Genomic DNA, 56,150 nt, shown 5'->3' with positions numbered 1-56,150 from the left:
TGATAGAAACAGAAGCCACCGGAGCACCTCAAAAACACCATCATACACTAAATCAGTAAGTTGGCAGCATCACCGGCCCGATAATTGGGATTTGTTCATTGAGTTGTGCAGCAATAACTTATTACCTTCATAAAGCAAAGCCACTGAGTAAATTAGGTTGGTGTTGTATGTTGGTAAACATCGGTGTTTTCTTGTACCTGAACGATATCCTGTTCGTTGATATGATCCAGCGCATAGCTCAAACCGATGATGGTTATATAAGTGTGTTCGATGAAGAATTCACTTCGGAAGTTGCCCGTAATATTATTTGGGTGATTGTAAGTTATATCTTTGCATCTTCATTTGGTGGTTATCTGGGGGCGAAGAAGAAATATAAGATTGATTAAATTTTGTTTGTAAAGATACCCATCAGGAACATGTACGCTTCCCGGTATCGGTGCTGTTGTTCGAGTCGGTGCAAGTAATGGCGTTGTTCTTTAGTTAGGTGTGCCATGTTCGGCCTTCTGTTGTGATGTACGGATGTTGTTATTAGTATCTGTATTTATACGTTGTCCCATTTATAACCGTATATATGGGACACATGATAGAGCTTCAACCACTGTGCAAATTGTTGTCCCATTTATCACCGTATATATGGGACAACAATATTTTATGGATTAAACGTTCAGTTTTTGAACAATGCGATGAACTGTTGATCTGGGAATAGAAGTAAGGGCAGCGAGTTCCCTGATATTAGTTGTTCCTTTTTCCCACAGTCGGCTTATTGCATCTATCTGTTCCATATCGTAGAGGGATGGTCTGCCCCTGGTATTCCCTTTTGCTATCACTCCGAGTTGTAAAAGGGTATCTGAACAAATTACGGTCTGCCTTATCTCGTGAGTTCGCTGTGTATTCCTGTACACAACGACAACCACTGGCAACGGTGCTCTGCTAATCTTCCTTTGTACACCAGCAGGAGGAACGAATCGCATACCACGGTGACACCATCTGATTTCATGGGTGTAATCGTTCAGCATCACGTTCTTAATGAAGTATTTAGTCTGGGGCCGGGCAGGGATCACAAACACGGTTAAGTCTGGTTCATGTGCTTTTTGTAGGAATTCTTCCGCCATTGAAAACGGGGGATTGCAGAACGCAGCTTGTATCCCTTTCCACGATACACTGAGGCTATCCACGAAATAGTTATCGCATAACGTGTTCGTTTTGGTTGCGGCTAGATCATGGGTAAAGTTGAATTCATTAGTAAGGATTTTGAAAACCTTCGGTGGGGTTCGCCATTCATCACTACCGTTATGGTTAGCGCCGTGCCTGATGTATCTTGATAGATCGATCATTTTTTTGACTTAACTAGTATCCATTTTATTAACAATCTTTAAAATCATCAGACGTGATACGGCTAACCCAATCGAACAAAATTTGTACATGATTGCCGTTGGGCTTTATTAGACCTACCTGGCAAGCGTTAACACCGGTTGTCTTACCTTCGATAACGCGACCATCACCCATATAAACCCTTATGCCTACGCCCTGTTGAAAGCATTTATTACAGATCGAGAAGAAGTCTCTACGGGTAGGTTCGGTAACGGAAGCGTTGAACTGTTCTGGTTCAATCAGATAGGGTTTAACTTCTGAATCAGCGGGCAGTTCTTCTAACGATGCGATGTATTCCATTGAAATTTTTATCCGCTTCGTGCCTTTGGGTCTGCTTGAGGCGTAGATAACTTTCTCTTCAGGATAAAACTTTGCAACATAACCAATGATGGATTGTCCGTTGCAACTAACCACTTTGACCGGAACGTCATTAAATCGAAGAAACTGAAGTCTTCTGGACAAAAGGGAATAATCGCGGGGCCAAACTTCAGCCTCCCTTCCGTATGTGATGTCGTTGACCATTAAGCAATACCTACAACTAAATCATTACGATAAACAAAATTTACACATAAAAAAACCCCACCGAAGCGGGGTTTATCAACATTTTGCGGATTAACGCAGCAGGGACAGAACGTTCTGAGTCGTCTGGTTAGCTTGTGCCAGAACAGAAGTACCAGCCTGTTGCAGGATCTGTGCACGGGACATGTTGGATACTTCGGTCGCGTAATCAGCATCTTCGATACGGCTACGGGCAGAAGACAGGTTATTTACGGTGTTGCCCAAGTTGGTAATAGCGGAATCGAAACGGTTCTGTACCGCACCAAGGGAGCTACGCAGTTTGTCTACTTTAGCCAGAGCTTCATCCAGTTTAGCCAGTGGGTTAGTAGTGGCTAATGCTTTAAGATCGGCCACATTGATCTCACCGCCTTTGGTAGCAGTAGTAGTGCCGATAGTAGCTGAATAAATTTTGTCATCTTCGCGCATGATAGCCTGTGCAGAACCATCACTCTTAACTGCCCATTCAACTGCTTTACCATTCGGATCGGTAATAACAGCGGTATTACCCGTTCCGGGATTAACGTTGACAGCTAAATAAGTACCATCAGAGTTTTTAGCAGCGAACGCACCTGAAACTGCATTACCAGTGGTTGGGTCCATTACCTGATGAACTTCTAAGTTTTTACCACCGAAGTAAACAGACATAGGCGAGTCGTTATAAGCCAGCGCTTTGCCTACTTTACCCGCAGCCAGATCAACAGATTTGGCAACAGTACCATCAGCAACAAAGGCAGTTACACGACCACTAAAGTTCGCTAATTGAACATCTTTACTGTCCACTGTAACTTTTTCATATCCAGTGCCAGTTTGTTTTAACAGACTGAATGGCTGGCCTGCGGTACCACCATTCTGACCGACGAAGTAAGTCTGACCTTCAACCTGTACCTGGAACACTTTAGTACCAGCAGTACCGGTCGCATCAGTAGTATCAAATGTATCTGTTGCATTACCGCCAAAATAGGCTGCAACACCAGCAGTCTTAAAGGTAGCGCCAAAAGCGTCAACAGTACCTACTTTACCGTCAGCAGCATTAACCTGAGTCAGTGTTGGTGCGGCTTCACTTTTCAGTGCAACAGCAGAATTCATCGGTACTTTGCCCGGCGCTACACTGAAGCTATCCAGACCTAAAGTCTTAGCATCGATTTTATCCAATTTAATTTCGATGGTTTCACCATCGTTTGCACCAACCTGGATTTTCATCGTCTGGTCAGAAGCCAGAACTTTTACGCCGTTGAACTGAGTTTGTCCGGATACACGATCAATTTCACTTAGACGTTGCGTAATTTCGTCCTGAATAGAGCTTAAGTCGGAATCAGAGTTAGTGCCGTTGGTTGCCTGAACAGCCAACTCACGAACACGCTGCAAGTTGTTGTTAATTTCAGACAACGCGCCTTCAGTGGTCTGTGCAACGGAGATACCGTCGTTGGCATTGCGGGAAGCCTGAGTCAGACCTTTGATGTTGGAGGTGAAGCGGTTAGCAATCGCCTGGCCAGCGGCGTCGTCTTTTGCGCTGTTGATACGCAGACCGGAAGACAAACGCTCAATAGCGGAGCTAAGGGAAGACTGTGATTTGTTCAGGTTATTTTGGGTCAACAGCGACAGGCTGTTAGTGTTGATAACTTGTGCCATAAAATTTTCCTTTTGGGTTTATTACGCCAGGCGTGCCTGTGTCACTACAAGTTATCGTCAGGTCATTTATAAACTTTATAACTTTTTTATCGCATTATTTAATGTGTTGTTTTTATTGGCTATTTTGTTGATTGAGAAGTGGGGTGCGCTTATAACTCACTGTAAATTAAGGAATGTCATTAAGCGGTGGTTAGGGTCGTATATTGGCGTATACCAGATTTCAAGCACTGCCTATATTCACTTAAACATTAGCAATTACATACCGCATCTGGCATGAGGCGCATGTCATCGTCACGTGTGTTTTTAGATGAGGAATACAGGATAACCGAAAGGACGAAACAGTTGAGGGTAGAAGATGGGTTAAAAAAGCATCAATGAAGGCTATTGACCTTTAGTGTTGCCGATGGTGACGCCAAGCACCGCCATCATAGTGAAACCAAGCCCGGTCAACAGCGCGTGGATCAGATACAGCACCGGGGCGACAAACAGGAACAGGAACTCCAGCGGTTCGGTGGTGCCGCCAACAACGCAGGCGATCACGCCGGAGATAAGCAGCCCTTTAATTTTATGCCGGTTTTCAGGGCGGGCGCAGTGGTACATCGCCAGCGCCGCGCCCGGCAGCCCGCCCAGAAACGCGGGCATCTTGCCCTGAGAAAGAAAGCGCGTGGCGCTCTCAGCGAAGCCGTGCGTTTCCGGGCAGGTAAGCTGCGCCTGGAAAATGGTTAACGCGCCGCTTACGGGATGGCCGCAGACCTCCAGCGTGCCGCCCGCCTCGGTAAAGCGGATCAACCCCACAAGAATATGTTGCAGGCCAAACGGCAGCAGCAGCCGTTCGCCGGTGCCGAAAATCATCGGCGCAAAATCACCGGTGCTGTTGATGATATAGCCAAGCCCGTTAATCGCTTTAGCGAAGAAGGGCCAGATAAGCGGGATGACAAGCCCGACAAGCCCCATCACCAGGGTTGTGATAATAGGCACAAAGCGGGTGCCGCCAAAAAACGCCAGCGCGTCCGGCAGGCGAATGGTGTGAAAGCGCTCATGCAGTCGCCAGATAATCACGCCTGCTATCACCGCGCCGAGAATACCGGTATCGATAGACTGAATGCCCAGCACGTTCTGAATATTATTGGCTTTCAGCACGGCGGCGTCGGTTGTCGGCAGAATGCCTTTGGCCGCCAGCCAAAAGTTTACCGCCAGGTTCATGACCGCATAGCCCACAAAACCGGCAAACGCCGCAACGCCTTTGTTTTCGCGCGCCAGCCCGAGCGGGATCGCCAGACAGAACATCACCGGCAGGAAGCTGAAGGCGAAAGAGCCGACTTTGCTCATCCAGGTAAAAATAAGCTGCAACACCGGCTGACCGAGAAATGGCATCAGCGTAACGACATCCCGGCTGCTCAGCGAACTGCCGATGCCGAGCATAATGCCGCAGAAAGAGAGAAGCGCGACCGGCAACATAAAGGTTTTGCCCAGTTGCTGGAAGAACTCCCATAATGTGACCCGTTGTGAGGTATTCGCCGACATGAACGACTCCTTGTGCGCCCGAAAAGAGTGAATAAGTGACCACAGCGGCAAGGTAAATCGTTTTATCAAATTTTAATGCGCTTTACTTCACAGTTTTATTTGTGTTTCCGGCGATGATCATAAGAGGTTGATAAAACGTTTTACCGGATGCCTCAGTTAAGGGATGACGTTAATGACGCAGATGAAAAAGATAACCATCAATGACGTGGCGCTGGCGGCCGGGGTGTCAGTCAGTACGGTTTCGCTGGTGCTGAGCGGCAAAGGCCGTATATCGAGCGCGACAGGTCAGCGCGTGAATGAAGCGGTCGAGCAGCTTGGCTTTGTGCGCAACCGGCAGGCGGCGGCGCTGCGCGGCGGCCAGAGCGGGGTGATTGGTCTTATCGTGCGTGATTTAACGACCCCTTTTTACGCAGAGCTGACTGCCGGGCTAACAGAGGCGCTGGAGGCGGAAGGCCGAATGGTGTTTCTCACCCAGGGCGGACGCGACGGCGAACGTATGCGCCGCGGTTTTGAAGCGCTAATGAAGCAGGGCGTGGACGGGGTAGTGATTGCCGGCGCGGCGAGCGAGGGCGCTGAACTGCGCGACCAGGCGAACCGGCTTGGCGTTCCGCTGGTCTTCGCTTCCCGCGCCAGCTATCTGGACGAAGCGGATAACATCCGCCCCGATAACCATCTGGCGGCGCAGCGCTTAACCGAGCATTTGATCAAGCGCGGCCACCAGCGTATTGCGTGGCTTGGCGGGCGCAGTTCATCGCTCACGCGCGCCGAGCGGCTTGGCGGCTACTGCGCCACGCTGTTGCAATATGGCCTGCCTTTTCACAGCGAATGGGTGCTTGAGTGCGAGCCGAGCCAGAAGCAGGCGGCGGAGGCGATGAGCGCGCTGCTGCGCCATAATCCCACCATCACCGCAGTGCTATGCCATAACACAACCGTGGCGATGGGAGCCTGGTTCGGCCTGCTGCGCGCCGGACGTCAAAGCGGCGAAGGCAGCTTTGAGAGCTACTTTGACAGCAATGTCGCGCTGGCGGCGTTTGCCGAAGTGGCCGAAGAGGGGCTTGATGATATACCCGGCGCATTTGTTATTACCCCGGCCCGCGAAATGGGGCGCAGCGTGGCGGATCGCATTATGCAGCGTATTCAAAACGCGCAAGAGCCGGTTAAAAACCAGATAATCGCCCCGCGGCTGGTGGCGAAAAAATAAAAACGGCCTCTTGCGAGGCCGTCAGTATGTCAATATTTCTCTGGCAGATGTTTTATTCCTGTAAGCCGGCCGTTTTCCATCTCGATATAGCCTCCTTTTCTGAGTTCCGACAACACGCGCATTATACCGCTGCGGGAGAGGTTAGTTTTGTCCCGAATATAGCGTTCTACCGTAACGTCGTCGCGAACGGGCTGGGTTTCAGTCATCAGTTTCAATAACTGAAAACGAATTATCTCATAAGCCGTTGGGGCCGTAAGGTGCGTGCTATGAGAATAAAGCCAATTCAACTGATGCGCGATATGATGCGCTATCAGTTCCCAGAGGTTATTCGCCCGTATGATTTCATAGGCCTGCGCTTGCGTCAGGGTCGCGACCCGGGCGGCCCCGGTAGGCCGTAAATAAATATCCAGCGGCCCCGACAACAAGTTGGCCAGGCCGATAAGCGAAGGCGCCTCAAGGAAATCGATGGTCAAATCGTCATGAAGGCGATGAACAGAAACGCTGCCTTTCAGGATTACATAGCCAATTGGCTCGCCTTCCTTTTTAAAAATTAATTTATTTTTCTTATCAACATCAAAAGGCGTTACACATTGCGAGAACTGGCTCGCCAGATATTTTGCATAGGGCGAATTTGAAATAAAAATAACGGGATTGCTGTTAAACATCGTGGTATACCTCTTTTTAGTCAGGATTAACCCAGTAAAATCACAGGCAGCAACCTCGCTCAGTAATGATTGTTATAAGTGTAGATCAATATTTTAAAGGTAAATGATTTATCTGTAGCAAAATACCTCTGTCAATTTTGATATAACCGCCAGTGCGTAACTCCGACAAGATACGCATGATACCGCTGCGCGATAAAAAACAGCGGCTTTTAATATAATTAGCGGCGGTAATATTCAGGCGCACCGACTGCGGCTCGTTCATCAATTCCAGCAGCTGATCGCGAATTATGTCATACGACGACATTTTTGCGGTGCGTGCGCACTGGTCATAAAGCCTTGAACTTTCAAAGGCGAGCAGCCTGGACTGCGACTCCCAGAGCGCCTTCTCAGCGATAACCTCTACCGCTTTTTCCAGGCTCAGGCGGCTTAACAGACAGGGCTCTTCGCCGCGCAGGTAGACCGTATCCCGCAAAGAAAACTGATTGCTCAACCCAAAAACAAAAGGCGCGGCGTCTGTGCTCAGCACCAGGCCATCACCCTGGCGGTGTTGGGTTACCACGCCTTTGTGTAAAAGAAAGCACTGTTTCTCTGTTCCATTGGAATACTGTATGGTTTCACCTGTTTTTATTGAAAATAAAGATGAATAAGGAATTAAGTATTCAATTAAATTATTGATCTGCGTTACGGGCTTATTTGGGGGTGAAAGTGTCATACTGGACTTGTCGTCCGGGGCGGGGCTTATCGTCACTTTGCGTTTTCTCCTCTGGCTTTACTAATGAAATAAGTCTCTACAGCGCAATTATCTCACCTGGTGGCGCCAGCCTGAGAAATGGTTTTTGGGTCTAATCGTAGACCGGGAGAATAAGCCTGATTAAGAATTTGACTCGGCTATCTTATTAAAAAGTCTCAGTCCAGGAATAGACCGATAAATTATTTGAATTAAAGTTGGTCATTCGTTAGATTTGCGGCGGTAACACTTCCTGAACTTTATTACCCCTGGGGTGAAATGATTCGGTATTAACTTTTTCTTAATATCGTATTTAGGCTGGCAATATGCCAGGGCTAGAAGGTGAGTGTTAGCAGGACGAGTTATCTGGCGAGGCGACTTGCTAAGTCTTAAATAATTTAGGTTAACAGCTTAATTAAGCAGTTAATTTAAAAAGTGGAAAATAGCTATTAAGGAAAATTTAAATGAAAAAGATTGTGATTGCTGCTAGTTTCGCTGCGGTTGCCGCTATGTCTGCTTCTTCCGCCATGGCGCATGACGGAACCGTTAAATTTACGGGTGAAATCCTCGATCAGGCCTGTACCGTGAATATCGGTACGGATAACACCCTGACCGTTGATCTCGGCAAAGTGGCGAAAACGGCCTTTACTGGCGTGGGAACAGAAGCTTCCACCACCAAATTCACTATCAAGCTGAAAGACTGTCCTGCCTCTGCCACCTCAGCCAAAGTGAAATTTGACGGCGCCAACGATCCTTCAGACTCTTCTCTGCTGGCGCTGGACAATGTAACCGACGTAGCCAAAGGCGTGGCTATTAAGCTCATGACGGCAGATAAAGCCGCCCTGGGTTTAAACGAAGTGAATAGCTATAGCTACGCGCTCTCCAGCACCGTAGAAAACAACCTGGACTTCTACGCCGCTTACCGTTCAACGGCTGCCACGGTTGAAGCAGGTAAAGCCAACGCCGTCGCTAACTTCACCGTTAACTACAACTAATTTCTACGGGAAAAATCCGCAGAAAAACCCCGAAAAAATCGATGGGGCCTGTAACGGCCCCTTTTACAGAGGCACAAAAATGACATTTTATCGCAAAGCGTTATTCGCCACCCTGACCGTGGCATCGGCTATCAATGTCGCCCACGCTGGGGTGGTTATCGGCGGTACGCGCGTCATTTATGACGGTAACAAAAAAGAATCTTCTCTCAGCGTCAACAACCCGGACACTTCACCCTATTTAATCCAGTCGTGGGTGGAATCACCCAATGGGGGTGCTGAGAAAGCTCCTTTTATTATTACCCCTCCGCTCTACCGGCTGGATAAAGGCCAGCAGAACGTGATGCGTATTGTCCGCACGGGCAACCTGCCGGAAGATAAAGAGTCTATGTACTGGCTGAATATTAAATCTATTCCTTCTGCGGAGCGACGTGATAATACGCTGCAAATCGCCATCAAAACGCGAATTAAATTAATTTATCGCCCGTCCGCGTTAAAGAGTTCCTCTGCTGAAGAGCTGGCGGATAAATTACAGTGGCGCGCGGCGGGCAATGAACTTCAGGTAACCAACCCGAGCCAGTATTATATAAATTTCAATGAAATAAAGGTAAATGGCGCGGCGGTAGAAAACGCAACGTACGTAGCCCCTGGCGCCACGGCGCGTTTTAGCCTGCCTGCCAGCGTAAGCCACGGCAGCCTGACCTTTAAAGTAATTAACGATTATGGCGGCGTGGGCGAAGCACACAAGGGCACCATTTAATTCACGCCAGCCTGGACAGGGAAAATAAAAACTAAAGGGAACTCCTGGAGAGATTCATGCGTAATACAATCAGGGACGGCTGTTTTGAACCTGCTCGTCTGGCGGTATTTATCGCCCTGGCGCTGTCAGGCGTTATATCAACCGGGTATGCACGAGATTATTTTAACCCCGACCTGCTGGAATTAGATAACCCGGCAATGAAGGGCGCGGATCTCTCAAACTTTGAGTCCGGGTCTCAGGCGCCGGGGACATATCGTGTAGACGTTATTGTTAATCAGCAGACCGTCGATACGCGTGAAATTAAATTTATAGCGGTAAAAGATGCGAAGGGCGAAGACAAACTGGAGCCTTGCCTCCCGGTTGCGCTGCTGCAAAGTTACGGCGTAAAAACCACGCTTTTTCCAGAGTTGAAAGAAGAAGGCGAGTGCGCCCGGTTATCGGCGATCCCTAAGGCCTCGTCAGAGTTATTGTTCAACGTGCAAAAGCTGGTATTGAACATCCCGCAGGCGGCAATGTCGCCGCAGGCGCGTGATTATGTTGACCCGGCGCTGTGGGACGAAGGCATTCCGGCGCTGCTGCTTAATTACAGCCTGAGCGGCGCCAACAATTACGCGGATAAAGGCGGCAACAGCAACAACCAGTACGCCAACCTGCGCCCCGGCGTAAACCTCGGCGCCTGGCGACTGCGTAACTACACCACCTGGAGCCGCGACGACAATGGCCAGGATAAATGGGACACCGTTTATACCTACCTGCAACGCAATATCGTGCCGCTGAAAGCGCAACTGGTGGCGGGCGACAGCTCATCGCCGGCCGATGTTTTCGACAGCATCCCGTTTCGTGGTATGCAGCTTGCTTCAGACGACGACATGATGCCGGAATCTCTGCGCGGCTACGCGCCGGTGGTGCGCGGCGTGGCCCGCACTAACGCCCAGGTGGTGATCCGCCAGAACGGCTATGTCATCTACCAGAGCTACGTGTCGGCGGGCGCTTTTGAAATTACCGATATGTACTCCACCGGCGGCGCGGGCGATTTGCACGTCACGGTGAAAGAAGCGGACGGCAGCGAGCAAAACTTTGTGGTGCCGTTTGCCTCGCTGCCTGTGTTGCAGCGCGAGGGACGCCTGAAGTATGCCCTGACGGGCGGTCAGTACCGCTCTTACGACAGCAGCGTGGATAAAACGCCGTTCGCCCAGTTAACGGGCATCCTCGGTCTGCCGCGCGGCTTTACCTTATATGGCGGCTTTCAGGAGTCGAGCAAATACCAGGCGCTGGCAATGGGCGTTGGTAAAAACCTGGGCGCCGTCGGCGCGCTTTCCACCGACGTCATTCAGGCGTGGTCGCGCCTGAAAGATCAGGATAAGCGCAGCGGCCAGTCCTGGCGCATTCGCTACAGCAAAGATTTTGTTGAAACGGGCACCAACTTCGCCATCGCCGGTTACCGCTACTCCACGGCGGGCTACTATAGCATGCAGGAAGTGCTGGATTCGTATGGCGGCAACCCGGCGTACCTTGACCGGCGCCGCAATCGCGCGGAGCTGACGGTCAGCCAGTCGCTCGGCGGCGTGCTGGGATCCGTGTCGGCCAGTGCCGTGCGGGAAGATTACTGGGGCCAGGACAAAACCATGGCGTCGTATAACCTCGGTTATAACAACGCCTGGAAAGGCATCAGTTACGGCCTGACCTACACCTACAGCAAGAACGGCAGCGCCGGTAACTACAACAACCGGGTTAGCTACGATAAAGACCAGATTATTGCGTTTAACCTGAGCGTGCCGCTGGACCGCTTCCTCAGCAATACCTGGGCGAACTACAGCATGAACCACACCAAAAACAGCGGTACGACCCACACCGTCGGCATAAGCGGCATGGCGCTGGAAAACAACGCCCTGAGCTGGAACGCGCAGCAGGGCTACGGCAGCGACAACGTGGGTAATACCGGCAGCATGAATGCCGATTACAAAGGCACCTACGGCGAGGTCTCGGCGGGCTACAGCTACGATAACAGCGGCGAGCGCCTGAATTATGGCTTGCAGGGCGGCATTCTGGCCCATGAGAACGGCATTACGCTCTCTCAGCCGCTCAGCGAAACCAACGTGCTGGTTAAAGCGCCGGGGGCAAGCGGCGTCAGCATCCAGAACCAGACCGGGGCGAAGACGGACTTCCGGGGCTACACCCTGGTGAGCAACGTAACGCCGTACCGTAAGAACGACGTGGCGCTGAATACCGAAAGCCTGCCGGACGACGTGGACCTGGAGCTGACCACCCGCACAGTGGTGCCGACCCGCGGCGCGGTGGTGCGGGCAGACTACGTGGCGAACGTGGGTCTGCGGGTGCTGATGACGCTGACCCGGGCGAACGGCCAGCCGGTGCCGTTCGGGTCGACGGTGACGGTAGCGGGCCAGCATAACGCGGGCTTTATCGTCGGAGACGGCGGCCAGGTCTACCTGACCGGTCTGGCGCCTGCCGGGAACCTGACGGCGAAATGGGGCAACGCGGCGGGGGAAACCTGTACAGCGCAGTATTCGCTGCCGGAAAATAAACAGGCTTTAAATATATATTCGGTAGGGTGTAAATAACATGCCAGGCAAGAATAGATAGATTATGTTTTAGCTATTGTATTTATATCTCTCCAGACTCAGTAATGGAACTTTATGCTGATTGCAAGCGATGAATTTTTCTGATTTTGGTATCAGTACTAATATACGGCAATGTCAGCAAGTTCTTTTTCAGGGTATTTATTTAAACAAATATTTATGAAGGTTGCATTGTTATGAGATTTCTTTGGGCATTGTGTTTTGGGTTAATCTCATTACACAGCTATGCAGCATGTGATAAAGCAGGGTATCTTTCTACAACGCTTAATTTCGGTAAGGTTATTGTACAACGCGACACTCCTGTTGGTGCGGTGTTGGCTCAAGCAGATGCCGGCTTCCCGGCAGGAATAAAGTTACTTTCTTGCGACACTGCCGGATCCAGCCATTATTTAATGACCTATGGTGCAGCTATTCCCGGATATGATAAAACGTATGCAACAAATTTAGCTGGTATAGGAATCAAAATGTGGGATAGCGGTGGTGCATATGTTACGTCACCAGCTTCAACTTTAAATTGGACAGGCAATACGGGGGTTTACTCCGGGCGCACTTATACAGCTCAGTTAATTAAAGTTGGGGGGGTTACCTCAGGAGCTCTAAATGCTGGGCAAATATTTTATGCATACCCGGAACAAGATACGAGTGCCGTATATAGCGAAATTTTTATGAGTGGTACCAGCAGTATCGAGCAAGTGGCCTGCACCCTTAAAACGCCGTCATTAAATTTCCCCATTGGCGATATTCTGGCATCTCAATTTGGCACAACCGTCGGGACCATCCCTGCGGGCGGGCAAAATACCCAGAATCTGGGGCTGGACTGCGACGCCGAGGCCAATATTAACGTCAGCCTGAGCGGCACCCAGAACCCGGACGTTACCACCGACAGCGTGCTGGCGCTCACCGGGCAGGGAAACAGCGATGTGGCGAAAGGGGTTGGCGTACAGCTGCTGTATAACAACACGCCGCTGAAGCTGAATAATAATATCGTGCTGAAAAAATCCACCGGCGGACAGGAAACCTTTCCGATAGTGGCCCGTTATTACCAGACAAAAACATCGGTTACTACCGGTAAAGCCAATGCGTCCGCGACGCTGAATTTAACCTATCAATGATGTAAATGAAGGGAGTCAATAAAATGAACGCAAAATTAACCACCCTGGCAATGATTGCCGCCTTATTTTCCGTCAGCAGTTACGCCAGCGACCCGGTGACAATTAACGTAACGGGGAAAGTGGTGGCGTCGCCCTGTACTTTAGATACAGCCAATTCAACTCTGGATATTGATGTTGGTACTCAACAAACAACGACCTTAGCGGCGGCTGGAACGACTTTAGGCACCAAAGGTTTTAATATAGCACTGAAAGACTGCCCGGCCGGAACCACGAGTGTTACGGCAACGTTTACGGGTGTCGATGATCCCAGTGCAGCTCCGGGTTGGGGTTTTAAAAACGCGGGTACTGCAACTAACATCACTATTCAGTTAAAAAATGCTCTTGCCGGTGGCTGGGACGACCCTGTTTATACAATTAAGAGTGGTGGCACCTGGACAAAAGCAGTAGATACGACCACGAACAAAGTAGTCTATAACCTGGCGGCACGGGCTTATACCCCGACAGGTTCAGTAGCGCCAGGCACGGTCAGCGCCAGCATCGTCGTGGACTTTACTTACCAGTAATTTTCTGAAGTAAAGCCGGATGCCATAAAACTCCAGCTTTACTCAGCTATGAATGGATATCAGGAATAATTTCCTGGCATACAAATTATATTGCATGAATGGAGTCAATAAGCATGAATGCAAAATTAACCACCCTGGCAATTATTGCTGCCTTATTTTCCGTTAGCAGTTACGCCAGCGACCCGGTGACAATTAACGTAACGGGGAAAGTGGTGGCGTCGCCCTGTACTTTAGATACAGCCAATTCAACGCTGGATATTGATGTTGGTACTAAACAAACAACAGACTTAGCGGCGGCAGGAGCGCAATTGGGCGGCCAGGCGTTTAATATTGCGCTGAAAGACTGCCCGGCCGGAACCACAAGTGTTACGGCAACATTTACGGGTACTGATGATCCCAGTGCAGCCCCGGGTAATGGTTTTAAAAACGCGGGCACCGCAACTAACGTCACTATTCAGTTAAAAGATGGTCTTGCCGGTGGCTGGAACGACCCTAATTATACAATTAAGACTGGACGCACATGGACAAAAGCAGTTGATACGACTACGAACGCAGTATCATATTACCTGGCGGCACGGGCTTATACCCCGACAGGTTCAGTAGCGCCAGGCACGGTCAGCGCCAGCATCGTCGTGGATTTTACTTACCAGTAATTTCCTGAAGTAAAGCCGGATGCCATAAAACTCCAGCTTTACTCAGCTATGAATGAATATCAGGAATAATTTCCTGGCATATAAATTGCTTTGCATAAATGGAGTTAATAAACATGAATGTCAAATTAACCACCCTGGCAATAATTGCCGCGTTATTTTCCGTCAGCAGTTACGCCAGCGACCCGGTGACGGTTAACGTAACGGGTAAAGTGGTGGCATCGCCCTGTACCTTTGATACGGCTAATTCAACTTTGAATATTGATTTAGGTGAAAAAGGCGCGGCAGATCTGGCTAACCCAGCGTCGGCATTTACCGAAAAGCCTTTCAACTTAGTCATGAAAGACTGTCCGGCGGGAACCGCCAATGTTATAGCGACTTTCAGCGGTACTGATGCGGCAGATCTTACAAGCGGTAACGCGTTCAAAAATATGGGTACGGCAACCAATATGGTTATTCAGGTTAAACCGTTGGCTGGCGCATGGAATGCTGTTGCATTTAAAAGTGGCAGTACTATGACTTCAGCTGTAGATACGACTGCGAAAACAGCTACCTTTAATCTGACCACGCGTGCAGTAACCTGGACCGGTGGCGTCAACCCTGGAACCGTAAGCGCCAGTGTCGTTGCTGATTTTACCTATCAGTAACGCAGACCTTAAAGGCCGGGCGCACTAAACCGCGACCCGGCAATATAAGAAGGCGGGCAATACGGTTAACAGCGATATTGCCGGTAAACCAGAATGCGCGTCTTTATTATTGTTTACCCAACGAGCGACAGGGATGAAATATGCAAAAAGCCTATCTTTATACCGTGCTTATTCTGATGGCTGGCTGTTATTGCACCCAGGGCCGGGCGGATGCCACCATTAATATTGCCGGGAAGGTTGTCGCCAGCCCCTGCACCGTCGATACCGACACCGTCGATAAGCAGGTAGAGCTCGGCTCGTACTACCGTAGCCAGTTGATCAACGCCGGGCAGGCCACCGACTGGCGCGATTTCTCTCTGCTGCTGACCCAGTGCCCCGTCGGCACCACCTCCGCCACCGTGACCTTCAGCGGCACGGCGGACAGCGGCGACGCCACGGCGTTTATAAACAGCGGCAGTGCGGCCAACGTGGCGCTGCGCCTGACCAGCGCCGATCACGCCACAACTTACAGCGACGGCAGCACGCTTAAAGCGGATATCGACGCTTCCACAAAAAAAGCGACGTTTCCGCTTTCTGCGCGCATATTTACGCCAGCAGGCAATGCCGGTTCAGGCTCGTTTAATTCTGTTGTCAGCCTGGACTTCACCTGGCAGTAAAGGGTCGCGCCCATAAAAAAACGGCCTCTTGCGAGGCCGTTTTCTTTTTACTGCTTACTGCTGCGGTACGGTCGGCGCTGGCGCCGGTGCCGGAGAAGGTGTCGGCGCTGGTGCAGGAGCCGGTGCTGGTGCAGGCGCCGGTGCAGGCTGCTGGCCTGGCGTTAATGCCGGAGCAGGCGCGGGCGCAGGCGTTGGCGTTTGCTCAGGGGCGGGTGCGGGCACCGGGGCCGGTTCCGGCGCAAGACCTGGCAGAGCAGGCGCTACGTCGCCCGGCAGGCCGAACATGCCGACAAACTCTTCCAGCGGCATTTTCTGGCCGTTCAGGGTCACCTGGCCGTTCGCATATTGCAGGCTGGTGACGATGTTGTCATCTTCCATGGAGGTGATGCGGAACATCTGGCCCATCGCCGCCATGCCTTTCACCTGCTGGCTGGCGAGCTTCGCCGCATCGTCCTGCTGGTAGCCTTCAAGCTTCGCCACCTGGGTCATAAACTCCGTCGCCATGTCGGTCGGGATAACCAGCTTGCTTTCCATCGATTTCACCAGGCGGTCAACCTGCTGCGCCGCCGTAACCGGCGCAGCGGTAGCTGGCGCTGGCGTTTTGGCCGGATCTTTTAAGAAAAGCGACAGGTTAAAGGTGCTTTCGCCTTTAGCGTTTTTCCAGCTAAGCGGCGCGATGGTGATAACCGGCTCGCCTTTCAGCAGCACAGGCAGGTTAGCGAAGAAAATCTGCGTGGCGCGCTGTTGGTACAGTTCCGGATTATTCACGATTTCCGGCTGGCCGAGCAGCGCGCGGCTCTGTGCGTTGTACTGCTGGCTGAACTGATGCCAGGCGGCGCCGTCGATATTGCCGACCTTCATCGTCAGCTTCGCGCTGCCCAGATCCTGATTCTGGATCTTCAGGCTCTCCATCTGGTAGTCAATCTGGCTGTCGATATTCTTGCCGTCTTTCGCCACATCCGATTTACCGTTAAAGCTCAGGCCGTCCACGACCGCCAGCTCTTTGCCTTCAATGGCGATGGCGAGTTTATCAAGCGTCAGTTTTTGGCCGCCCACGCGCTCGCTGAAATCGGTCAGTTTGCTGGAGCCGTCGGTTTCCAGCCCGTTAAAGGTAAACTGCACGCGCTGGTTATATTCATTTACCGCGTTAATCAGGCCGCTTGCCGCTTTGCCTTTCAGGGTAAAGACATTGCCTTCGTGGTCCACATCCAGGGTGAAATCGCCGCCGCTGAAAGCCACTTTCTCGGTCGGGCTTTCGTAGTTCAGCGCGCTGAAGTTCAGGTCGGTAGAGGTGTCGCCGCTGTAGCCAACACGCGTCTGCGCGCGCGCAAAGGTCTCGCCTTTGGCGATATCAAACAGCGGCTTGGTCGTGGCGTTGTTAACCGGGGTGGAGACCACAGAGGCCATCGCCGGCAGGATATTAAACTTTTTCAGCTCGGCGAAAGGGAACGGACCGTGATCGATAACTTCGTCAAACACGACATTCTGCTCCGGTTTCAGCCAGGCGTTCTGCTGGTTAGCGGCGGGCTTCACCACCAGTTGCAGATGGCTGCGGAACAGCCCGCGCTGGTAATCCTGATAGCCCACTTCCAGCCCGGCTTCCGGCATGCTTTGCTGCAAGCGCGCGTTGGCTTCCTTCACCATGTCGTCGATGCGGTTTTCAATCTGCTTGCCGGTGTACCAGGCGGTGCCGGTCCAGACCACGCCGAGGGCGACAATCACCCCAACGGCGACCAGAGACTTTTTCATAGCAATTTATCCCTAAATGAGAAGCCAGGCGCAATACGCCTGGCCTGGTGTAAAGATTAGCTAAAGCTTAGCAATCCTTATCTAAAAGATCAGTAACTTAGTCGGGCTTATTATACACCCTCGCCAGACGGCCTACGCCGCTTGCCGCCACGGGCGACTCATCAGCCGCAATAAAAGCGGATTCGCCCGGCTTAAGCACCAGCCGCTCGTCGCCGCGACGCAGCACCGCTTCGCCTTCCACACAAAAGAGGATCGCCGCGCTTTGCTGGGCAAGCGGCGCTTCGTGGGTGCTGAGGTCATGCAAAGAAAACGCGAAATCCGCGACCGGGATAGGGAAGTCGAGGGCGTTTTCCTGCTTCACCGGCTGGGTTAGCAGCTCGCGCGCGGGTTTGCCGACAAACTTCACGTTCGCCACCAGTTCCGGGATATCAATATATTTCGGCGTCAGCCCGGCGCGCAGCACGTTGTCTGAATTCGCCATCACTTCCAGCGCCACGCCCTGTAGATAAGCGTGCGGGGTTTCGGCGAACAGGAACATCGCCTCGCCCGGGTTCAGCTTCACTACGTTGAGCAGCAACGGCGAGAAAAGCCCGCTGTCTTGCGGATAGAACTGCGCGATAAACCGAATGGTTTCCCACGGCTCGCCCTGCTGGCTGGCGACCGCCGCTTTCAGCACCGCCAGCGCGCGGGATTTTTCATCGCCCTGCATATTGAGCAGGCTGGCGAACAGCTCGCTTAAGCGCTCCGCATTCGGGTTTTCCAGAAAATGGGCGATGGCAGTATGCGCGCCCGCGACCGGTTGCAGCAAAGAGACAATCTCAGAAAACTCGCGGAAGGCGTTCATCGCCAGAAACGGGGTGAGGGCGAACACCAGCTCCGGCTTGTGGTTCGGGTCTTTGTAGTTGCGCTCGGCGGCGTCCAGCGGAATGCCTGCGGCGTTTTCGCGGGCGAACCCCGCTTCAGAGGCTTGCTTGTTCGGGTGAACCTGAATAGAGAGCGGCTGGTCGGCGCACAGCACCTTAAATAAAAACGGCAGCTCGCCAAAGCGCTCCGCTACCTTTTGCCCCAGCAACGCTGGCTTATTGGCTTCAATCACATCACGTAAACTGCGGGTACCGCCCGCTTCGTCCTGAATTTTCGAGCTGCTTTTCGGGTGCGCGCCCATCCACAGTTCCGCCATCGGCTGGTGTTGCGGATTGGCGATACCATAGAGATCCGTCAGCGCCGTTTTACTTCCCCAGGCATAGTTCTGCACTGAGTTGATGAGTTTTTTCATTCTTAAGCCCTGTAAGAAGGTAGAAAAAAGTGCAGGTATTAAAGCAATAAAAGCGATTCAAGTAACCCTGCCGGGTAAAAAGTCGTATTAGTCTCAGTTTTTGTTAAAAAATTGTGTACGATGGTGCCACTCGCTTTTTTGTCATCGCACATGACGTGCTGAACGAATAATTACTTAGCCAAAGCTGTAAGTGAGAGAGCAATGTCAAACAAACCTTTTGTGTTCCAGCCTCCTTTCCCGCTAAAAAAAGACGATACCGAGTACTACCTGCTGACCCGCGATCACGTTTCCGTCTCTGAGTTTGAAGGGCAGGAAGTGCTGAAAGTCGACCCGCAGGCGCTGACGCTGCTGGCGCAGCATGCCTTCCACGACGCCTCTTTTATGCTGCGCCCGGCGCACCAGCAGCAGGTTGCGGATATCCTTCGCGACCCGCAGGCCAGCGAAAACGATAAATATGTCGCCCTGCAATTCCTGCGCAACTCGGAAATCGCCGCGAAAGGCATTCTGCCGACCTGCCAGGATACCGGCACCGCCATCATCATGGGCAAAAAAGGCCAGCGCGTCTGGACCGGCGGCGGCGATGAAGCCGCGCTCGCCCGCGGCGTTTACAACACCTACACCGAAGATAACCTGCGCTACTCGCAAAACGCCGCGCTGGATATGTATAAAGAGGTGAATACCGGCACCAACCTGCCGGCGCAAATCGACCTCTACAGCGTGGACGGCGACGAATATAAATTCCTCTGTATCGCGAAAGGCGGCGGCTCCGCCAACAAAACTTACCTCTACCAGGAAACCAAAGCGCTGCTGAGCCCCGGCAAGCTGAAAAGCTATCTGGTGGAGAAAATGCGCAGCCTCGGCACGGCGGCATGCCCGCCTTATCACGTGGCGTTTGTTATTGGCGGCACCTCGGCGGAAGCGACCTTAAAAACCGTGAAGCTTGCCTCGACAAAATATTATGACGGCCTGCCGACGGAAGGTAACGAGTACGGCCAGGCGTTTCGTGACGTGCAGCTTGAGCAGGAGCTGCTGGAAGAGGCGCAAAACCTCGGCCTGGGCGCGCAGTTCGGCGGCAAATATTTCGCCCACGATATTCGCGTTATCCGCCTGCCGCGCCACGGCGCCTCCTGCCCGGTGGGGATGGGCGTCTCCTGCTCGGCTGACCGTAACATCAAAGCGAAAATCAACCGCGACGGCATCTGGATCGAGAAACTCGAAAGCAACCCCGGCAAATATATCCCGGAAGAACTGCGTCGCGCAGGCGAGGGCGAAGCGGTGCGGGTTGATCTCAACCGCCCGATGAGCGACATCTTAAAACAGCTTTCGCAGTATCCGGTTTCAACGCGCCTGTCGCTTTCCGGCACGATCATCGTGGCGCGCGACATCGCCCACGCGAAGCTAAAAGAGCGCATCGATAACGGCGAAGGGCTGCCGCAGTATGTGAAAGATCATCCCATCTACTATGCCGGGCCTGCCAAAACGCCGGAAGGGTATGCCTCCGGTTCGCTCGGCCCGACCACCGCCGGGCGTATGGATTCCTACGTCGATCTGCTGCAATCTCACGGCGGCAGCATGATCATGCTGGCGAAAGGCAACCGCAGCCAGCAGGTGACAGACGCCTGCCACAAACACGGCGGCTTTTATCTGGGCAGCATCGGCGGCCCGGCGGCGGTGCTGGCGCAAAGCAGCATCAAAAAGCTGGAGTGCATGGAATACCCCGAGCTTGGGATGGAAGCCATCTGGAAAATTGACGTGGAAGATTTCCCGGCGTTTATCCTGGTGGACGATAAAGGCAACGACTTCTTTAAACAGATCCAGGCCGGGCAGTGCTCCGCCTGCGTGAAGTAAGCTTAAGGCCGCCTGCGGGCGGCTTTTTTCTTTGCGCGTTTCGCTGAGCGCGCAAAGCTGAACTACCCTGTAACGCATTATCACGACAACAAGTTACCCGTGAGCAACGTCTGATCCTTTTACCTTCGCCCCTGCCTTGAAAGGCGGGGACGCCTCTTTTATGTGAATGGAGAAAGTCATGGCAACGCATCGCAGTGAAAAAGATTCCATGGGCGCAATCGACGTGCCGGCGGACAAACTCTGGGGCGCGCAAACACAGCGCTCGCTGGAGCATTTTCGTATCTCGACGGAGAAAATGCCGGTCGCGCTGATTCAGGCGCTGGCGCTGACCAAACGCGCAGCGGCGAAAGTGAACATGGATCTCGGCCTGCTGGCGCAAGAGCGCGGCAACGCCATTATCCAGGCGGCGGATGAAGTGCTGGAAGGCAAGCACCCGGACGAATTTCCTCTCGCCATCTGGCAGACCGGCTCCGGCACACAGACCAACATGAACATGAACGAAGTGCTGGCGAACCGGGCGAGCGAAATTCTCGGCGGCGAGCGCGGCATGGAACGTAAAGTTCACCCGAACGACGACGTCAACAAAAGCCAGAGTTCAAACGACGTTTTCCCGACGGCGATGCATGTGGCGGCGGTTATTGCGCTGCGCGAGCAGCTGATCCCACAGTTAAAAGTGCTGCATAAAACGCTGAGTGAGAAAGCAGACGCCTTTGGCGATATTGTGAAAATCGGCCGTACCCATTTGCAGGACGCCACGCCGCTGACGCTTGGCCAGGAGATCTCCGGTTGGGTGGCGATGCTTGAGCACAATCTCAGACACATCGACAACAGCCTGCCGCATCTGGCGGAGCTGGCGCTTGGCGGCACGGCAGTGGGCACCGGGCTTAACACGCACCCGGAATACGCCCAGCGGGTAGCGAAAGCGCTGGCTGAGATAACCAACCAGCCGTTCGTCACGGCGCCCAACAAATTTGAAGCGCTCGCCACCTGCGACGCGCTGGTGCATGCCCACGGCGCGCTGAAAGGGCTTGCCGCCTCGCTGATGAAAATCGCCAACGACGTGCGCTGGCTTGCCAGCGGCCCACGCTGCGGCATTGGCGAAATCACCATTCCGGAGAACGAACCCGGTTCTTCCATCATGCCCGGCAAGGTTAACCCGACCCAGTGCGAAGCGATGACCATGCTCTGCTGCCAGGTCATGGGCAACGACGTGGCGGTCAATATGGGCGGTGCTTCCGGCAACTTCGAGCTGAACGTCTTTCGCCCGATGGTCATCCATAACTTCCTGCAATCGGTGCGCCTGCTGGCGGACGGCATGGAGAGCTTTAACGAGCACTGCGCCGTAGGTATCGAACCTAACCGCGAGCGCATCAGCCAGCTGTTGAACGAGTCGCTGATGCTGGTGACGGCGCTCAACACCCATATCGGTTATGACAAAGCGGCGGAGATCGCCAAGAAAGCGCATAAAGAGGGGCTGACGCTGAAAGCCTCCGCGCTGAAGCTTGGGTATCTCAGCGAGGAGGAGTTCAATGAATGGGTGCGGCCTGAAGAGATGGTCGGCAGCATGAAGCGCTGATTAGCGCGCCCGGTAAAGGTGCAGGCGGGGGATAAGCAGCTCCAGCGGCTCCGCCTGCGGCTTGAAGCGATGACGCACGTTTTGCGCGTCATAGTTCAGCAGCTCGCCGATATCCGGCACGCTGCCGCCCCGTTCCTCATGGCACAGCACAATCAGCGGCGAAGGGCAGGCGTACTGCACCTGCCGCTGGTTATTCGCATACCAGACCCGCGCCACGGGCTGTACTTTCACCGGTCTTTTTATCTTAAGCCGCGCCTTTTCAGGCAGGGCGGCAATATCGTTATATTCCTGCGTCACTTTTTCATGCCACTGCTCGCGGCTCCAGGGCGCTACCGCGCGCGGCGACTTCAGGCTTTTTTCCAGCATCGACAGCACTTCGTCGCGCTTAAGGTTTTTGATGATGTGCTTGTTGGCCCAGCCAAAGCGCAGGGTGGCGGGGTTATCAAGCAGCGTAAGCTGGCGGTAAGCGTTAAGGGTAATCAACCCCGGCAGGTGACGGTGCACCCACTCAAAGCGCTGTACGGAAGGCAGCTCTGAATCCACCGTGATGATTTTTTCAAACTCCGCCTTGAGCTGATTAATTTGCTCCGCCTGCTGGTGCAGCGAGGCATGTTGGTTGTGATTTACGCTAAAGCAAACCGCGCCGGGCAGACGCACCGCCGCCTTGCTGCTGCGGTTTTCTGACTGCTGCTGGATAAACAGATGGGTAAAGTGGCGAAACGCCGCCTCCAGCGCCGCCTTGCCCACTTTCTGGGTCACGGCGATTTTCAGCAGCGGGTCATGTTCTTTGCCTTTTTCAATTTCCGGCAACTCAAAAACGCGGCCCGCCAGCAGGCGGCAGCCGCTTAAGCTTTCACGCAGGGTCGCCAGCGCGTGTTCCAGTTCGCGAAAAGTGGTGGTCAGGCGCTCAACCAGATCGTAACTTGCCATAACAGTCTCTCATTAGTTACAACATACTTTATATGTAGCACACTCTGGCCGGGTTTGACCACTGCGTGATTAAAAGTCATTCAGCGAAGGAAAGGCGGGTAGCGCTGCGTTTTCGCCTCCCTGCGATGCTGTGCCAGGGGGGCGAAAAGGTCATCTTTTGGTTCTGGGGGGGAAAGGAGCGAGGAAGCTTTTGGTTCTGCCGGGGAAAAGGGGCGAGGAAACGTTTGGTTCTGGCGGGGAAAAGGGGCAGGGAAACGTTTGGTTCTGCCGGGGAAAAGGGGCGAGGAAAGGTTTGGTTCTGCCAGGGAAAAGGGGTGAGGCAACGTTTGGTTCTGGCGGGGAAAGGGGCTGAGGAAAAGAAACGGGCGGCCCGGCGGCGGTGTTCGCCGGTGCGCCGCCCGCCGGGTTGCGCTGGCAGCAGGCGGTGTCAGTAAACAGGCGACGCAGGCGTGGGCTTTATACTCTCGCTTCTTTTTTGTCGGCTTCCGGCGCGGGCGCTTTCTCAAGCGGCCAGCAGAAGCGGAAACAGGCGCCGCCTAACGCGCTGGTGGTTACGCTCACCGAACCGCCCATGGCGGTCGCTACAGACTGCACAATCGCCAGACCCAGCCCACAGCCGCCGGTTGCCCGGTCGCGGCTTGGGTCGAGCCGGACAAACGGCTCGAATACTCGCGTGCGCTCTGTTTCCGGGATGCCCGGGCCATCGTCTTCCACGGTCATACAGGCGCGGCCATTATCCTGATGCAGGCTAATGTGCATGCGTTTTTCGCTATAACGCAGCCCGTTGTTGACCAGATTATCCAGCACCCGCTCCATAAGACGCACATCGACCAGCCCGTAATCCCCGGCGTCGCTAAGGTGAAGGGTGAGTTCGCGCTGCGGATGCATCTGGCGCGTCTCTTCCACCCGCTCAGCCAGCCAGCGCGGTAAATCGGGCTGGCTCAATTGCAGCTCCGTTTGCGGTCTGTCGAGGCGCGCATAAGTCAGCAGCTCCTGAATTAACGCTTCCAGTTGTCCAATGTCGCGATTAAGCGCCAGCGCCTCTTCTGCGCTCAGGTTATCGCTCATCTCCAGCCGGTAGCGCAGGCGCACCAGAGGCGTGCGCAGTTCATGGGCGATGCCGTCAATAAGCTGTTTTTTACTGGCTATCAGGGCGTTGATGTTATCCGCCATCTGATTGAAGGCGATGCCGAGCCGCGAAAAACTTGAGCCGCTCTCAAACTGGATCCGTTCGTTGAGATGACCTTCGCCCAGTCGCTGGGCCGCCGCTTCCAGGCGCAGCATGTCGCGCCAGTGCGGACGCATCCAGATAAACACCGGCAAAGCCAGCGAAATAGCGATAAAGGCGATAAGCGCGACGTCCAGCAGCCGCATCTGGTGTAAAAAAAAGAGATAGGGCACCGGCCCGACGGCCAGCACGTAGTGGCTTCGCGGGATGCGTTGCACAAAAGTGTACTCGTCATCCAGCGCCACAATCTCGCCTTCGCGCAGACGCTGTGTGGTGACGTCATCCAGATGAAACTTAGCGAGCGGCTCGATGCGCAGTTTAAAAGAGAGGTTCAAATCCAGCTCTTTAATGGTTTTGTTCCAGTCGCGCGGCGGAATTTCCCGCAGCTCGCTGCGCATAAGATAAAGCGAGCTTTTCATTAAGTCGTCCAGCGACTGTCGCCCGGCGCGTTCGGCGGTGAACTTATAGACCAGGCCCACCAGCAGGGTCATCACCAGAAAGCAGATGAACAGCAGCAGATAAAACTGGATAAACAATTTTCTCATGATGACTCCGAACCCTTCGCTAAGCGCTGACTAGTTTCCAGCCGTTGGGGCGAGAGGAAAATTGACCGCCAGATGATCAATAAACGCCCTGACGGCGGGCGGCAAACCGCGGCGGGTGGTAAAGACCAAATGCACAATGCCGCGCTGGCCCTGCCAGCCGCGATAAACCTGCTCCAGTTCACCGCGCTTAAGCTGCTCAGCGCAAACGTGATCGGGCAGCAGCGCAATACCCAGCCCCGCCATCGCCGCCGCGCGCACCGCGCCAAAATCGGCGCAGCTCATTCTCGGCTCATGGCGGATCAGGCAGCTTTTCCCCTGTTCATGCTCCAGCTGCCAGCTTATCTCGCCGGGCTCGTCGCTGGTGCCAAGCGTCGGCTGCAACGGCAGGGCGTCAATATTGCCGTCAAGCTGGCGGGCAAGCGCGGGGCTGGCGACGAGAATGCGGCGCGAATAGCCGAGCGATCGCATCACCAGCTCCGCGTCGCTGGTCAGCTCGGTGCGCACCCGCAGCGCGATATCAACCCGCTCGCGAATTAAATCCACCGCCCGGTCGATGGCGATAATTTGCAGCTTCACCTTCGGGTAGCGGTTCATAAACGCGGGCAGCACGGCGGAGATCACTTCCACCAGGCCTGTCGGACAGCTGAAGCGCACCAGGCCGTGCGGCTCCGCCTGCGCTTCGGCAATTAACGCCTGCGCTTTTTCCGCCTCCAGCAACATCGCCCGGCACTGGTCGTAAAAAGCCTGGCCTGTTTCGGTGACGCGAAAACGGCGGCTTGAGCGCTCAATCAGCCGCACGCCCAGTTGCGCCTCCAGCCCCGCCACGCGGCGGCTGAGCTTCGATTTAGGTTGCTTCAAAGCCCGGCCTGCCGCCGCGAACCCGCCGTGGGTCACGACTTCTGCGAAATAATAATAATCGTTAAGGTCAGTGCGCATTATCGTTCCTCATTCAGAACGCAGGGTGCCATTTTGTCTTGGTATTCAACACTTTGGGAAGCGCTTATTCTGCATCCCATTACGAATGACCCCCACACCCATTCACATGAGGAGATAAAAATGAGCCACAACTTCACCCGCAAAGTCGTTATCGTAACCGGCGGCACCAGCGGCATCGGCTTTGCCACCGCCAAAGCGTTCGCAGAGCAAGGCGCGTCAGTTTTCATCACCGGGCGTCGTCAGGCTGCGCTGGACGAGGCGGTGAGCCGCCTGGAAGGCGATGTTACCGGCATCCAGGGCGACATGAGTCAGCTTGCTGATATTGACCGCCTGTATGACGCCGTGCAGAAAAAGCACAGCCATATCGACGTTATTTTCGCTAACGCTGGCGGCGGCGAGTTTGCCGCGCTGGGTTCCATTACGGAAGCCCATTATCAGGAAACCTTTGATACTAACGTCAAAGGGGTGCTGTTTACGGTCCAGAAAGCGCTGCCGCTGCTGCGCGACGGCGGGTCGATTGTGCTGACGTCATCCACAACCAGCATTACCGGCACCCCGGCGTTCAGCGTCTATTCGGCGACGAAAGCCGCTGTACGCAGCTTTGCCCGTAACTGGATCCTCGATCTTAAAGAACGCCGTATCCGCGTTAACGCCATAAGCCCCGGCGTGACCGAAACCGCAGGGTTGAACGGGCTGTTCGGCGGCGGCGACCAGGCCGAAGGCGCTAAATCCTGGCTTGCTGAGCAGATCCCGGCAGGACGAGTCGGCCAGCCGGAAGAAATTGCCAGAGCGGTGCTGTTTCTGGCATCTGACGAGGCAAGCTTCGTTAACGGCGTTGAGCTGTTTGTGGATGGCGGCCACGCGCAAATCTGACCTAACCGCCGCTGTCGCGCCGCCGGGCGCGGCAGCGGTGTCAGGCTTCGCTTTCCCAGGCATGCGGCGCAAAAAGATAGCCTTTGTTGCGCACGGTTTTAATTCGAAACGGCTCGGTGGCGCTGTCGTTGAGCTTTTTGCGCAGTCGCGAAATAGCGACATCCACGCTGCGATCCATCCCGTCATAGCTCACGCCGCGCAGGTTTTTCAGCAGCGCATCGCGATCCATAATCTGTCCCGCATGGGTCGCCAGCTCCCACAGCAGGTCGAAGTCTGCCGTCGACAGGGCGATAATTTCGCTGCCGAGGGTAACCTGACGATTAATCGGATCGATGCAAAGCGTGCCGAAGCGCAGTGCTTTATGGGGCTTAAGGGCAGGCGTGTCGCGACCATGCGGCTGCGCCTGGCGCAAATGCAGACGCAGGCGCGCCAGCAGTACGGCGGGGGGAGTGGTTTTTAAAATGTAATCGCTCGCGCCCATCTCCAGCGACAGAATGTGGTTCATATCGCTGTCGAGGGAGGTAAGCAGAACCACAGGGCCTTGCCAGGCCGGGCGTAAATCCCGACAAAGCGTCATGCCGTCTTTGCCGGGCAGCATAATATCCAGCAACACCAGGTCCGGTTTTTCGCGGTGAATCACCTCTTCAGCGCGGTCGCCGCGGCTTTCCACTACCACAGTAATATCGTGCTTGCCCAGATAGGCGGCTATCAGCGCGCCCACTTCCGGGTCATCCTCAACAAAGACAATTTTAGCCATATACCGTTGCGTTTAGCGTAAAAGTCTTACCATACACCCGCGGCTGGCTGCGCTCCATCAACCGTTGATAAACGGCGCTTAGCGCAGCTGGCGTCCGCCATCCACTGCAAAGCTGCGGCCGGTAACAAAACAGCTGGTCAGCAAATAATCCAGCAGGTCGATTATCTCTTTTTCACCCGGCGCGATTTTCATGAGCGACTTGTTAAGCGCCCGCTGGCGGTATTCCGGGTCGTCATTTTCATTAAACAGGATCAGCGATGGCGCGATGGCGTTGACCTTAACTTCAGGCGCCAGCTTGCGGGCGAAGGAACGGGTGAGGTTATCCAGCGCCGCTTTGCTGGCGGCGTAAGCGATATGCTTTTCACTGCCTCGCTCCACCACGTAATCGGTGAAGTGGATGATATCCGCCGCCGCATGGCCCTGGCCGCGCAACAGGCCTTCCAGCGCAAAATTGAGCAGATAGGGAGCATGCACGTGGATCTGCATCATCTCATGCAACACTTTTTCCGGCGACGTGCCGGGCGATTCCGACTGCCACGCGCTGGCGTTGTGCAGCAGCGCGCGAATGCGATCGGTGCGCTGCTTCACGGCCTCGGCGAAAGCGAGAATGCCTTCATCGTTGCAAAAGTCGGCCTGAATGCAGACCGCGCCTGACTCTTCCAGCACGTCGATAGCCGCGTAGCGGGTACGGTAGCTGACGATGACATCATGATGTTGCGCCAGAAAATGGTGGGCCAGCGCAAGACCAATACGACGGCCCCCGCCGGTAATGACAATCGGACGATCCAATTTTTTGCCCATAAGCACTCCTCGTCAGCGACGACGATGGGGCGGCTACCCCATCAGCATCCATGTAGCCGGCAGCGCGGCGATTAACAACAGGCCAATAAGCACGCGCTCGTGAGATCGCAGCGCTACGTCATGCTGGTGCGTACGGCGGGCGTACAGAAAAACCAACAAACCAGGCGCGTAAAGCACAACCGAGAGCAGCAGGTGCATCGGACCTGAGGCATACAGCAACCATAAACCATAAATGGACGCTCCGACACCCGTAAGCCTGTGCAAAGGGCGTTTTGCTATTTTCACCAGATAAGCGCCTACCAGCAGATAGGGCACCAGGATCATCTCGGAAGCGATGGTCAGCAGCGTATTGTAATCCGAGCCGGTGGCCCAGATAAGCACCAGACAAACCTGCACGCTGGCGTTAGTCAGCCATAATGAAGCCGCCGGGGCGTTGTTGGCATTCTGGCGCAGCAGCGCTTTGGGAAAAGCGCGGTAGCGTGCTGCCAGCAGCGGCACTTCCGCCGCCATGATGGTCCAGCTCAGATAGGCGCCGCAGACCGAAACAATCAGGCCGGCGGCGATAATCACCTCGCCCCTGGGGCCCATCATCTCCACCAGCAAACCGGCCATTGAAGGGTTACGCATCTGCGCGAGTTCCGGGCGGGTTACCACGCCAAGCGACAGCAGCGTCACCAGCAGATAAACCGCCAGCGCAGCCAGCACCGCCAGCAGCGTCGCCATGCCGACATCGCTTTTGTTACGCGCCCGCGCAGAAACCACCACTGCGCCTTCCACGCCGATAAAGACCCAGAGCGTAATGAGCATGGTATTTTTCACCTGCTCCCACACCGGCACGCCCAGCGCTACGCCCTTAAAATCGAGGCTGAAAGTGGAAAGCTTAAAGCCAATGGCGGCGAGGATCACAAACAGTCCCAGCGGCAACAGTTTGGCCAGGGTGGCGGCCACGTTGATGCTTGCTGCGGTCTGCACGCCGCGCAGCACCAGCCAGTGAACAAACCACAACAGCACCGAAGCGCCGACAATAGATTGCCAGGTGTTGCCGTCGCCAAAAATCTTCAGCTCAGGCGTATCGGTAAAAAAGCTCAGCGCTGAAAACACAATCACCAGGTAAGAAACGTTGGCGATAACCGCACAGAGCCAGTAACCCCAGGCGGAGCAAAAACCGACCAGTTCGCCGAAGCCTTCCCGCGCGTAAGTAAAAATGCCGCCGTCGAGATCGGGGCGCAGACGAGTGAGGAAAAGCATCGCCAGCGCCAGCAGCAAAATGCCGACGCCCGTTATCGCCCAGCCCGTCAGCAGCGCGGCGGGCCCCGCCACGGCCGCCATATTTTGCGGCAGGCTAAAGACGCCCGCGCCCAGCATGGAGCTTAAAACGAGCGCGGTTAACGCGGCGAGACCAAGTTTTTTGTCCATAGGTATCCTGTAAAGAGAAGAGAAGGACCCAGAATAATTATTGTGCTAAAGCGCATAAAAATGGTGGATCACGCTAAGGCGCGCGATTTTACGGAGTCCAGGCAGGGCATGCAATGAGAGGGGCGCTAAAATATTCTGAAAGATAAAAAAAGACGGCCGGAGCCGTCTTTTCTGTGAAGCGGGACTTACTTGTAAAGGTCAGCGCTGATAGTCAGGTTGCCGCCTTTCTCTTCCCACTGACGGGTAATGTGGTAGTACTTCGCGCCTTTTTTCGCTGCGCGCTTCGCTACCTGATAGGAAATTTCCGTCATGCTGGAGTAGTGGCCGGTGAACTTGACGCTGTCAAAAGGCACCATTTGCGCCGCCGTAATTTTATTCACTTCCTGAATTTCTTTACCGTCCGGCAGGGTGACAGTGTAACGCCCGCCTTTACTGGCCTGCGTTTCAAAGAAGCGGCCGACTTCTGCGCTTGGCGCCGCGGTCGTGGCAACGCCTGGAATTTCCACTCTCTTCGCTTCTTCGCCGCCTTTGGCGAGCGCTGCGCGACCGGCATCGGAATCTGCCGGGATAGCGTCCGGGCTTTGCAACACGCGCTTCTTCGCATCCGCTTTATAGATGTACGCGGTGATAAGCTGGTTGCCGCCCTGGTTGGCATCTACCTGGCGCACGATATAAAACGACGCGGCCCCTTTGGCTTTCGCCGCTTTGGTAATCGCGTCATTCACTTCCGGCTGGCTGCGATAAAAACCCTGAACGGTTACGGTATCGTAAGGCTCAAGGGCGATAGCCTGATCTTTAGGCAGCTCCATCACGCCGTTAATCACGCGGTTTTGCGGCGCTTGCGCCTTTGGCGCGTTCTCATGATAAACATCCGCTACAACGCGCCAGTTGCCGCTGTTGCCGGTGTCGTTGGTATCAAGAATATAGAAAGAGGCGGCGCCCATTTTGTCTGCCCGGCGCGATACGGCATCAACCGCTTCGCCGATAGCGTTAAAACGACCGGTAATGACGATACGGTCGTAAGGCTTTACCGCGGCGGCCTGTTCCGGCGTCAACTCGGTAGCCGCCTGAGCGGTCAGCGTGGTAACGGAGAGCAGCGCGGACGCCAGAAAGGTGTACTTAAGCTTCATAAAAATAATCCTTCGCCATGCGCAAAAAAGGTACTCATACTGCCTGTGTACATTAACGGTTAGCCGCTGATTATTGCACTGAAAGGGTTTGGCTGTCTGCGCCATTTTTCACGCTCAGTGCGGCGTTTCGTTTAAGCGGGATAACTTTTAGTGATATGTGGAAAAAACAGGCGGCTGACCAGAAAAAATGATAAAGGTTATTACTTTTTAAGTTAAAAGGTTGTTAAAGAACGGATTCTGAGCGGAGGAGTATCATGTTTTACCGCTCGGCTTAAGCGTAATATCGGCCTTTCGGCGGTGATTTAAAGCAAAAATCCCTGTTATGGCCCGTCATCACTGCCTTTTCACGGATAACGCTAAAAATACCCTGAACCTGTTGTGGATCGGGGGCGCTAATTTCAGTAGGTTATAGAAAGTTTGTTACAGATTGATTTTCTGGCCGAAGCGGCATAGCCGTCTTCATTACGAAAACGAGTGGCAGACCATCATTCAAAACCGATGGAAGGGAATACTATGCGTATTGGTGTACCAAAAGAGCGGTTGGCCAATGAAACCCGCGTCGCAGCAACGCCTAAAACCGTGGAGCAGTTATTAAAACTGGGTTTTAGCGTCGCTGTTGAACATGACGCGGGTAAACTGGCGAGTTTCGACGATGACGCTTTTGCGCTGGCAGGCGCGGAGCTGGCAACGGGCGATACCGTGTGGCAATCGGACGTTATCCTTAAGGTCAACGCGCCGCTGGACGAGGAAATAGCGCTTTTGCGTCCCGGCACAACGCTTGTCAGCTTTATCTGGCCGGCGCAAAACCCGGCGCTGATGGAGCAGCTTGCCGCACGCGGCGTTACCGTGATGGCCATGGATGCGGTGCCGCGTATTTCGCGCGCGCAGTCGCTTGATGCCCTGAGCTCGATGGCGAACATCGCAGGCTATCGCGCGATTGTTGAAGCTGCACATGAGTTTGGCCGCTTCTTTACCGGCCAGATCACCGCTGCGGGCAAAGTGCCGCCGGCAAAAGTGATGGTGATTGGCGCGGGGGTAGCGGGCCTTGCGGCCATTGGCGCAGCCAACAGCCTCGGCGCCATTGTTCGCGCGTTCGATACTCGCCCGGAAGTGAAAGAGCAGGTGCAGAGTATGGGCGCCGAGTTCCTGGAGCTGGACTTCAAAGAAGAGGCGGGCAGCGGCGACGGTTATGCGAAAGTGATGTCCGAAGCCTTTATTAAAGCCGAAATGGCGCTGTTCGCCGCCCAGGCGAAAGAGGTGGATATCATCGTCACAACGGCGCTTATTCCAGGCAAACCGGCGCCGAAGCTCATTACCCGCGACATGGTCGATTCCATGAAGCCGGGCAGCGTGATAGTCGACCTGGCCGCGCAAAACGGCGGCAACTGCGAATACACCGTACCGAACGAAATCTTCGTGACCGCAAATGGCGTGAAAGTGATCGGCTATACCGATCTTCCGGGCCGCCTGCCGACGCAGTCTTCCCAGCTTTACGGCACCAACCTGGTCAACCTCCTTAAGCTGCTGTGCAAAGAGAAAGACGGCAACGTGATTGTCGATTTCGACGATGTGGTTGTGCGCGGCGTAACGGTCATCCGTGAAGGGGAAGTGACCTGGCCTGCGCCGCCGATTCAGGTTTCCGCGCAGCCCCAGGCGGCGGCGAAGCAGCCAGAACCGGTTGCCGAGCCGGCTAAACCCGCTTCGCCGTGGCGCAAATATGCGCTGATGGCGCTGGCTATCGTGCTGTTCGGCTGGCTGGCGGACGTGGCGCCGCGTGAGTTCCTCGGCCACTTCACCGTCTTTGCGCTGGCGTGCGTGGTGGGCTACTACGTGGTGTGGAACGTTTCTCATGCGCTGCATACGCCGCTGATGTCGGTGACTAACGCCATTTCAGGCATCATCGTCGTTGGGGCGCTGTTGCAGATTGGCGACGGCGGCTGGGTCAGCTTCTTCAGCTTCATCGCCGTGCTTATCGCCAGCATCAACATTTTTGGTGGTTTCACCGTCACTCAGCGCATGCTGAAAATGTTCCGGAAGAACTAAGGGGTAACATATGTCTGGAGGATTGGTTACCGCAGCATACATTGTTGCCGCGATCCTGTTTATTTTTAGCCTGGCGGGGCTGTCGAAGCATGAAACCTCACAGCAGGGCAACCGCTTCGGCATCGCCGGTATGGCGATTGCGCTTATCGCCACCATTCTTGGCCCGGATTCCGACCATGTGGTCTGGATAATCATCGCCATGGTGATTGGCGGCGCTATCGGCATGCATCTGGCGAAAAAAGTGGAAATGACCCAGATGCCGGAGCTGGTGGCGGTGCTGCACAGTTTCGTGGGTCTCGCCGCTGTGCTGGTAGGCTTTAACAGCTATCTGCACCACAATCCGGGGCTGGATCCGGTGCTGGTGAATATTCATCTGGCGGAAGTGTTCCTGGGCATCTTTATTGGCGCCGTCACCTTCACCGGCTCCATTGTGGCTTACGGCAAACTGTGCGGCAAAATGTCGTCCAAACCGCTGATGTTGCCGAACCGCCATAAGATGAACCTGGCGGCGCTGGTGGTCTCTTTCCTGCTGCTGGTCGTTTTTGTCCGTACCGAAAGCGTGGGCCTGCAAGTGCTGGCGCTGCTGGTAATGACGATTATCGCGCTGGCGTTCGGCTGGCACCTGGTGGCTTCTATCGGCGGCGCGGATATGCCGGTGGTGGTTTCCATGCTGAACTCCTATTCCGGCTGGGCGGCGGCGGCGGCGGGCTTTATGCTCAGCAACGACCTGCTTATTGTTACCGGCGCGCTGGTGGGGTCTTCGGGCGCCATTCTCTCTTACATTATGTGTAAGGCGATGAACCGCTCGTTTATCAGCGTGATCGCAGGCGGCTTCGGCTCCGACGGCGTGGCAAGCACCAGCAGCGAAGAAGTGGGCGAACACCGTGAAATCAGCGCGGAAGAGACGGCTGAGATGCTGAAAAGCTCCCATTCCGTGATTATCACGCCGGGCTACGGCATGGCAGTGGCGCAGGCGCAATATCCGGTGGCGGAAATCACCGAAAAACTGCGCGCGCGCGGCATTAACGTGCGCTTCGGCATTCACCCGGTTGCGGGGCGCCTGCCCGGGCATATGAACGTGCTGTTGGCTGAGGCGAAAGTGCCTTATGACATCGTGCTGGAAATGGACGAGATCAACGATGATTTCGCCGATACCGACACGGTGCTGGTGATTGGCGCAAACGACACGGTGAACCCGGCGGCGCAGGACGACCCGGGCAGCCCGATTGCCGGTATGCCGGTGCTGGAAGTGTGGAAGGCGCAGAACGTTATCGTCTTTAAGCGTTCCATGAATACCGGCTACGCAGGCGTTCAGAACCCGCTTTTCTTTAAAGAGAACACCCATATGCTGTTTGGCGACGCCAAAGCCAGCGTGGATGCGATCCTCAAAGCGCTGTAATCGCTTTCAACCTTAACCAAACCGCTCTTCGGAGCGGTTTTTTATTGCCTGACGCCAATAAAAAAGCCCGCCGTATAGCGGGCGGGCCTGTATGCAATGAAGAGGGCGTTAGTCGTCTTCGTCGTCGTCCATCTCAACGGGGGTCTGGTAATCGTCAGGCTTGATAACCAGCAGATCGCAACGCAGATGATCGATAACCTGTTCAGCGGTATTGCCGAGAAACGCAGCGGAAATCCCGGTGCGCCCGATGGTGCCCAGCACCACGATCCCCGCTTCAAGGTGTTCCGCCAGGTCAGGGATCACCTCTTCCGGCAGACCTTTTTCCACATGGGTCATCTTCTCGCTGATGCCGAATTTCTGGCGCAGCGCTTTCATCGCCAGCAAATGTTGACCGCGAATAGCGTCGTTATAGACGCTTGGATCGAAGTCGGGCAGTTCAATAGCGATATTAATCGGCGTGACCGGATAAGCGCCCACCAGATGCACCTCGGTATGGTTCACCTGCTCGGCCAGCTTGACGGTTTCGCGGATAAGCTTTTCATTAAGGGCGTTATGATAGGCTTCTTCGCTGGCAAGATTCACCGCCACCACCGCTTTGCCGCCTTCCGGCCACGGCTGGTCTTTTACCATCCAGACCGGGCAGGGGCATTTGCGTAGCAGATGCCAGTCGGTGGGCGTAAAAATAACGGATTCAAGTTTGTCGTGCTGGTGAGTCATTTTGAGCAGCAGATCGTGACCGCCGCTCACCACTTCCTGGATAATCGCTTCGAAAGGACGGTTGTGCCAGACCACTTTAATTTCAATGGGCACGCCCGCTTCAAGATAGTACTGCGCCTGCTCGCGGATCCACGCGGTGCGCTGGCTGATGACCCCCTGACGCATCGCCGTGCGCTCATCGGGAGACAGAAGGGTGGTCATTTCGTAGGAAAAATCATAGATCGGCAAAAAGGCTTTGATTCGGCCACCAATCCGTTGATGCAGATAAACTGCACGCCGCAGCGCCGGCTGGTCATCCTGATTAGGATCGATGGCCACCAGCATGTTTTGATACTTTGCCATACAGGTTCTCCTTACAACTGCTTAACCACAGTTTGTAAGAGAAAGAGTAACCCATATAAGTTGATTGAAACAGAGGGGAAACTATTGCCGGATCAATAAATCAGGAAATTCTATTGACCCGGCAAAAGAGAGAAATTACGCGACGTTACGGGACTGGCCCGCCAGTTCGGCAAGGATATCGCCATTCTCGATGGTGATGTATTTGCCTTTAACCGCCAGCATGCCGCTTTTCTGGAAACGGCCCAGCAGACGGGAGATGGTTTCCACCGTCAGGCCCAGATAGTTGCCGATGTCGCCGCGCGTCATGGTGAGGCGGAACTCACGCGGCGAGAAGCCGCGCTGGGCGAAGCGGCGGGAAAGATTATAGATAAAAGCCGCCAGGCGCTCTTCCGCATTCTTTTTAGAAAGCAGCAGGATCATATCCTGGTCGCCTTTAATTTCGCCGCTCATCAGACGCATCATCTGCTGGCGCAGGCTTGGCATTTTGCCGGAGAGATCGTCAAGTGTTTCAAACGGGATTTCGCACACCATGGACGTTTCCAGCGCCTGCGCAAAGCTCGGGTGATGCGCGGTGCCGATAGCGTCGAAGCCCACCAGATCCCCTGCCAGGTGAAAACCGGTAATTTGCTCGTCGCCCTGTTCGGTAATGGTGTAACTCTTTATGGTGCCGGAGCGGATAGCGTAAAGCGATTTCAGTTCGTCACCCGCCTTAAACAGCGTCTGGCCTTTCTGAATCGGTTTTTTACGCTCAATGATGTTATCAAGCTGGTCCAGCTCGTGCTCATTCAGCGTGAAAGGAATGCATAACTGGCTAATGCTGCAATCCTGGCAATGGATGGCACAACCGCCAGACTGAATGCGTCGAATAATTCGCTTTTCCGGGATCATAGGTCTGCTCAAGCCGTAATTGATATTGGTCAATTTTAACATCTTTTTGTCCATGACGTAAGTGTGGTGAAACGGCAATCAGATATTTATGAAACAAACCGTAAGTTTCGTTGCGTCATGTTGTTGATGTTTCAGTAGATGTATAGTTAGCAGGCGAATTATTTTATTAAAGCAGCAAAAATCCTTCATGACGCAACAGCCACTCTTTGCGTTGCACGCCGCCCGCATAACCGGTCAGCGCGCCGCTGCGTCCGATAACGCGATGGCAGGGCACAACAATGCTGACCGGGTTGGCGCCGTTAGCGGCGCCCACCGCGCGCGCGGCGCCAGCGCGGCCCAGCGCTTCGGCCAGCTGGCCGTAATGCATGACCTGGCCGCAGGGGATATCGCGCAGCCGCTTCCACACTTCACGTTGAAACGGCGTGCCCGCGGTGGCGGTAGGTAAGGTATCGATAACGCTCAGGTCGCCTGCAAAATAGTCGCGCAGCTTGTCGCTAAGCCCGCCGGGGTTTTCACATGGAACGCGTGTAAAGCCCTGCGAACCGTAATGAATCACCAGCAGTTGCTCCATGCGGTCGCTGTGTTCTTCCCACTCTACGGCGCGCAGGTTGAATTGCTCATCGCAAATCACCCACAGCGGGCCCAGCGGCGTGGCGATTTTGTCTTGCAGAAATGTCAGCATATTCCCCTCGCTATATCCCAGGCGCGGATCATCGCCTGGTCCAGTCATCAGACCGATAAAATATCACGCTACCGGCATCGTTAACCAGAAGGCCAGCAAAGGCGCGGACAGGGCAAACCCAGCGGCGCGCCCCGCTACCTGTGCCGCTCACCGGGGCGCCATCGCCCCAAATGCCGCCCATAAAAAATAGAGCCTGCCGACATCAGCCAGGCTCTACAGTACACACAGCAGTGCTTCCGGGACCTTGCCCCACATTGATTCCCTGAGTTGTGGGTAAAGTTATATATACCCGCTTTTCAGCCGGGGCGTGATGACCGTTAAGTGACGTCTTTCACAAATAGTTAACAATGATTTATCGCTCCCCTTTTTTTTCCTGTCGACTGGTCAAAACGTAGCCGGAAAAGTTGTCCTGGGAAGAATTTAGCTGGTTTTACATCCATAATTGTGGCTTCTTAGCGGTCCTCTTTTGCCGGGCGCGGCAGCGTTGAGCCGCGTGCGGGGGAGGGTTATAGTGTGAACCTTTGCGCAGTACCCGGAGGATTGACCGTGCAACCTGACGACAAATCGCTTTTTCTTGACGCCATGGAAGATGTCAAACCCCTGAAGAATTGTGAATCCACGCAGTGGGTTAAGCCGGTGAAAAACCGCGTCCCGCAGCGGCTCGATGCCCTGCAACTGGATAACTTCCTCACCACAGGCTTTCTTGACATTATCCCTCTCGCCGAGCCGCTGGAGTTTAAGCGCGAGGGGCTGCAAAACGGCGTGCTGGAGAAGCTGCGCCTTGGCAAATACAGTCAGCAGGCGAGCCTGAACCTGCTGCGCCAGCCGGTGGAACAGTGCCGCCAGCAGCTGTTTGCGTTTATCCAGCAGGCCCGCCGCGACGGCCTTCGCAATCTGCTTATCATTCATGGCAAGGGCCGTGAGGATAAATCGCACGCCAATATCGTTCGCAGCTATCTGGCCCGCTGGCTGACGGAGTTTGACGAAGTGCAGGCGTTTTGCACGGCGCTGCCGCACCACGGCGGCGCGGGCGCCTGTTACGTGGCGCTGAAAAAATCGGACGAGGCGAAGCAGGAAAACTGGGAACGCCACGCCAAACGCAGCCGTTAATCCAGCAGCAGCGCCAGTTCCCGGGCGGCGTTTTGCAGCTCTGGCAGCACGCGGGTTTGCAGCTCTTCAGCAGAAACCTGGCCCGCGTGCACGCCAACGTTCAGCGCCGCCTCCACCACCCCCTGCGGGTTAATGATCGGCACCGCAATTGACCGCAGCCCCATCTCCAGTTCCTGATCGTTAAGCGCATACCCCTGCTGGCGTACCCGCTTTAACTCTTCGCGCAGTTTCGCTACCGAATCCACCGTCTGCGGCGTATAGCGGATCATGGTAATGCGCCCAAGCAGCGCGTTCAGTTGCTCATCCGGCAAATAGCTCAACAGCACGCGCCCCATCGAGGTGGACCAGGCGGGCAAGCGGCTGCCGATATCCAAATCAATGGTCATGATGCGCGAACTGGAGGCGCGGGCGATGTAGAGAATGTCATCGCCATCCAGCGTGGCGATAGAACAGGATTCGTTCAGCATATCGCTGAGTTGCTTGAGCACCGGCTGGGCGGCGCGCGCCAGCGGCGTGGAGGCAAGGTAAGCGTGGCCGAGCGACAGAATACGCGGGCGCAGCTGGTAATTTTTGCCATCTTCCGCGTAAACGAACCCCAGTTTGCTCAGCGTGTAAAGACAGCGGCGCACCGCTGCGCGCGGAATGCCTGTTTTCTGGCTTATCTGCGAAATAGAAAGCAGCCGCCGCTGCGGCGTAAACGCCTGGATCACCTCAAGCCCTCGCGCCAGCGAGGCCATAAAATTCGGGTCGCCCTTAAACGGGTCCGCATCGCCGTTAAGGCGGTCGTCCGGATGTATCGCCATCATTTTTCTCCTGATTACGCGCTCGATCACACTCCAGGAACAAAGATAACGCATGTTCGATAATCGCACTATATTTCGATTATCGCCCTTGACCGGACTCGTTAGCAGCGTCACATTTTGTTCGAACAACGCATAACGGTGCGACTATCGCACATCAAGGAGCAGAGGATGATTGATAAAAGCGTGCCTTCGCTGGAAGAGGCGGTTGCCGGTATTGCGGACGGCGCCACCATCATGATTGGCGGCTTCGGCGCCGCCGGGCAGCCCACCGAGCTGATCGACGCCCTGATAGCCCAGGGGGCGGGCGACCTCACCATCATCAACAACAATGCCGGCAATGGCGAAGTGGGGCTGGCGGCGCTGCTGAAAGCGGGCCGGGTGCGCAAAATGATCTGCTCCTTCCCGCGCCAGGTGGACTCCCAAATCTTTGACGACCTCTACCGCCGGGGCAAAGTGGAGCTGGAGCTGGTGCCGCAGGGCAACCTGGCCGCGCGCATCCAGGCCGCGGGCGCCGGGCTTGGCGCTATTTTTACCCCGACCGGTTACGGCACGCCGCTTGCCGAGGGAAAAGAGACGCGTGAAATCAATGGCCGCCACTATGTCCTGGAGTACCCGCTAAAAGCCGACTTCGCGCTGATTAAAGCCTTCGAGGGCGACCGCTGGGGCAACCTGGTGTATCGCAAAGCGGCGCGTAACTTCGGGCCGATTATGGCGACTGCGGCCGCTACTACCATCGCTCAGGTCAGCCGTCTGGTGCCGCTCGGCGAGCTGGATCCGGAACACATTATTACCCCCGGTATTTTCGTGCAGCGCGTGGTGGCGCTGGAGCCTGCATCTGCGCTTTCGCAAAGCGCATAAGGAGCATTAATGAAACGTCTCACCCGTGACGAAATGGCGCAGCGCGTGGCGCGCGATATCCCGGAAGGGGCTTATGTGAACTTAGGGATCGGCCTGCCGACCCGTATCGCCAACTATCTGCCTGCCGATAAAGAAATCTTTCTGCACAGCGAAAACGGCCTGCTCGGCATGGGACCGAAACCCGCCGAGGGCGAAGAGGACCCGGATCTGATTAACGCCGGTAAAGAGTATGTGACGCTGCTGACCGGCGGCAGCTTTTTCCACCACGGCGATTCGTTCGCCATGATGCGCGGCGGGCATCTGGATATCTGTGTGCTGGGCGCTTATCAGGTATCCGCTTCCGGCGACCTTGCTAACTGGAGCACCGGCGCGCCGGACGCCATCCCCGCCGTGGGCGGCGCGATGGATCTCGCCATCGGCGCGCGCCAGGTTTTCGTGATGATGGAGCTGCTGACCCGCGAGGGAGAGAGCAAGCTGGTGGAAACCTGTACTTATCCGCTTACCGGCGTCGGCTGCGTCAGCCGCATTTATACCGACCTTGCGGTTATCGATATCACGGATAAAGGGCCGGTGGTGCGCGAGATCTTCAACGGCCTCTCTTTTGAAGAGCTGCAACGGCTGACGCCGGTGAAGCTCAGTTTCGGTCAACTGGCGCAGAGCGCGTAAGGAACTATGATGAGTCAGGCATTTATCTGCGATGCGGTTCGCACCCCTTTTGGCCGCTTTGGCGGCGCGCTGGCGGGCGTTCGCGCCGACGATCTGGCGGCCCTGCCGCTGAAAGCGCTGCTTGAGCGCAACCCGAACCTCGACCCGGCGCTGATTGACGATGTGATTTACGGCTGCGCCAACCAGGCGGGGGAAGACAACCGCAACGTGGCGCGCATGGCGCTGCTGCTGGCGGGCCTGCCGGAAACGGTGCCGGGCAGCACGGTCAACCGGCTCTGCGGCTCAAGCCTCGACGCCATCGGCGTGGCGGCGCGGGCGATTAAAAGCGGCGAGACGCGCCTGATGGTGGCGGGCGGCGTGGAGAGCATGTCCCGCGCGCCGTTTGTCATGGGTAAAGCGGAAAGCGCATACAGCCGCAGCATGTCGCTTGAAGATACCACCATCGGCTGGCGCTTCATCAACCCGCTGATGAAAGCGAGCTATGGCGTTGATACTATGCCGGAAACAGCGGAAAACGTCGCCGCGCAGTTTGGCGTCAGCCGGGAGGATCAGGATGCCTTCGCGTTACGCAGCCAGCTTCGTACCGCCCGCGCCCAGGAGATGGGGCTGTTTGACGACGAGCTTATCCCGGTCTTGATTCCGCAGCGTAAGGGCGAGCCGGTCAGCTTTACCCGCGATGAGCACCCGCGCGCCACCTCGCGTGAGGCGCTGGCGAAGCTTAAACCCGTGGTTCGCGCGGACGGTACGGTAACGGCAGGCAACGCCTCCGGCGTTAACGACGGCGCCTGCGCGCTGCTGCTGGCAAGCGAAGAGGCGATGCGAGCCCACGGGCTGGAGCCGCTGGCGCGCATCGTCGGCGTGGCGACAGCCGGTGTTCCACCGCGCATCATGGGCTTTGGCCCTGCGCCGGCGGTGCGCAAAGTGCTGGCGCAAACCGGTCTGACGCTTGATCAAATGGACGTTATCGAACTTAATGAAGCCTTTGCTGCTCAGGCGCTGGCGGTAACGCGCGACCTGGGCTTGCCGGATGACGCAGCGCATGTAAACCCGAACGGCGGCGCCATTGCGCTTGGCCATCCGCTTGGCGCCTCTGGCGGGCGCATCGCCATGACCGCCGCGTTGCAGCTTAAACGCACCGGCGGGCGCTACGCGTTGTGCACCATGTGTATTGGCGTGGGGCAGGGGATCGCGATGATTATCGAACGCGCATAAGGAGCAGAAATGAAACTTCTGACGCCGCTGCTGCGGCCTTCAGGGCTAACGCCGCTGTTCAGCGACGAAGCGACGCTGCAACGGATGCTGGATGTGGAGGCGGCGCTTGCGGGCGCGCAGGCCCAGTGCGGCATTGTGCCGCCGCACGCGGCGGCGGCGATAGCGCGGCATTGCGATGTAAAGCTGTTAGACGCCGCCGGGCTTGCGCACGCGGCGGCGGGGGCGGGCAATCTTGCTATTCCGCTGGTTAAGCAGCTTACCGCCCGCGTGAAGGCGGCGGATGAAGACGCTGCGCGCTACGTGCACTGGGGCGCCACCAGCCAGGACATTATCGACAGCGGTTTGATGCTGCAACTGCGCGACGCCTTCGACCAAACCCAGGTTTTGCTGAGCGATCTTCTTGCCGCGCTGGCGGCGCAAACGGAGCGCCACCAGCAGACGGTTATGGCAGGGCGAACCTGGCTGCAACATGCCTTGCCCACCACGTTCGGGCTAAAACTTGCCGGCACGCTGGATGCGCTGCTGCGCTGGCGCGTACGGCTGGATGAGCTTCGGCCCCGCGTACTGACGGTGCAGTTTGGCGGCGCGGCGGGCACCCTGGCCTCGCTGAACGAAAAGGGGCCGCAGGTGGCGCAGGCGCTGGCTTCGGCGCTTTCGCTCACGTTGCCCGACACGCCGTGGCACAGCCAGCGCGATCGTCTGCTGGAGGCAGGCAGCTGGTATGCGGGCGTAGCCGCCACGCTCGGCAAATTCGCCAGCGATTTCGCGCTGATGATGCAAACCGAAGTGGCGGAAACGGCAGAACCGGTTGCCGAAGGGCGCGGCGGCTCCTCCGCTATGCCGCACAAGCGCAACCCGGTCGCCTGCGCGGCGATCCTCACGGCTAACACGCGGCTGCCAGGCCTGATGGCGACACTTTACGCCAGCCAGCTTCAGCAGCATGAAAGGGCGCTCGGCGGCTGGCAGGCGGAATGGGAAACGCTGCCGGAAATCATCACCCTTGCAGGCGGCGTAATGCAGACAAGCCTTGAGCTTATCCGCGACATGCAGGTATTCCCGGAAAAAATGCGCGATAACCTGCAAATCACTCACGGGCTGGTGTTTGCCGAGCCGGTCACGCTCAAGCTTGCCGAACATATCGGCAAGCAGGCGGCGCACCAGCATATGGAGACGTTGTGTCACCGTTCGCTGGATGAGGGCGCGGCGCTGCAAACGCTGCTGGCTGACGATGCGCTGATCAGCCGTTATTTTACCGCCGCGAGCCTTGCGCAGTTGCTCTCGCCTGACCAGGCGACGGGCAGCGCGCCCGTGTTTGTCCGCCAGGTACTGGCGCGATACAAGGAAACATTATGACGATTCATTATCAGCTCGACGGGCCGGAAGGGGCGCCGCTGGTCGTCCTCTCTAATTCGCTTGGCACCACGCTTTCTTTATGGGAGCCGCAGCTGGCGGCGCTGGCTGCGCATTACCGCGTACTGCGCTACGACACGCACGGCCACGGGCGAACCGACAAACGCGGCAGCGTGACGTTGTCACAACTTGGCGCCGATGTTATTGCGCTTTTAGACAGGCTTTCTGTCGCCAAAGCCCACTTTTGCGGTATTTCCATGGGCGGGCTGACGGGCTTATGGCTGGCGCGCTTTGCGCCGGAGCGCTTTATTTCTGTCACCATCGCCAACAGCGCGGCGAAAATCGGCGAACAGGCGGGCTGGGACGCTCGCGCCCGCACCGTACGTGAAGAAGGCATGGAAGCCGTAGCCGCAAGCGCGGCGGAACGCTGGTTTAGCGAAGCGTTTCGCCATCAGTCGCCGCAGGTGGTGGCGCCGCTTATTCAACAGCTGTCGCAGATCAACCCCGAAGGTTACGCCGCCTGTTGCGAAGCCCTTGGCGGGGCGGACCTGCGCGCTGAAGTCAAAAACATGACGCTGCCGCTGCTGGTGCTTGCCGGTCAGCACGACCCGGTTACCACCGTTGCCGACGGAGAATTTATTCGCCAGCAGGCGCCGGATGCGCAGCTTACCGTCTTACCCGCTTCGCACTTATCGAATGTGGAAGCGCCGCAGGCGTTTAACGACGCGCTGCTCGCTTTTTTAGCAAGCCAGGAGGAACGTCATGCAGGATGAAGAACGCTATCAACAGGGCATGGAGGTGCGCCACGCGGTGCTTGGCGACGCGCATGTTGAGCGTACGCTTGAGAACCTGACGCCGCTTAACGACGAGTTTCAGAACTTCATCACCCGCTACGCCTGGGGTGAAATCTGGACGCGGCCAGCACTTGAGCGCCATACCCGCAGCATGATAACCATCGCCATGCTTATCGCGCTCAATCGCGAAGCGGAGCTGAAGATGCATCTGCGGGCGGCCTTTAATAACGGCGTTACGCGGGAAGAGCTTAAGGAGCTGATTATGCACTCTGCTCTCTATTGCGGCCTGCCTGCCGCTAACGCCACGATGCACCTGGCGCAGCAGGTTTTTGATGAGCAGGAGAGTCAGTAAAACGGTAAACACAACGCCCGGCGATAACCCGGGCGTTTTGCTTTTTCGGATCCTGCGGCCCGGAAGCTTCTGAATATCTATTTCAAATGAAGATGATTCGCCTTTTACTCATATGTTTCTTTAATTAAAGAATGCTAGCATGTTCTGTGACAGAGTTAACGAATCAATGAGGCAGTATGAAAATCAAGCTCATCGCGGTTGATATGGACGGCACCTTTCTGAACGACAAAAAAACCTATGATAAAGAAAGGTTTTTACAGCAGTACCGCGCGCTGAAAGAGAAGGATATTCATTTTGTGGTGGCGAGCGGTAACCAGTATTACCAGCTTATCTCTTTCTTCCCGGAAATTCGTGACGACATCTCCTTTGTGGCGGAAAACGGCGCGCTGGTTTACGACCAGGGCGAGCGCATTCACCACGGCGCGCTGACCCGTGAGCAGTACCATGCGGTGATCGACGCGCTGTCGGCCTTTGAAGGCATCAACTTTGTGGTTTGCGGCCTTGAAAGCGCTTATTACCAGGCAGGCGCGCCGGAGGCTTTCGTCAGCCTGATGTCGAAGCATTATCATCGCCTCAAGCCCGTGGACGATCTTTACGCTCTGGATGACGTGATATTTAAGTTTTCCCTGAACCTGCCGGATGCGGAAATCCCCGCGCTGGTAGAGAGCCTGCACCATACGCTGGATGGCGTGGTGAAGCCGGTAACCAGCGGCTACGGCTTTGTTGATTTGATTATCCCCGGCTCCCATAAAGCAAGCGGGCTGCTGCGTCTGATGAAGCGCTGGGGCGTAGAGAAAGAACAGTGCGTGGCGGTGGGCGATAGCGGCAACGATGTAGAGATGCTGCAACTCGTGGCCTACTCTTTCGCCATGGGCAACGCGGTAAGCGACGTAAAAGAAGTGGCGAAATACACCACCGGCTCCAATAACGACAGCGGGGCGTTACAGGTCATAGACGCGGTGCTGAAAGGCGAAGCGCCATTTAATGAGGCGTAACAGGCTGGCGCTGTGAGCCGGAAAGCCAGCTAACGGCGCACCCGTATGCAGGAAGGCGGCATCTTTAATCCCCGCCCGATCGTTAACTGCCGCGTATTCCCCTTCATAAAAAGCCAAAAAAGGCGGGTGAAGTTTCACCCGCCTGCACAGCGTTACTTAAACGCTGTGCGCTCTGAGCCACTGCTGCCCGAGCTGGTCCGCCACCAGCAGCGCGGCGTAAACCTGTTCAACCGTCACGCCGCCTGGCATATTGTGGATGGTTTCGCCTTCGGCGCAGGCCGCCTGCGCCACGAGGCGCATTTTCGCCGGTATCTCTTCTTTAATATCAAGCTGGGCAAGCGTAACCGGCAGGCCGACCGCGTGCGTCAGACGCAGTACTGTATTCAGTTCCTCCTGCGGCGCGTTTTCCAGCACCAGTTGCACCAGCGTGCCGAAGGCGACCTTCTCGCCGTGGTAATAATGATGCGCGTCAGGGATTGCCGTGAGGCCGTTATGCACCGCATGCGCCGCTGCAAGCCCGCCGCTTTCAAAGCCAACGCCGCTAAGAAAGGTGTTCGCTTCCACCACGCGTTCGAGCGCTTCTGTCACCACATGCTGGTTCGCGGCAAGCATCGCTTTTTCCCCTTCGGCCAGCAGCGTCTTATAACAAAGCTCCGCCAGCGCCAGGGCCGCCTGGGTGCTGCGCCCGCCCGCCATCGTGCCCGCGCCGCTGCGCGCGCAGGCGCGCGCTTCAAACCAGGTGGCGAGCGCGTCGCCTATGCCTGCCGCCAGCAGCCGCGCCGGGGCGCCTGCGACAATGCGGGTATCCACCACCACGATATTGGGGTTAGACGGCAGCAGCAGGTAGCGCTCAAATTCGCCGTTGTCGCTGTAGATAACCGAAAGGGCGCTGCATGGCGCATCGGTGGAAGCAATGGTGGGGGCAATCGCCACCGGCAGGTTCATAAAATGGGCCAGCGCTTTGGCGGTATCGAGGGTTTTACCACCGCCGATGCCAAGCACGGCGCCGCAACGCGCGGCTTCTGCCCGTTCGCGCAGGCGGTTTATCTCATTTTGCGAACATTCGCCGCCAAACGGCTCGATTTCCACTTTAACGCCTGCCCGGGCGAAGCTTTCGCGAAGCGATTCTTCCACCAGACCCAGCACAAATTTATCGCCCACCACCAGGCATGTGGACGCCAGCGGTTTGAGATATTCCCCCATGCGCGCCAGCACGCCTGCGCCCTGAATGTATTTGCCGGGTGACTGAATAATACGGTCCATAAACTGCCTCCTTACGTTATAAGTTCCAGTAACGAAACGGCTTTTAACGTTTCTTCCCTGAGTCTACCCGTGTGGGTAAGCGCTTTTTTTGCGCTACATCCAGCCAGGCCGAAAAATCAGCGGCAGACAGGCACGTCGCTCAGGCGGGTGGTCCAGGCAGGCGAAAGGTATTCGCGCTTCATTCCCCATTCCTGCCTGACGCCCTGGCCGGCAAACCAGAGGCGGTTTTTGCCTTGCTTGTTGAGGGTATCCATCACGTTCATCAGCGCTTCGCTGTTGGCTTTCGGCGCGTACGCGTCAAAAAGCGTAAGCTGCGCCACCCCCTGGCTAAAAAAGTCTCCCAGCATGACGCCTGCTTTCTGGTAGTGCAGTCCTTCGCGCCAGATAGACTCCAGGCAGCGGATGGCGGCGGCGATAATATCGCGGGTGTCATGGGTTGGCGTGGAGAGGGCGATGCCCGCGCGGTTGCTGTAGTAAGGCTCATGGTCGTCGTGCGGGCTGGTTTTCAGGAAGGCGGAAACGTAGCGGCAGTATTGCCTTTCGGCGCGCAGTTTCTCCGCGGCCCGCGCAGCCCAGGTGCAGATGCCTTCGCGCACCTGCTGATAATCGCTGACCTTTTGTCCAAACGAGCGGGAGCTAATTATCTCCTGCTTTGTGGCGGGCACCTCTTCAAAGGCCAGGCAGGACTCGCCCCGCAGTTCACGCACAGTGCGCTCCAGCACCACGCTGAAATTTTTGCGAATAAAGCCGATATCGCTTTGCGCCAGTTGCAGCGCGTTTTCAATACCCATGGCGTTAAGACGCGCCGAGAGACGCCGCCCCACGCCCCAGACTTTGCTTACGGGCAGCAGCGCCATCAGCTTGCGCTGGCGCAGCGGATTTGAGAGATCCACCACGCCGCCGGTTTTGGTCCAGGTTTTCGCCGCATGGTTAGCGAGCTTGGCGAGGGTTTTGGTCGGCGCGATGCCAACGCCTACGGTTAACCGGGTGCACTGATAAACCCGGTCGCGAATATAGCGGCCAAACGTCTCCAGCTCGCCGATGCCGCTTACGTCGGCAAAGGCTTCGTCGATGCTGTAGATATCCACACGCGGACAGATCGCTTCAAGCGTGGTCATTACCCGCTGGCTCATGTCGCCGTAAAGCGCATAGTTGCTGCTGAAAACGACCACCCCGGCGCGCTCCATCAGCGCCTTTTGCTGAAAATAGGGCGCGCCCATGGTAACGCCGAGTTTTTTCGCCTCCGCCGAGCGGGAAATAATGCAGCCGTCGTTGTTAGAGAGCACCACCACCGGCTTATTCAGCAGGTCGGGCCGCCAGAGCGTCTCGCAGCTGGCGTAAAAGCTGTTAACGTCAATGAGAGCGTACATGGGCTGGCCGCTGCCGTGTGGTACTCATAAGCGCGCCAGCGTTGGCGGCGGCGGCATCATCAGGCGCCGCCGGGCGGTGTTCCGCTGTCGGTAAAAAAAGATCGTTTGTCATCGCACCCTCCATAGAAAAATCGCAAATACTGTTTTTATATACAGTATTGGTAAAAGCCAATAACAATCAAGGCGCTTTACGGACTTTTTTAGCGGACGCTGCGGGCTGGCGAGAAAGAGACGCGTGCTGCGAGGACGGTGGCCCGTCGCCTGCGCAGCGGTGAAGAGAATAGTCAACCGCCCTGTGTGCGCGGAGGCGATGGTTTAATCACTTCATCAAGACAAAGCGGAAGCTCAATCGCTCTGTGCAAGCACGCGATACAGAGAAGGGGAAATAATTTTAATTTTCCGTTTTAACCGCCGGTCGCCATTTATAAAAATCATCGTGAAACAGATGTAGGGTTATTCAGACATAAACGCGCGCGTTAATTATTTCCTGTTCGCTAATTATAATGCCTGAAAGGTGTTTTATTATTTAAATAATGTCACTAAGTGGCAGGCCTGAATCAACATCCGGTTGATCTGCTAATAACAAATGTTAAGTGCAGGTTATCTAAAATGGCTAAATTGGTGATTAATTGTCGAAAATTTAAATTAAGTCACCATAGTTTATGTGAATGGATATAATTACGCTGATGTAGAATTGTTTCAGGTAATGACTTGATCAAGGCGTTTTTGCTTGTTAGCATATTAAAACTTTAGCTCCTGAATATATTAATTGAGGTTTTCCTCAAAGGCGTTTTGATTTATTTTTTGCCTGCCAGGAAGTGAACCAGATGAATATTAAATTATCCTCCCGCTGTATAGCATTTAGCTTTTTCCTACCCCTTTTGGCTAATATGGTGACGGTTTCTCCCGCCTGCGCTTCGCTGGTGCTTGACCAGAATCGGGTTATATTTCCGGCCTCGAAAACCCGCGTTGCTATTGTTAAGGTGGATAATCCAACCAACAGCGATTACTTAATGCAGAGCTGGGTGGAAGATAAAAACGGCAAACCCCAGGAAGCCATTTTTGTTGAACCGCCGCTGGCGAAGATTAAGGCTAACCATAAGGTGGCCCTGCGTTTAACAGCGATAAATCAGGATCTTGAGAAGAAAAACGAAGAGCAGCTTTACTGGCTCAACGTTAAGGAAATCCCCAAACTCGACAGCGCCAGCGGCAACCCTCGCCTGGCTATCGTTATGCGTACCCGCATAAAAGTGTTATATCGCCCCCAGACGGTAAAAGCGAATATGGAAAAAGCTTATACCCGGCTTGAATGGAAACGCACCGCCAGCGGCATCACTGTTCATAATCCTACGCCTTATTACATTACGTTTAATAAGGTCTGGGCGGGAAGCGATGAATCCAGAAGTTTTGATGTTGATATGATAGCGCCTCATGCCGATCTCATTATAAAAAGCGGCGCGGCTGCAAGCGCACGGCAGATCCATTTTAACATTATTAACGATTTCGGCGATACCTCCGAAACGGTCACCGCAACGGTGATATGAAACCCCCCTGGTATTAAATAAAGAAGGTAATAACAATGAAAAACCTGTCTAAAGTTTTGCTGGCATTATCTGTGGCAAGTGTATCTGCTGGCGTGCTTGCCGGTGAAAATGAATCTATCACGGTTCATTTTAACGGCGCAGTAACGCAGCCAACCTGCGCATTTACATCACCTGACCAATCGGTCAACCTGCAAGCGGTTAAAGCCAGCGAGCTTGAGAAATTAAATATTGGCCAGGCATCAGAAACTAACAGCAAGGATTTCCAGCTGCAACTGAATTGCGTCAGCAAAGCGGAAGCCGAGCATATTTCCATTACGCTCGCAGCGGAAACGGAAGGTGACAACAACATCATTAAAAATACCGCGAGTGAAAACGGCGTAGGGCTGGAATTATTCGACGAGCAGAATCAACTGCTGGCGTTGAATCGCGAACTGCCGCAGTCCAGCTATCTTGACCGCCTTAACCAGGGCTCAGATAACCTCAATTTCAGGGTTAAATATGCCCGTCTCGCTGATAACGTGAGCGGCGGCGAGGTTGCTGGCGACGCGGTCTTTACCGTGAATTATAAATAACCGTCCGGCCACCTTTTCGAAGGTGGCCGTTTTCGTTTCGGGCGGCGCTGGCTGCCTTGTGACCTTCCTGCCGAAAGACATGATGCGCAACATGCTGAAACCGTGCGGTTTTCTGCTTCTGGTGACGAGCTGTAACGCTTATTGCGAGGAGCAGTTTGATCTCTCCCTGCTGGAAAAAACCCCGGGCATCAGCGGCATCGACGCGTCTTATTTCAATGAAGGCAACGACCTGCTGCCGGGCGAATATAAATTGAAGGTGGTGGTCAATGGCGAAGCCATGGGCAGCGAGGCCATTACCGTTAGCGACTGGCAAGGAAAAGTTCAGCCGCTGTTTACCTGCGATCGCCTGACGTTGTGGGGCATCACCGCGCCGGAATGCCCGCCAGGCGGAGCGCCGTTAAGCCAGTTTATCACCCCGTCCAGCGTGGATATCGACCTTGGCGAGAACCTGTTAACCATTACGGTGCCGCAAAAATTCTGGGCCAAACCCAACCGGTATGACGTGGCGCGGCGCCAGGACTGGGACAACGGCATCAACGCCGCATTCAGCAACTATTCCGTGCAGTATGAAAATGAGCGGTTAAACCACGGCCCTAACCAGTCGGTAATGTACGGCACCTTTGAGAATGGGATGAACCTTGGCGGGTTCCAGTTTCGCAATAACGGCTTCTTAAGCTGGCAGGACGCCGGGAAGCCTGGCTATACCAGCAGCGCGAGCTACATCCGCCATGATATCGACAGCGTGCGCGGCACGCTGACGGCAGGGGATTTTTATACTTCGGGTATCTTTTTCTCCAGCCTGTCGCTGCGCGGGCTTTCGCTAACCTCCAACACCGGCATGTTTTCCGCCGCAGAGCGCAATTACGCGCCGGCCATTGTCGGCGTGGCGCAAAGCAACGCGACCGTGGTGGTCCGGCAAAAAGGCTATGTGATCGCCACGCGAAAAGTGACCCCTGGCCCGTTTACGCTTAAGGATATTCCCGCATCCGCCAGCGCTGGCGATATGCAGGTGACGGTCTATGAGGCCAACGGGGCGCAGCGCACCTTTTATCAGCCCTATAACAGCATCGATATGCTGGCGCCGGAAGGGGTCATCAAATATTACCTCTACGCCGGGAAAAACCGTCAGCAGGAGACAGACAAATCGACGCTGGTTGAGGGCGACGCCCAGTATGGCCTTAGCAACGCTTTTACCTTGCTGGGCGGGGCGCAGTACGCCGAAAACTATGCCAACCTGGCGGCGGGCGTCGGGGCAAACTTACGCTATCCGGGCGCTTTTTATGCGCTGCTTAACGGCAGCCGCCGCGCCGCCAGCGCGCATCAGACCGCCCGGCAGGGCGAGAAGATCAAGCTTGGCTACACAAAATACCTCGCGCAAACCCAAAGCTATCTGCTCGCCACGCTGGAACACAAGCTGTCGACGGGCTACCGGGAATTTGACGATGCGCGAAGCGATGCCGGCGGGACGCGCTACGGCAACTATAAAAACAAATACTCGTTGCAGTTCAGCCAGAATACGTCGGTGGGGAACGCGGTGCTGAACTATACCCGCCAGGAAAACTGGAACGGCGGCGCCAGCCATGCGCTGCGCGGCAGTCTGAATATTAACCTTTCCCGCTATACGCTTATCGCAAGCGTGGGGCGGCAGAAAAACGACGACGGCAGCCACGAAAAGATCGTCTCGCTTACGCTCTCTGTTCCGCTTAATGAAGAGATGAACCATTACGTTACGTTGAACCACAGCAACAGCGAGGGCCACAGCACAGACCAGATCGCCGCTTCCGGCTCCCTGCTTGAAGACCGCCAGCTTAGCTATAACCTCAACGCCACCACCACCCAGCGCAGCGACGCGCAGGAGGTTGACGCGTCTGTGGCTTACCTCAGCAGCCATGGCCTGGGGTCCGGCACGTTCAGGAGCAGCGACCAGGGGCAGCAGTTTTCCCTCGGCATGGAAGGGGGCGTAATAGCGCATCACCACGGCGTAACTTTCAGCCAGCGCCTGGGCAACAGCGCGGCGCTGATCCACACCGACAACGTGCAGGGGCTAAAAGTAGAAAACAACCAGAACGTCGAGACCGACGCCGCAGGCAACGCCATCGCGCCCAATCTGGTGCCTTATCACTATAACGAAGAGGCGCTGTTTAACGAGAGCAGCAATCTGGATATCAACGTCTCCAGCGACGTGGTCACTTCCGCGCCCCGCCAGGGGGCGATTGTTGAGATGAATTTCGCGGCCCGCTATCAACAGCGGCAGTTTGTGCGCGTGGTGGACGCGCAAAACAGGCCGCTGCCCTTCGGGACGGCGCTTTACGACAGCCGGGGCAACAACGTCGGCATGGTGTCGGAAAACGGGATCGCGCTGGCTGAAATAACAGAGCAAAACTTGCCGCTACAGACAAAAGGGGAAACCGTGAACCTACGGTGCGTTATAGAAAATCCACAACGTCAGAATGAAACGATCCGGAGGCTACAGTGCCAGTGAACCGAAACGGCCAGGCTGCGCTTTTGACGGCGCTTTCCCTTTTCGCAGTGGGGCTGGCGCACGCAGAAATTATCCCCCTGAAGGGTGGCGATATCCGCACAACCAGCGATGTCGCGAACGGCACCGTGCTCAAAACCCTGCCGGTTATGCTGCCAACCTTTCCCACGTCGCAAAGCAGCGGGTATGAAGTCATTTCGCCCTATGCGTTATGGGATGCCGGGCGGGGCATTTACCAGACCACCATACCGGGCATTGGCTTTAGCCTGTGCCAGCGGGAGGGCGAAGAGTGCCTGGTCGCTGGCGCAAACCGCGTTGAGCCGGGCGCGGGCTATAAGCTCAGGATCTATAAAACAGGCGAACTGAAAGGCGGGGATTACTCTCCCGGTACGCTGTTGATATTAAGCAACGACCAGCATAAGCGGCAGCTCAACCTGACGCATCTCGTGGTGCACAATATGGCCTGCGTGGCGACGAAAAAAAGGGTAACGGTGACGTTCCCCACCACGACGCTTTCTTACCGCAAAGAAAAACTGGCGCAGGCGGCCTTTATGCTGCCGGTGGTTTGCCATACCCCGCAGGATTACCGCAACGTGATGGTGAACTTTACCTACGGCGGCAAGCAGTATGACGACACCACGCTGCAAACAAACCTGGCGGGACTGGGGATACGGCTGTACGACGCCGCCGGAAACGCGGTGCGCTTTGGGCAGCCCGCGCCGACGCCGTCGCAAAGCATGGAGTTTGTCGCAAACCTGATACACCTTCCCGGCCAGAAGATGGCAGCTGGAGAGATAAACGTCAGCGCCACGGCGACCATCACCATGCGCTAGCGCAGCAGCATCAGCGGCAGGCGGCTGGTAAACAGCATCTGTGCGGCGTGGCGGCCAATAAAATAGCGTCGTCGCGGCGAATGGCCGTATGCGCCCATGATGGTCAGGTCGATGCGATGCGTTTCGGCATAACGGTGGAGCGATTCCGTGACGGAGGTTCCTTCCAGCATATGCGCCTGCACCCGGATCCCCGCCTTGCGCCAGACGTCATAGCCATTTTGCAGCGCCGTGGCGTTGCCGTTCACCATCACCAGATGGCACTCCATGCCGTAAAGCAGCGGGCTTGCGGTCAGGGTCGCCAGGTGTTTGCGGCACTCGTTGCTGGCGTCCCAGGCAAACATCGCGCGGCGAGGTTCTGTAAAGGGGCCTGCCGCCGCCAGCACGGCGCCCCGGTGCAGGCGAATCAGCGTCTCAACCGCGCTGCCGACCGGATTTAGCGCTTCTTCCTTGCCGAATACCATCAGGCGCACGTCGGCCATGCCTTCGAGCAGCGCGGCAGGCGAGCCTTGCTTTTGCAGCAGTTGCGCGCTTGCAAGACCACGCTGCCTGAGCCACGCGGCGCAGCCAGCCAGCCGCGCTTCACCCAGCGCCATGTCTAACCGCTGGCGTTCGTTTTCAACCTTTTCCAGCTGCTGGAGCAGCGAAGCCGCTGTTGCATCCATGAAGGCGCAGGGCGCGGGCGGGCGCGTTTCTGGCAGCATATGCAGCAGGGCGAGCGGCGCGCCAAGGGTTGTCGCCGCCCAGGCGCCATATTCGCAAACCGCGCGGTCGACGGGCGCGCCCTGTATGCACGCGACAACGGCGTTATTCACGCGCCTCTCCTTGCGTAAAATGCGCCAGCGCCTGGCGCAAGCCGCGCCGCGATAAATACCCTGCGATCGCAGGCTTGTTGACGGATGATTTCATTTCATCTCCTCATGCCAGTTATTGCCGCTTATTCTGACAATAGTATGGCCTGACACGGGGTTGTCGCGCATTTAAGGTAAAAAGAGCACGAAAATGGCCCTTAGCCGGTTTACCGCCACGAGGCGGTTAAAACCGGAAAAGCAAAACCCTGGCGATCCGCATCTATACTTGCTGAACGACTGACGCCCTGAACCGGAAAAACCATGACAGCCAACGACTCTGCGCCAGCCCCCATCTGCAAGCACGGCCTTATCGGCGACCTGCGCACCTGCGCGCTGGTGACGACCAAAGGCGCGATTGATTACTGGTGCTGGCCGGAGCTCGACAGCCCCTCGCTTTTTACCGCCCTGCTGGATGACGAACGTTCAGGCATTTTTACGCTGTCGCCGGAAGGCGAGGGCTGGCGCACGGTGCAGTTTTATCTGCCGGACAGTAATATCCTGCAAACCCGCTGGCTGGCGCAAAACGCCGTTATCGAGCTGAACGATTTCATGCCGATCACCGCGGATAATCAAACGCCGCCCTGCATTGTTCGCCGGGTGAAAGTGGTGCAGGGGGAAGCGACGCTGACGATGCTCTGCCGCCTGAAATTCGACTATGCGAGGGTAGAGCCGGATCTGCACGTCATGGAAAACACGGCGCTCTGGCAGGCGGAAGGCCAGCAAAGCGTCACGCTTAACGCCTCGGTGGCGCTACGCGGCGAGGCTAACGCGGTGCAGAGCCGCTTTACGCTGCAATGCGGCGAAGAGGCTTTTTTTATTATCGGCGGCGAAACGGCCACCGGACAGGGCCAGCAGGACGTGGAGCGGATGCAGCACGAGACGCTGGCATTCTGGCAGCAGTGGGTCGGTAAAAACAAATATCGCGGACGCTGGCGTGAGATGGTGATCCGCTCTTCGCTGGTGCTGAAGCTATTAAGCTCAAAGCGGCACGGCTCCGTCGCCGCTGCCGCCACCTTCAGCCTGCCGGAACTTATCGGCGGCGAGCGCAACTGGGACTACCGCGCCGGCTGGATAAGAGACGCGTCGTTTAGCTGTTACGCGTTTATCCGCCTTGGCTACATTGAAGAGGCGAAAGCGTTCGGCCACTGGGTGCGCACCTGCATGGAGAACAGCCAGTTTGAACCGCACAAGTTACAGGTTATGTACCGGCTGGACAGCGGCACAGATTTACAGGAATACGAACTGCCGCATTTGCAGGGGCATCTGGGGTCAACGCCGGTGCGCATCGGCAACGGCGCCTGGCAGCAGCGCCAGCTGGACATTTATGGCGAGCTGCTCGATACGCTGTATCTGACGACGAAATATGGCGACGGCATACCGCACCGCGGCTGGCAGCATGTGATCCGGCTTGTCGATCACGTTTGCGATATCTGGAACAGCCCCGACGCGGGGATCTGGGAGATGCGCGGCGAGCCGGAGCATTTTCTTTACTCAAGGCTTATGTGCTGGGTGGCGCTCGACAGAGCGCTGCGGCTGGGCGCCAGGCGCTCGCTGTCGATGCCTTATGATCGCTGGGAGCGTGTGCGCCAGGCTATCCGTGAAGATATCTGGGAAAACTTCTGGAACGCGCAGCTCGGTCACTTTACCTCGACCCGCCATGGCACCGACCTTGATGGCTCAATGCTGCTGATGCCGCTGTTTCGCTTCGTCAGCGCGAAAGATCCCGACTGGCTGGCAACGCTCGACGCCATTAAAAACAAGCTGGTGCGCGGCGGCATGGTGCGCCGCTATATCGCCAGCGAAACCCCGGCAGATTCCCTGCACGGCGAAGAGGGCTATTTTGTCGCCTGTTCGTTCTGGTATGTGGAGTGTCTTGCCCGCGCCGACCGGCTGGAGGAGGCGCGCATTGAATTTGAAAAGGTGCTCATCCACGCCAACCATCTGGGCTTATATGCCGAAGAGTTCGACCCGCTGGGCAATGCGCTGGGCAACTTTCCGCAGGCGCTTTCTCATCTGGCGCTTATCAGCGCGGCGTACTATCTGGATAAAAAAATGGCCGGAGACGAGCTAACCTGGCAGCCGTAGCAGGGGGCTGATGCGTCGCACTATGCGAGACACTATGCGACGCAACAGGATCAGAACACCAGTTGCACCTTGGCCGCCCGCGCTTTGTCAGAAGCAAGCTCCAGCGCGGCCGCCGCCTCATCCATGTTTAATGCCTCAGAGAGCAGCGGGAGCGGGTTAATTTTGCCGTTTTCCAGCCAGCGGACAGCGGTAGTAAATTCACTGGTGAAGCGAAACGAGCCACGCAGC

50 protein-coding genes and 1 pseudogene (1 of these 51 running past the window's edge) are annotated in these 56,150 nt (G+C 55.7%); 28 read left to right on the top strand and 23 right to left on the bottom strand.

The window, feature by feature from the left end; translation table 11 throughout:
* Positions 1-167: 167 nt before the first annotated feature.
* Complete coding sequence (locus DW56_RS12510; protein ID WP_199899858.1) at positions 168-386, top strand: hypothetical protein; 219 nt, start codon at positions 168-170, stop codon at positions 384-386.
* A gap of 270 nt (positions 387-656) precedes the next feature.
* Here DW56_RS12510 and DW56_RS12505 read toward each other — a convergent pair whose 3' ends face one another.
* From DW56_RS12505 to malX, 4 genes and pseudogenes are all read right to left on the bottom strand, one after another.
* Positions 657-1,334 carry a DNA N-6-adenine-methyltransferase gene (locus DW56_RS12505; protein WP_024554444.1) on the bottom strand — a complete coding sequence of 226 codons (678 nt, stop codon included), beginning with the start codon at positions 1,332-1,334 and terminating at the stop codon, positions 657-659.
* Positions 1,335-1,362: 28 nt separating this feature from the next.
* Positions 1,363-1,893 carry a phase-1 flagellin repressor protein gene (locus tag DW56_RS12500; protein WP_024554443.1) on the bottom strand — a complete coding sequence of 177 codons (531 nt, stop codon included), beginning with the start codon at positions 1,891-1,893 and terminating at the stop codon, positions 1,363-1,365.
* A gap of 90 nt (positions 1,894-1,983) precedes the next feature.
* Positions 1,984-3,558, bottom strand: coding sequence for a flagellin N-terminal helical domain-containing protein (locus DW56_RS12495; protein WP_024554442.1), 1,575 nt, complete (start codon positions 3,556-3,558; stop codon positions 1,984-1,986).
* A gap of 387 nt (positions 3,559-3,945) precedes the next feature.
* Positions 3,946-5,082, bottom strand: a pseudogene (gene malX / locus DW56_RS12490) (PTS maltose transporter subunit IICB); the annotation flags it as partial.
* Positions 5,083-5,254: 172 nt separating this feature from the next.
* Between malX and DW56_RS12485 the strand changes: the two are divergent.
* Complete coding sequence (locus DW56_RS12485; protein WP_024554440.1) at positions 5,255-6,283, top strand: Mal regulon transcriptional regulator MalI; 1,029 nt, start codon at positions 5,255-5,257, stop codon at positions 6,281-6,283.
* 29 nt (positions 6,284-6,312) lie between these two features.
* Here the strand turns inward: DW56_RS12485 and DW56_RS12480 are convergent, their stop codons facing one another.
* Both DW56_RS12480 and DW56_RS12475 read right to left on the bottom strand, forming a co-directional pair.
* Positions 6,313-6,948 (bottom strand): winged helix-turn-helix transcriptional regulator, encoded by a 636-nt coding sequence (locus DW56_RS12480; protein WP_024554439.1) that lies wholly within the window; start codon positions 6,946-6,948, stop codon positions 6,313-6,315.
* A gap of 85 nt (positions 6,949-7,033) precedes the next feature.
* Positions 7,034-7,696 (bottom strand): winged helix-turn-helix transcriptional regulator, encoded by a 663-nt coding sequence (locus DW56_RS12475; protein ID WP_152525478.1) that lies wholly within the window; start codon positions 7,694-7,696, stop codon positions 7,034-7,036.
* Between the two features lie 443 nt (positions 7,697-8,139).
* On the opposite strand from DW56_RS12475, the gene DW56_RS12470 reads away from it, so the two are divergent.
* From DW56_RS12470 to DW56_RS12435, 8 genes are all read left to right on the top strand, one after another.
* Positions 8,140-8,670: a fimbrial protein gene (locus DW56_RS12470; RefSeq protein ID WP_024554437.1), complete on the top strand. Its 531-nt coding sequence runs from the start codon at positions 8,140-8,142 to the stop codon at positions 8,668-8,670.
* 79 nt (positions 8,671-8,749) lie between these two features.
* Positions 8,750-9,427, top strand: coding sequence for a fimbrial biogenesis chaperone (locus DW56_RS12465; protein WP_024554436.1), 678 nt, complete (start codon positions 8,750-8,752; stop codon positions 9,425-9,427).
* Between the two features lie 56 nt (positions 9,428-9,483).
* Positions 9,484-12,006 (top strand): fimbria/pilus outer membrane usher protein, encoded by a 2,523-nt coding sequence (locus DW56_RS12460; RefSeq protein WP_024554435.1) that lies wholly within the window; start codon positions 9,484-9,486, stop codon positions 12,004-12,006.
* Between the two features lie 194 nt (positions 12,007-12,200).
* Positions 12,201-13,136: a fimbrial protein gene (locus DW56_RS21715; RefSeq protein WP_024554434.1), complete on the top strand. Its 936-nt coding sequence runs from the start codon at positions 12,201-12,203 to the stop codon at positions 13,134-13,136.
* Between the two features lie 23 nt (positions 13,137-13,159).
* Complete coding sequence (locus DW56_RS12450) at positions 13,160-13,699, top strand: fimbrial protein (protein WP_024554433.1); 540 nt, start codon at positions 13,160-13,162, stop codon at positions 13,697-13,699.
* Positions 13,700-13,812: 113 nt separating this feature from the next.
* On the top strand, positions 13,813-14,352 hold the full coding sequence (locus DW56_RS12445) for a fimbrial protein (protein ID WP_024554432.1): 540 nt from the start codon (positions 13,813-13,815) through the stop codon (positions 14,350-14,352).
* 113 nt (positions 14,353-14,465) lie between these two features.
* Positions 14,466-14,996 carry a fimbrial protein gene (locus tag DW56_RS12440; RefSeq protein ID WP_024554431.1) on the top strand — a complete coding sequence of 177 codons (531 nt, stop codon included), beginning with the start codon at positions 14,466-14,468 and terminating at the stop codon, positions 14,994-14,996.
* 140 nt (positions 14,997-15,136) lie between these two features.
* Positions 15,137-15,652 carry a fimbrial protein gene (locus tag DW56_RS12435; protein WP_024554430.1) on the top strand — a complete coding sequence of 172 codons (516 nt, stop codon included), beginning with the start codon at positions 15,137-15,139 and terminating at the stop codon, positions 15,650-15,652.
* 54 nt (positions 15,653-15,706) lie between these two features.
* Here the strand turns inward: DW56_RS12435 and DW56_RS12430 are convergent, their stop codons facing one another.
* Positions 15,707-17,401: a YdgA family protein gene (locus tag DW56_RS12430; RefSeq protein ID WP_024554429.1), complete on the bottom strand. Its 1,695-nt coding sequence runs from the start codon at positions 17,399-17,401 to the stop codon at positions 15,707-15,709.
* A gap of 97 nt (positions 17,402-17,498) precedes the next feature.
* Positions 17,499-18,677: a mannose-6-phosphate isomerase gene (manA, locus tag DW56_RS12425; protein WP_024554428.1), complete on the bottom strand. Its 1,179-nt coding sequence runs from the start codon at positions 18,675-18,677 to the stop codon at positions 17,499-17,501.
* A 201-nt stretch (positions 18,678-18,878) separates the two neighbouring features.
* On the opposite strand from manA, the gene fumA reads away from it, so the two are divergent.
* Both fumA and fumC read left to right on the top strand, forming a co-directional pair.
* Positions 18,879-20,525: a class I fumarate hydratase FumA gene (gene fumA / locus DW56_RS12420; protein WP_024562260.1), complete on the top strand. Its 1,647-nt coding sequence runs from the start codon at positions 18,879-18,881 to the stop codon at positions 20,523-20,525.
* Positions 20,526-20,703: 178 nt separating this feature from the next.
* Positions 20,704-22,101, top strand: coding sequence for a class II fumarate hydratase (fumC, locus tag DW56_RS12415; RefSeq protein WP_024554255.1), 1,398 nt, complete (start codon positions 20,704-20,706; stop codon positions 22,099-22,101).
* On the opposite strand, the gene tus is transcribed toward fumC, so the two are convergent.
* From tus to DW56_RS12395, 3 genes are all read right to left on the bottom strand, one after another.
* Positions 22,102-23,031, bottom strand: a complete 930-nt coding sequence (gene tus / locus DW56_RS12410) for a DNA replication terminus site-binding protein (RefSeq protein ID WP_024554254.1) — start codon at positions 23,029-23,031, stop codon at positions 22,102-22,104. It lies immediately after the preceding gene.
* A 456-nt stretch (positions 23,032-23,487) separates the two neighbouring features.
* Positions 23,488-24,804, bottom strand: coding sequence for a two-component system sensor histidine kinase RstB (rstB, locus tag DW56_RS12400; RefSeq protein WP_024554252.1), 1,317 nt, complete (start codon positions 24,802-24,804; stop codon positions 23,488-23,490).
* 30 nt (positions 24,805-24,834) lie between these two features.
* Positions 24,835-25,740: a LysR substrate-binding domain-containing protein gene (locus DW56_RS12395; RefSeq protein WP_024562259.1), complete on the bottom strand. Its 906-nt coding sequence runs from the start codon at positions 25,738-25,740 to the stop codon at positions 24,835-24,837.
* A 120-nt stretch (positions 25,741-25,860) separates the two neighbouring features.
* Between DW56_RS12395 and DW56_RS12390 the strand changes: the two genes are divergently transcribed.
* Positions 25,861-26,613, top strand: coding sequence for an SDR family NAD(P)-dependent oxidoreductase (locus DW56_RS12390; protein WP_024555091.1), 753 nt, complete (start codon positions 25,861-25,863; stop codon positions 26,611-26,613).
* Positions 26,614-26,653: 40 nt separating this feature from the next.
* Here the strand turns inward: DW56_RS12390 and rstA are convergent, their stop codons facing one another.
* The 4 genes from rstA to ydgH all read right to left on the bottom strand — a co-directional run bounded on the left by rstA (position 26,654) and on the right by ydgH (position 30,717).
* Positions 26,654-27,370: a two-component system response regulator RstA gene (rstA, locus tag DW56_RS12385; protein WP_024555092.1), complete on the bottom strand. Its 717-nt coding sequence runs from the start codon at positions 27,368-27,370 to the stop codon at positions 26,654-26,656.
* A gap of 78 nt (positions 27,371-27,448) precedes the next feature.
* Positions 27,449-28,171 carry a dihydromonapterin reductase gene (gene folM, locus DW56_RS12380; RefSeq protein ID WP_024555093.1) on the bottom strand — a complete coding sequence of 241 codons (723 nt, stop codon included), beginning with the start codon at positions 28,169-28,171 and terminating at the stop codon, positions 27,449-27,451.
* 33 nt (positions 28,172-28,204) lie between these two features.
* Positions 28,205-29,587, bottom strand: coding sequence for an amino acid permease (locus tag DW56_RS12375; protein ID WP_029589823.1), 1,383 nt, complete (start codon positions 29,585-29,587; stop codon positions 28,205-28,207).
* Between the two features lie 185 nt (positions 29,588-29,772).
* The gene (gene ydgH / locus DW56_RS12370; protein ID WP_024555095.1) at positions 29,773-30,717 is read right to left on the bottom strand and encodes a DUF1471 family protein YdgH; all 945 of its coding nucleotides are present in this window, start codon (positions 30,715-30,717) and stop codon (positions 29,773-29,775) included.
* Positions 30,718-31,230: 513 nt separating this feature from the next.
* On the opposite strand from ydgH, the gene pntA reads away from it, so the two are divergent.
* Positions 31,231-32,760, top strand: coding sequence for a Re/Si-specific NAD(P)(+) transhydrogenase subunit alpha (gene pntA, locus DW56_RS12365; protein ID WP_024555096.1), 1,530 nt, complete (start codon positions 31,231-31,233; stop codon positions 32,758-32,760).
* A gap of 10 nt (positions 32,761-32,770) precedes the next feature.
* The gene (gene pntB / locus DW56_RS12360; RefSeq protein WP_024555097.1) at positions 32,771-34,159 is read left to right on the top strand and encodes a Re/Si-specific NAD(P)(+) transhydrogenase subunit beta; all 1,389 of its coding nucleotides are present in this window, start codon (positions 32,771-32,773) and stop codon (positions 34,157-34,159) included.
* Positions 34,160-34,267: 108 nt separating this feature from the next.
* Here the strand turns inward: pntB and uspE are convergent, their stop codons facing one another.
* The 3 genes from uspE to ogt all read right to left on the bottom strand — a co-directional run bounded on the left by uspE (position 34,268) and on the right by ogt (position 36,788).
* Complete coding sequence (uspE, locus tag DW56_RS12355) at positions 34,268-35,218, bottom strand: universal stress protein UspE (RefSeq protein ID WP_024555098.1); 951 nt, start codon at positions 35,216-35,218, stop codon at positions 34,268-34,270.
* 135 nt (positions 35,219-35,353) lie between these two features.
* Positions 35,354-36,106 carry a fumarate/nitrate reduction transcriptional regulator Fnr gene (gene fnr / locus DW56_RS12350; protein WP_049293342.1) on the bottom strand — a complete coding sequence of 251 codons (753 nt, stop codon included), beginning with the start codon at positions 36,104-36,106 and terminating at the stop codon, positions 35,354-35,356.
* A gap of 166 nt (positions 36,107-36,272) precedes the next feature.
* A complete protein-coding gene (ogt, locus tag DW56_RS12345; RefSeq protein ID WP_024555100.1) occupies positions 36,273-36,788 on the bottom strand; it encodes a methylated-DNA--[protein]-cysteine S-methyltransferase in 516 nt (171 codons plus the stop codon).
* 546 nt (positions 36,789-37,334) lie between these two features.
* Here ogt and smrA point away from each other — a divergent pair.
* Positions 37,335-37,898 (top strand): DNA endonuclease SmrA, encoded by a 564-nt coding sequence (smrA, locus tag DW56_RS12340; RefSeq protein ID WP_024555101.1) that lies wholly within the window; start codon positions 37,335-37,337, stop codon positions 37,896-37,898.
* Here smrA and DW56_RS12335 read toward each other — a convergent pair.
* The gene (locus tag DW56_RS12335; protein WP_024555102.1) at positions 37,895-38,701 is read right to left on the bottom strand and encodes an IclR family transcriptional regulator domain-containing protein; all 807 of its coding nucleotides are present in this window, start codon (positions 38,699-38,701) and stop codon (positions 37,895-37,897) included. The two genes, smrA and DW56_RS12335, sit on opposite strands and share 4 nt — an antisense overlap.
* A gap of 168 nt (positions 38,702-38,869) precedes the next feature.
* On the opposite strand from DW56_RS12335, the gene DW56_RS12330 reads away from it, so the two are divergent.
* From DW56_RS12330 to DW56_RS12300, 7 genes are all read left to right on the top strand, one after another.
* Positions 38,870-39,559 carry a 3-oxoacid CoA-transferase subunit A gene (locus DW56_RS12330; protein ID WP_024555103.1) on the top strand — a complete coding sequence of 230 codons (690 nt, stop codon included), beginning with the start codon at positions 38,870-38,872 and terminating at the stop codon, positions 39,557-39,559.
* Between the two features lie 9 nt (positions 39,560-39,568).
* Positions 39,569-40,225, top strand: coding sequence for a 3-oxoacid CoA-transferase subunit B (locus DW56_RS12325; RefSeq protein WP_024555104.1), 657 nt, complete (start codon positions 39,569-39,571; stop codon positions 40,223-40,225).
* A gap of 9 nt (positions 40,226-40,234) precedes the next feature.
* Complete coding sequence (gene pcaF, locus DW56_RS12320; protein ID WP_024555105.1) at positions 40,235-41,437, top strand: 3-oxoadipyl-CoA thiolase; 1,203 nt, start codon at positions 40,235-40,237, stop codon at positions 41,435-41,437.
* Between the two features lie 9 nt (positions 41,438-41,446).
* Entirely contained in the window at positions 41,447-42,790 is a 1,344-nt protein-coding gene (locus DW56_RS12315; RefSeq protein ID WP_024562113.1) for a 3-carboxy-cis,cis-muconate cycloisomerase, read from the top strand.
* Positions 42,787-43,560, top strand: coding sequence for a 3-oxoadipate enol-lactonase (gene pcaD, locus DW56_RS12310; protein WP_024554828.1), 774 nt, complete (start codon positions 42,787-42,789; stop codon positions 43,558-43,560). The genes DW56_RS12315 and pcaD overlap by 4 nt, the downstream gene beginning before the upstream one ends.
* On the top strand, positions 43,550-43,933 hold the full coding sequence (gene pcaC, locus DW56_RS12305) for a 4-carboxymuconolactone decarboxylase (protein WP_024554827.1): 384 nt from the start codon (positions 43,550-43,552) through the stop codon (positions 43,931-43,933). Before pcaD ends, pcaC begins: the two co-directional genes overlap by 11 nt.
* 176 nt (positions 43,934-44,109) lie before the next feature.
* A complete protein-coding gene (locus DW56_RS12300) occupies positions 44,110-44,928 on the top strand; it encodes a Cof-type HAD-IIB family hydrolase (protein ID WP_024554826.1) in 819 nt (272 codons plus the stop codon).
* Positions 44,929-45,084: 156 nt separating this feature from the next.
* Here DW56_RS12300 and gldA read toward each other — a convergent pair whose 3' ends face one another.
* Both gldA and umuC read right to left on the bottom strand, forming a co-directional pair.
* Complete coding sequence (gldA, locus tag DW56_RS12295) at positions 45,085-46,191, bottom strand: bifunctional L-1,2-propanediol dehydrogenase/glycerol dehydrogenase (protein ID WP_024554825.1); 1,107 nt, start codon at positions 46,189-46,191, stop codon at positions 45,085-45,087.
* 116 nt (positions 46,192-46,307) lie between these two features.
* Positions 46,308-47,561 carry a translesion error-prone DNA polymerase V subunit UmuC gene (umuC, locus tag DW56_RS12290; RefSeq protein ID WP_024562112.1) on the bottom strand — a complete coding sequence of 418 codons (1,254 nt, stop codon included), beginning with the start codon at positions 47,559-47,561 and terminating at the stop codon, positions 46,308-46,310.
* An 827-nt stretch (positions 47,562-48,388) separates the two neighbouring features.
* Between umuC and DW56_RS12285 the strand changes: the two genes are divergently transcribed.
* From DW56_RS12285 to DW56_RS12270, 4 genes are read left to right on the top strand one after another with little or no spacing between them, the layout of a single operon-like run.
* Positions 48,389-49,105, top strand: coding sequence for a fimbrial biogenesis chaperone (locus DW56_RS12285; RefSeq protein WP_024554823.1), 717 nt, complete (start codon positions 48,389-48,391; stop codon positions 49,103-49,105).
* A gap of 35 nt (positions 49,106-49,140) precedes the next feature.
* A complete protein-coding gene (locus DW56_RS12280) occupies positions 49,141-49,677 on the top strand; it encodes a fimbrial protein (protein ID WP_024554822.1) in 537 nt (178 codons plus the stop codon).
* 58 nt (positions 49,678-49,735) lie between these two features.
* Entirely contained in the window at positions 49,736-52,159 is a 2,424-nt protein-coding gene (locus tag DW56_RS12275) for a fimbria/pilus outer membrane usher protein (RefSeq protein WP_049293246.1), read from the top strand.
* On the top strand, positions 52,150-52,989 hold the full coding sequence (locus tag DW56_RS12270; RefSeq protein ID WP_024554820.1) for a fimbrial protein: 840 nt from the start codon (positions 52,150-52,152) through the stop codon (positions 52,987-52,989). The genes DW56_RS12275 and DW56_RS12270 overlap by 10 nt, the downstream gene beginning before the upstream one ends.
* On the opposite strand, the gene DW56_RS12265 is transcribed toward DW56_RS12270, so the two are convergent.
* Positions 52,986-53,801, bottom strand: a complete 816-nt coding sequence (locus DW56_RS12265) for a universal stress protein (RefSeq protein WP_024554819.1) — start codon at positions 53,799-53,801, stop codon at positions 52,986-52,988. The genes DW56_RS12270 and DW56_RS12265 overlap by 4 nt on opposite strands.
* A 297-nt stretch (positions 53,802-54,098) precedes the next feature.
* Here DW56_RS12265 and DW56_RS12260 point away from each other — a divergent pair, with 297 nt between their 5' ends.
* Positions 54,099-55,922 carry a glycoside hydrolase family 15 protein gene (locus DW56_RS12260; RefSeq protein ID WP_024554818.1) on the top strand — a complete coding sequence of 608 codons (1,824 nt, stop codon included), beginning with the start codon at positions 54,099-54,101 and terminating at the stop codon, positions 55,920-55,922.
* A 50-nt stretch (positions 55,923-55,972) separates the two neighbouring features.
* Here the strand turns inward: DW56_RS12260 and idnD are convergent, their stop codons facing one another.
* Positions 55,973-56,150, bottom strand: the 3' portion of a protein-coding gene (gene idnD, locus DW56_RS12255) for an L-idonate 5-dehydrogenase (protein ID WP_024554817.1). It continues 863 nt past the right edge of the window; the window shows 178 of its 1,041 coding nt (coding positions 864-1,041); its start codon lies off the right edge, out of view; the stop codon is at positions 55,973-55,975.

Source organism: Franconibacter helveticus LMG 23732 (assembly GCF_000463115.2).
GTDB classification, from domain to species: Bacteria; Pseudomonadota; Gammaproteobacteria; order Enterobacterales; family Enterobacteriaceae; genus Franconibacter; species Franconibacter helveticus.
The sequence above is the reverse complement of the archived record's forward strand: the minus strand, read 5'-3'. Positions and strand labels throughout refer to the sequence as shown.

Coding starts and splice junctions, on each gene's coding strand:
- pcaF (WP_024555105.1), top strand. CDS start 40,235: ATGAGTCAGGCATTTATCTGCGATGCGGTTCGCACCCCTTTTGGCCGC.
- pcaC (WP_024554827.1), top strand. CDS start 43,550: ATGCAGGATGAAGAACGCTATCAACAGGGCATGGAGGTGCGCCACGCG.
- DW56_RS12445 (WP_024554432.1), top strand. CDS start 13,813: ATGAATGCAAAATTAACCACCCTGGCAATTATTGCTGCCTTATTTTCC.
- DW56_RS12285 (WP_024554823.1), top strand. CDS start 48,389: ATGAATATTAAATTATCCTCCCGCTGTATAGCATTTAGCTTTTTCCTA.
- ydgH (WP_024555095.1), bottom strand. CDS start 30,717: ATGAAGCTTAAGTACACCTTTCTGGCGTCCGCGCTGCTCTCCGTTACC.
- pcaD (WP_024554828.1), top strand. CDS start 42,787: ATGACGATTCATTATCAGCTCGACGGGCCGGAAGGGGCGCCGCTGGTC.
- DW56_RS12330 (WP_024555103.1), top strand. CDS start 38,870: ATGATTGATAAAAGCGTGCCTTCGCTGGAAGAGGCGGTTGCCGGTATT.
- ogt (WP_024555100.1), bottom strand. CDS start 36,788: ATGCTGACATTTCTGCAAGACAAAATCGCCACGCCGCTGGGCCCGCTG.
- DW56_RS12460 (WP_024554435.1), top strand. CDS start 9,484: ATGCGTAATACAATCAGGGACGGCTGTTTTGAACCTGCTCGTCTGGCG.
- tus (WP_024554254.1), bottom strand. CDS start 23,031: ATGGCAAGTTACGATCTGGTTGAGCGCCTGACCACCACTTTTCGCGAA.
- pntA (WP_024555096.1), top strand. CDS start 31,231: ATGCGTATTGGTGTACCAAAAGAGCGGTTGGCCAATGAAACCCGCGTC.
- DW56_RS12375 (WP_029589823.1), bottom strand. CDS start 29,587: ATGGACAAAAAACTTGGTCTCGCCGCGTTAACCGCGCTCGTTTTAAGC.
- DW56_RS12485 (WP_024554440.1), top strand. CDS start 5,255: ATGACGCAGATGAAAAAGATAACCATCAATGACGTGGCGCTGGCGGCC.
- DW56_RS12495 (WP_024554442.1), bottom strand. CDS start 3,558: ATGGCACAAGTTATCAACACTAACAGCCTGTCGCTGTTGACCCAAAAT.
- DW56_RS12470 (WP_024554437.1), top strand. CDS start 8,140: ATGAAAAAGATTGTGATTGCTGCTAGTTTCGCTGCGGTTGCCGCTATG.
- DW56_RS12435 (WP_024554430.1), top strand. CDS start 15,137: ATGCAAAAAGCCTATCTTTATACCGTGCTTATTCTGATGGCTGGCTGT.
- DW56_RS12280 (WP_024554822.1), top strand. CDS start 49,141: ATGAAAAACCTGTCTAAAGTTTTGCTGGCATTATCTGTGGCAAGTGTA.
- folM (WP_024555093.1), bottom strand. CDS start 28,171: ATGGGCAAAAAATTGGATCGTCCGATTGTCATTACCGGCGGGGGCCGT.
- umuC (WP_024562112.1), bottom strand. CDS start 47,561: ATGTACGCTCTCATTGACGTTAACAGCTTTTACGCCAGCTGCGAGACG.
- DW56_RS12465 (WP_024554436.1), top strand. CDS start 8,750: ATGACATTTTATCGCAAAGCGTTATTCGCCACCCTGACCGTGGCATCG.
- DW56_RS12315 (WP_024562113.1), top strand. CDS start 41,447: ATGAAACTTCTGACGCCGCTGCTGCGGCCTTCAGGGCTAACGCCGCTG.
- DW56_RS12505 (WP_024554444.1), bottom strand. CDS start 1,334: ATGATCGATCTATCAAGATACATCAGGCACGGCGCTAACCATAACGGT.
- DW56_RS12260 (WP_024554818.1), top strand. CDS start 54,099: ATGACAGCCAACGACTCTGCGCCAGCCCCCATCTGCAAGCACGGCCTT.
- DW56_RS21715 (WP_024554434.1), top strand. CDS start 12,201: ATGAGATTTCTTTGGGCATTGTGTTTTGGGTTAATCTCATTACACAGC.
- DW56_RS12335 (WP_024555102.1), bottom strand. CDS start 38,701: ATGGCGATACATCCGGACGACCGCCTTAACGGCGATGCGGACCCGTTT.
- DW56_RS12440 (WP_024554431.1), top strand. CDS start 14,466: ATGAATGTCAAATTAACCACCCTGGCAATAATTGCCGCGTTATTTTCC.
- DW56_RS12480 (WP_024554439.1), bottom strand. CDS start 6,948: ATGTTTAACAGCAATCCCGTTATTTTTATTTCAAATTCGCCCTATGCA.
- DW56_RS12395 (WP_024562259.1), bottom strand. CDS start 25,740: ATGCGCACTGACCTTAACGATTATTATTATTTCGCAGAAGTCGTGACC.
- DW56_RS12390 (WP_024555091.1), top strand. CDS start 25,861: ATGAGCCACAACTTCACCCGCAAAGTCGTTATCGTAACCGGCGGCACC.
- DW56_RS12430 (WP_024554429.1), bottom strand. CDS start 17,401: ATGAAAAAGTCTCTGGTCGCCGTTGGGGTGATTGTCGCCCTCGGCGTG.
- DW56_RS12300 (WP_024554826.1), top strand. CDS start 44,110: ATGAAAATCAAGCTCATCGCGGTTGATATGGACGGCACCTTTCTGAAC.
- rstB (WP_024554252.1), bottom strand. CDS start 24,804: ATGAGAAAATTGTTTATCCAGTTTTATCTGCTGCTGTTCATCTGCTTT.
- manA (WP_024554428.1), bottom strand. CDS start 18,677: ATGAAAAAACTCATCAACTCAGTGCAGAACTATGCCTGGGGAAGTAAA.
- rstA (WP_024555092.1), bottom strand. CDS start 27,370: ATGGCTAAAATTGTCTTTGTTGAGGATGACCCGGAAGTGGGCGCGCTG.
- DW56_RS12450 (WP_024554433.1), top strand. CDS start 13,160: ATGAACGCAAAATTAACCACCCTGGCAATGATTGCCGCCTTATTTTCC.
- fumC (WP_024554255.1), top strand. CDS start 20,704: ATGGCAACGCATCGCAGTGAAAAAGATTCCATGGGCGCAATCGACGTG.
- uspE (WP_024555098.1), bottom strand. CDS start 35,218: ATGGCAAAGTATCAAAACATGCTGGTGGCCATCGATCCTAATCAGGAT.
- pntB (WP_024555097.1), top strand. CDS start 32,771: ATGTCTGGAGGATTGGTTACCGCAGCATACATTGTTGCCGCGATCCTG.
- fnr (WP_049293342.1), bottom strand. CDS start 36,106: ATGATCCCGGAAAAGCGAATTATTCGACGCATTCAGTCTGGCGGTTGT.
- DW56_RS12510 (WP_199899858.1), top strand. CDS start 168: ATGTTGGTAAACATCGGTGTTTTCTTGTACCTGAACGATATCCTGTTC.
- gldA (WP_024554825.1), bottom strand. CDS start 46,191: ATGGACCGTATTATTCAGTCACCCGGCAAATACATTCAGGGCGCAGGC.
- DW56_RS12325 (WP_024555104.1), top strand. CDS start 39,569: ATGAAACGTCTCACCCGTGACGAAATGGCGCAGCGCGTGGCGCGCGAT.
- fumA (WP_024562260.1), top strand. CDS start 18,879: ATGTCAAACAAACCTTTTGTGTTCCAGCCTCCTTTCCCGCTAAAAAAA.
- DW56_RS12500 (WP_024554443.1), bottom strand. CDS start 1,893: ATGGTCAACGACATCACATACGGAAGGGAGGCTGAAGTTTGGCCCCGC.